This window comes from Mycolicibacterium elephantis DSM 44368 (assembly GCF_004014805.1).
GTDB classification, from domain to species: domain Bacteria; phylum Actinomycetota; class Actinomycetes; order Mycobacteriales; family Mycobacteriaceae; genus Mycobacterium; species Mycobacterium elephantis.
Map to the genome: position 1 here is coordinate 56,829 of NZ_ATDN01000020.1, position 52,962 is coordinate 109,790.

Consider the following 52,962-nt stretch of genomic DNA (forward strand, 5'->3'; position numbering starts at 1 on the left):
CGCTCGCGGCGGCTGGATGTCACTTGCCGTCAGTAACGGCAAGCACGCGTTGCTCGAACAGATCGGCGCCGCGAGCCGCTCCGCCGGTCGCTGCGAAGCCTTCTGCGACGCGTTTGGCACCCTCGGTCATGGTCAGCGCTTCATGAAGCTTCGCGCGCAAGCGGGATACGGACAACTTCTTGGCCGGTAGGCGCGTGCCACAGCGTGCGACTTCCACTCGCCGGGCGACCTCGAACTGATCGCGCCCATACGGCACTACACACACCGGCGTCGATGTCGTGGCGCTGAGGGAGGCGGCGAATTGAGAAAGCACTTCGTCACTGGGCGGGTCTATCCAGTGCGCATCCTCGAGAACGAATACGGTGCGCGTCGGTCGGACCAGCACCGCCTGCGCCATCACCTCGGCCAGCCGCCTGCGCCTGCCGTCAATGCTGACAGGAAGCGGCTCCGCACCCGTTTCGGCGATCCCATCACCTCGAACAACATCTGAGCATCAAGCGACTGCGCCGACAGCAATCCCTTGTACTGCGCTGCGGTGCGTTCCCGGGCGTCTGCACCGCTGAGGCCGTCGACCCGGAACATTGCGCGCAATATCCGTGAGAGTGCGCCGAAGGCAAGCGTTGTGGTGTGCGCCTCGCACCGGGCGATCACAACATCGGCACCCTCACTGGCGGCCAGCGCGGTGAACTCCGCGACGAGCCGGCTCTTGCCGAGACCCGGATCGCCGACGATCGCAACGCTACTGCCATTCTGGGCGTCGAAAACGGTCCGCAGCCAATTCATCTCGGCATCGCGACCTAGCATCACGCCTTCGTTGCGACCGACGACCTTCTTGTCAGGCTCCACCGCCAGGAGGCGCCGCGCCTTCACCGGACCGGTGTCACCCTTGGCCACCACCTCCTCGACGGGACCTAGATCGGCGACATCTTCGACGAGCGCAGCGGTGGCGTGCGAGCACAGCACTCCGCTCGGAGGCGCGGCGGCTTCCATACGTTGTGCCAGGCCGACCGGATGGCCGATGGCGGTGTATCTGCCCGGGCCCGCCCCGATCTCTCCCGCGATCACCTCACCCGAATTCAGGCCGACACGAAGCTGCAAATCGAGCCCGTCAGTTCGGCGGACTTCCTCGGCCAAGCCCTTGGTGACGGCCTGTATCTCCAAAGCGGCGATGCAGGCGCGCAGCGCGTGATCCTCGAGCGCGAGCGGGGCGCCGAAGAGGGCCATCAAGCCGTCGCCGGTGAACTTGTCGACTGTGCCCTGGTAACGCTGGACCACTGCGGCGGCCCGATTGAACAACTCGTTCATGAGTTCTCGGAGTCATTCGGGGTCGAGGGCCGATGCGAGCTTCATCGACTCGACAACGTCAGTGAACAAAACGGTGACTTGTTTGCGTTCCCCGGCCTCGGCCGGCGCCGACACCCGTGCACCGCATTCATCGCAGAAACGAGCTTTGATTCTCAGCTCGTTCCCGCATGTCCCAGAGCGATCGGCGACCTCGGTCACCGGACGATCATGGCCCGTTTCTCCTCCCCTCAGAGATCACCATGATCACTCAAGACGAGGTGTTGCGTCGGGTTTTTCGAGATTGATCTTGCCAGGTCAGCGGTGTATCGAGGGCATGGTGCCCGATTTCTGCGGCAGGGCTGTGATCGATCGAAAATCGCGACCACCCGGCAGAAATCGAGGCACAAGCAGTCCGCCACGCTGAAACGTGACAGCCGCAAACGCCCGCGGCGATCGAACGTGCGCATTGTCTGCCTGACTCGCGGCGTGTCGGCCTCAAACACGCACGTTCGCGCAGATGGGGGTTAGGCGATGGCGCCCTTTTCCTTCAGCGCCTCGATGCGGTCCCAGTCCATGCCGATATCCATCAGCACCAGCTCGGTGTGCTCGCTGGCCTGGGGAGCGCGCGTCGTCTCCAGCGGCTCGTGGTTGAACTGCACCGGGCCGCGGACGACCTTGAACGGCTTGCCGCCGTCGGCCGGCTCGACCTCGACGATCATGTCGTTGGCGAGCGCCTGATCGTCGGTGGCGAGGTCGAGGAAGCTCTGGAACGGCGCCCACTGGCCCTTCATGGTCTTCAGGCGCTGACGCCAGTACTCGAAGGGCTTGCTGCGGATCTTCTCCCGAATCAATTCCGCTGCGGCCTCGGCGTTTTCGATCAGCGGCATGACGTCGTTGAAGCGGGGATCGTCGGCGAGGTCCGGCAATTCGAGGTGTTCGAACGCATCGCGGATGTAGCCGGTCGGGCTGACGATGCACAGGTTGATCGTGCCGCCGTCGGAGGTCAGGTAGTTGGCCATGAACGGGTTCACGCTCGGACCTGTCGCATCCGGCATCAGCGAGCGCATGGTCTCGCCGGTCTCCATGCCCTGCGTCACGCTGGCCCCGCCCGCCCACCAGGCGGTGCTCAGCAGTGAGACGTCGAGTTCGACGGCCTCACCCGTGCGCAGTCGGTGAAACAGTGCGGCCGAGATCCCGCCGACGATGTTCATGCCGCCGATCGAGTCGCCGAAGGCCGGAATGCCCTGCGACAACGCACCGCCGAGCTCCTCGGGCGTCAGGGCGTGCCCGACCCCGCTGCGCGTCCAGAACGCGGTGCCGTCGAACCCGCCGACGTCGCGTTCGGGTCCCTTGTCCCCGTATGCGCTGCCACGCGCGTAGATGATGTCCGGGTTCGCCGCGCGAATGTGCTCGACATCGAACTTGTTCTTCTGCCGTTGCGCAGGAAGGTAATTGGTGAGGAAGACGTCGGAGGTTTTGGCGATCTCGTAGAGCACCTCCTGACCCTCGGGCGTCGACACGTCGATCCCGACGCTGCGCTTTCCGCGGTTGGGGTGCTCGATCAGGGGATGGCGGTCGGGATCGAGTTGGAAACCGCCCATGTTGATGAATCCGCGCTGGGTGTCGCCGCGGACCGGGTGCTCGACCTTGATGACGTCGGCGCCCCAGTCGGCGAGGATCGCCCCCGCCGCCGGAACGAACGTGAACTGTGCGACCTCGAGGACGCGCACGCCCTCCATGACCTTGACCAAATCGGCTCCTCGTACTGACGTCCGCTGTTGAATAAACCTACTGTAAGCATTACAGTTAGTCGTCCCGCAAAAGTGATTCTACTGAGGTGCCGTGAGCGACGTCGACGAACGGATCGAGACCATCATCGACGTCGGCGAGCGCGCGGCGCGACGGGCCGAGCCGCGGATGCTCATCGACGGACAGCTCGTGTCGTCCGCATCGCACTTCGACAACTTCAGCCCGGCCACCGGCCGACTGTTGGGGAGCACGGCTGCCGCCGACGCCGAAGACATGGACCGCGCGATCGTTGCCGCCCGTCGCGCCTTCGACGAAACAGACTGGGCCACCAACCGGCGGCTGCGTGCGCGGTGCCTCGATCAGCTGCAGTCAGCGATCGAAGCCGACCAGGAGGAGCTGCGCGAAGAGCTGATCGCCGAGGTCGGTTGCCCGGTGATGACAACGCAGTCCGCGCAACTCGACTGGCCGCTGGCGGACGCCCTGCGTTATCCCGCCCGGCTGATGCTCGACTTTGAATGGGAGCGCACCCTCGAGGGCGGTGGCCTGTTCGGTGAGCGCAATGTGCGCACCGTGATCAAGGAGCCGGTCGGCGTCGTCGCCGCGATCACGCCGTCCAACTTCCCGATCGAGGTGATCCTCAACAAGCTCGGACCCGCGTTGGCGACCGGAAACACCGTCGTGCTCAAGCCCGATCCGAACACGCCGTGGAACGCCACCCGGCTGGGCCGGCTCATCGCCGAGCACACCGACATCCCGCCCGGTGTCGTCAACGTGGTGCCCACACCGTCCAACGACGTCGCCGGACTGCTCGGCACCGATCCTCGCGTCGACATGATCTCGTTCACCGGCTCCACCGGGGTCGGCAAGCTGCTCATGCGGCAGGGCGCTGACACCATGAAGCGGATGTTCCTGGAACTCGGTGGCAAATCCGTGTCGATCGTGCTCGACGACGCCCCGGCGGCCGCGATCGTCGGATCGGCGATCGGGGTGTGTGTGCACGCCGGGCAGGCGTGTGCGGCCACGACGCGCATGCTGGTGCACCGGTCGCGCTACGACGACGCCGTCGCGAGCATCACCGCGGCCTATCAGGCGGTGCCCGTTGGGGATCCGGTCAGCTCCGATACGTTGGTGGGCCCGGTGATCAGCGGCGCGCAGAAGAAGCGGGTGCTCGACGCGATCGAGCAGGCCCGCTCCGACGGTGCCGAAATCACCACGGGCGGTGGGCTTGTGGCGAATCTGCCCGAGTATCTGGCGGGCGGCCACTACGTGGCGCCCACGGTGATCGTCGGTGTCGGCAACGACGCGGCGATCGCACAGCGGGAGGTGTTCGGCCCGGTGCTGGTGGTGCTGCCGTTCGACGACGACGAGGAGGCGGTGCGGATCGCCAACGACAGCGCTTACGGGCTGGCCGGTGCGGTTTCGTCGCGCTCTTTGGAGCGCGGAATGGCGATCGCCCGTCGCATCCGTACCGGTTCGTTCGGCGTCAACGGCGGCATGTTCTACGGAGCGGATGCACCGTTCGGCGGCTTCAAGAACAGCGGTGTCGGCAGGCAGTGCGGCGTCGAGGGTTTCGAGCAATACCTCGAGCCGAAGACGGTGGCCCACCGCACGCCGAAGACGAGCGCTACGCCGCCGCGATGACTGCCTCGGCGTGGTCGAGGATGCTGTCGAGGATATAGCCGAAGTCGATGTCGTCGGCGAATCCGATGTAGCGGCCGCCGTCGGCGCGTTGGGCGGGGAAGCCCTCGGTTCGTTCCTGGAGCCGTTCGAGAACCACCGAGCCCCGGATGTGTACCGAGATCGCGCCGTACGTCTCGGCGGCCTGCTCCGCGCTGAGCCCCGCTTCGACGAGCACCCCGATCGGCTGCGCGAGCTTCTGCAGCGCAGCGTGCATGGCGCGCTGTCCGTACTGTCCCCGGATCAACACCAGATCGCAGAGGATCGGATCCGCACGGAACCGCCGCCGCATCGTCAATGCGTGTTCGCGCAACGACTCTCGCCAATTCGACGCGGCGATGGTCGGCACGGTGAACTCGAATTCCTCCAGCGCCCTGTCCGCCATCGCGTCGAGCAGATCGTCCTTGCGCCGGAAATACCAGTAGATGCTCGTCACACCCACGCCCAGGTGTTTTGCCAACTGCGGCATGCTCAAGTTGTCGATCGACACCTCGGCAGCGAGTTCGAAAGCGCCGTTGATGATTTCGTCAGCGCTGATCGATCCGCGATCCCGTCGCTTTCTGGCGGGCGCTGATGCGGTGTTGGCCACGAATCAGCCCGCGGCGTCGAACGTCACCGGGAGTGCCGTGGGTGAGCGGAAGGGCTGGCCTGCGATATAGGGGTTGTCGTCGGTGACCAGTTCGATGTTGGTCAGTCGATCCAGCAGGCATTCCAGCGCGACCCGGGTCTCCATTCGCGCCAGATGCAGCCCCATGCAGGTGTGCTCGCCCGCCGCGAACGAGATGTGCGGCACGCGTTCGCGGAAGATGTCGAATTCTTCGGAGCGTTCCCAACGGTTCTCGTCACGGTTCGCCGAGCCGATGCACACGTCGATGACCGCACCCTGCGGGATCTCGACTCCCTCGAGTTCGGTCGCCTCGGTGGCGTAGCGCTGCACGGTGGTCAGCGGTGTCTCGAACCGCAGTCCTTCTTCGATGGCGGCGCCGATGAGCTCACGGTTCTGCTGTACCGCGGTGAACTGCTCGGGGTGGGTGAACAGCAGGTACAGCAGGTTTCCCGACGACCGGTAGGTGGTTTCCAGGCCGGCGGGCAGCAGCAGCCGAAGGAACGAGAAGATCGCTTCGTCGGTGAGCTTTTCGCCGTCGATCTCTGCGGTGACCAGATCGCCGATGATGTCTTCGGTCGGCTTGGACCGACGCTTGTCGATCTGGGTGAGGAAGTAGTCCTTGAGCGCGGCGGAGGCCTCGAAGGCGCGCTTGTAGTTGACGTGGTAGCTGATGAGCTCGACGGCTCGTTTGCGGAACCAGGGCAGGTCATCCTCGGGCAGCCCCAACAACTTGGTGATGACCCGGGTGGGGAACTCGAACGTGAAATCGCGCACCAGGTCGGCGTGCCCGTTGTCGATGAATTCGTCGATCAGCCCGGTGACGACGGGCCGAACGATCTCGGGCTCCCAGCGTGCCAACGACTTGGATTTGAACGCCGAGGACACCAGATTGCGGTGGTCCCAGTGCTTCTTGCCCTCCATCGCCAGGATCGTCGGGCCGATGAACAGGCCGATGGTGTTGTCGTAGATGTGTGAATTGAACGCCTTGCCGTCGCGGAACACCCGGTTGACCGCGGCAAAAGACACTGCGGCGTAGAGGTTTTCCGGCATGGCCTCCGGCGCCTTGGACCAGTCCATGACGCTGCCCTTGAACACACCGCTGGTTTCCCGCCGCTTCCGCGCGAACAGGGGATAGGGATCGCGCAGCAGGTCGAAGGTCTCATCGACCGTGACATCCTGTACGGGGCTATCCACGGCTGATCTCCCTCGTCTGGTTCGGACAGGTAACCCGCATGGGTACTGTAAAGCTTACAGTATAGGTCTGCACAACGATAGATGCAGGTCCTCAGAGCTGGGCGTCGCTGCGCGCGACGACAGCGCTGGGTCTGCTGATGGCGCGTAACCGAACCCGGCGCCGGCTCAATCGCTCGACACCCGCGAAATAGCATTCCAGGCTGTCATCCGGGCGAAATCACAACCCGGAATGCTATTTCGGCCTGAGCGACGGGTTCAGGCCTCGCTGGTCGCCTGCTCGCGGGCCCATCGGTAGTCGGCCTTGCCTGCGGGACTGCGCTCGATCGACGGCCGAAACACGACCGCCTTCGGCAGCTTGTAGCGCGCGATCGACTGGGCGGCGTGTTCGATGAGCTCGTCGGCGTCGGCGCTGGCGCCCTCGACGAGCGCGACCACGGCGACGACCTCCTGGCCCCACCGCTCGCTGGGCCGGCCCGACACCACGACGTCGGCCACCGCGGGGTGTGACAGCACCGCCGTCTCGACCTCCTCGGCGAAGATCTTCTCGCCGCCGGAGTTGATGGTCACCGAGTCGCGGCCGAGCAGTTCGATCCCGCCGTCGGCGAGATGACGTGCGCGGTCGCCGGGGATCGAGTAACGCACGCCGTCGATCACCGGAAACGTCTTGGCGGTCTTTTCGGCGTCACCCTTGTAACCCAATGGCACATAACCACGTTGGGCAAGCCAGCCGATGCCGTCATGACCCGGGTCGAGGATCTTGCTGAGGTCTTCTGCCGCGACGAAGGTGTCCGGACCCGCGTTGAACTTGCCGGTCGACACCGCGCCCGGGGCCGACATGTGGTTCATCTGAATGCCGGTCTCCGAGGACCCGACGCCGTCCATCACGATCAGGCCGGGTTTGACATCGATGAGGCGCTGCTTGCCGGTGGGGGTGAGCAGTGCGCCGCCGTTGGCCACCACGGCCATCGAGGACAGGTCGGCCGAGCTGCGTTCGATGGCGTCGGCGAGGGGCCGGGCCATGGCGTCGCCGACCACCTGCACCGCGAGCACCTTCTCCTTCTCGATGATGCGCACGACCTCGTCGGGGTCGAAATGTGCCGGTGTCGTGGGGAACACCACGGCCTGGCCGGTGGACAGCGCGGTCATCACCGCCCACTGCGCGGCCCCGTGCATCAACGGCGGCAGCGTGAAGATCTTGGTGCCCGGGTTCTCCGCGACACGCCTGGCGATCTGGTCATAGGACGTGGTGAGTTCGCCGGTGGCCATGTTGCGCCCGCCGAACGACGTCATGAAGATGTCGTGCTGGCGCCACAGCACGCCCTTCGGCATGCCCGTGGTGCCGCCGGTGTAGAGCACGTAGAGGTCATCGGGCGAGGGCTCGACCGGCGGCGGCGCGGCCGCGCCCGACGCCACGATCGACTCGTAGTCGACGGCGCCGTGGACGAGGTCGTTGCCGGAGTCGTCGGCGATCTGGATGAGCACGCGCAGGTTCGGAAGGTTCGGCAGCACCTCGGCGACCCGGGGCGCGAACGCCGCGTGGTAGATCAGCGCGGTCGCGCCGGAGTCGGCCAGCAGATAGTGCAGTTCGTTCTTGACGTAGCGGTAGTTGACGTTGAACGGCGCGACCCGGGCGCGCCAGGAGCCGAGCATCCCCTCGACGTACTCGGGCCCGTTGTACGCGTAGATGCCCAGCAGATCCTGGCCCACCTCGTGCCCCTGCAATTCCGAGCGTTCGGTGTGACAGCCCAGCCCGCGGGTGTGCAGATAGGCGGCGAGGCGGTTGGCGCGTTCGACCACCTGCGCATAGGTGTAGCGCCGGTCGCCCTGGATGATGAACTCCCGGTCGCCGATCGCCGCGGCGACGGTGTCGGCGACGGCGGGAACGGTGAACTGCGGTGCGGAGCCGGTCTCCGCGGACTCAACGAGCGAATCGGACATCATGCCTCTCAGGGCTGGTGGGGGAGCAACTTGATCATCAGACCATTGGCCTCGGATAGTACGTTGCCGTCGACGTCGCTCATCGCCGCCCTGACGTACAGCTTTCGCCCGTCGACCGAGTCGATCCATGCCCGCGCCGTCAGCGGCACGTCGATGGGCGTGACCTGCCGGTAGTCGACGTGCAGGTAGGCGGTGCGGCTGTCGGGCCTGCCCGCCGCGGAGACGAGCAGGCCGAAGTGAAAGTCGTAGAACAGCGGTATCACCCCGCCGTGCACGGCGTTGTTGCCGCCGACGTGGTAGCGGGTGAAGTGGCCCCGCATCGTCACCGCGTCCGGGCTCGACTCGGCCACCGTCCACGGCGGCGCCATCGGGTGGCCGTGACCGGGCAGGTTCTGCGCCCTGCCGACGGGAGAGACCCAGGCGGGCGCCGAGTGGCCCTCCAGCCGGGCGCAGACGTCCTCGAGCAGCGCCGCCGTGTCATCCCACACCGAAGCCTCCGGGTCGGCCGCCACGACGGTGTCCTGTAACCGCCGCATCGCCGTCATGAACCGGGCCAGCTCTGGGCCCGCGACCGTCGGCTGGACCCTGGCGAACTCCTGGATGTGTTCCTCGGTGTCGGTCACGTGCTCTGCTTCCGTCGCGCGGTTGACACGGACGCCGGCGCGTCGCCGGGCTGGGTGGCGGGCACCTCGTAGAACTGCGTCGCCCACTTCCGCATCGCCATGTACGGTTTGGCGTCGGTCTTCGACAGCGCGGGTTTCTCGATGTACTCCTGATAGCGCCAGATCTCGAGGTCGTCCCACACCGTGCCCATGAACTGCCGTTCGACCTTCTGGCGCACCTCCTCGGGCGGAACGTCAGAGGTGTCCCCCGGCAACCGCGGCCACCAGATCGAATAGAACATGTCCGAGTAGCCGTCCTCGACCGGCGTGCACGCGAAGATCAGCCGGTGGTTCGAGGACCCCTCGAACGCGCTGATCGCGAAGCCCAGCCCCGACAGATGGCTGTGGATGTAGAGCGCCATCTTGTCCGGGTCGTCGCTGGCGGCGTCGGGCCAGCCTGTCAGGAACCGCCACTCTTCGTCGACGATTTCCCAGTTCAGGCACACCGGCGTGACGGTGGCGCGATGGACGTAGTGGAAGTGCGCGCTGTCCGGGCCGTTCTCGGCGACGATCTGCGGGTGCACGGGCTCGTGCTCGGCGCGCTGGGAGAACTCGGGGTAGGGGCGGTAGTACGCGTCCGGCTCGGTCGGGAATTGCGGGAACTTGTGCAACAGGTCGGGCATCTCCCACTGCGGTTCCTTGCCGTCGGGCTGATGCCAGGCGAACACGCAGCCGTACTGCTCGATGACCGGATAGACGCGCAGACGCAACGCCTTGTTGGGGCGGTCGGGCTGGTAGGGGATGTAGCGGTTGGTGCCGTCGGGTCCCCAGCGCCAGCCGTGGAAGGGGCATTCGACGCAGTCGCCCACGACCTTGCCACCGTGGCCGATGTGTGCGCCGAGATGGCGACAGTGTGCCGACAGGACATGCAGCTCACCGGATTCGTCCCGGTAGGCGACCAGGTCGTCGCCGAAGTACCGCAGCGGGCGCACCTCTCCCTGCGGGAACTCCGCCGACCAGCCGATCATGAACCAGCCGGTGACCTTCCAGGTGAACGGAACCTTCACGCGTACGCCTCCTGTCCCGGAAGAAGTTATTGAAGGAGCTTACTGTATACCTTTCGGCAATGGCCGGCGAGGTTGCACTCCACGCCTGTTCCCCCGATCGTCATTTCCGCCATTGGCCAGCCGGCCCAGTGCTAATACTGTAATAGTTACAGTAACTCCGCTGCGCTACGTGAGGTGCCATCTCAGTGACCACATCCAACTCGGTCGACTACGACGCGATCGTCATCGGCGCGGGATTCTCCGGCCTGTACGCGTTGCACCGCCTGCGCGAGCTGGGAGTGCGCACGGTGGTGTTGGAGAAAGCCGAGAACGTCGGGGGCACTTGGCTGTTCAACAGGTATCCGGGTGCCCGTTGCGACATCGAGAGCATCGAGTACTCCTACAGCTTCTCCGAGGAGATCCAGCAGGAGTGGGTGTGGACCGAGACGATGCCCGCCCAACCCGAGATCGAGGCGTATCTGAACTTCGTCGCCGACCGCCTCGATCTTCGGCGCGACATCGAGTTCAACACCCAGGTCGTCGCCATGCGCTTCGACGACGACGCCGCCGCGTGGACCGTCGAGACGCAGACGGGCCAGACCCTGGTCGCGCGATACGTCGTCGCCGCTTCCGGAATCCTGTCGGTGCCGCTGGACCCGGACTTCCCGGGTATGGAGTCGTTTGGCGGGATGTCGCTGTTCACCGGCTGCTGGCCGAAGGAGGACGTCGACCTGGCCGGTAAGCGGGTGGGCGTGATCGGGACGGGATCGACCGGCGTGCAACTGATTCCGGTGGTGGCGCAACAGGTCGACCAGCTGTACGTGTCCCAGCGCTCACCGGCTTACACGCTGCCGTGGACCGTAAGGGCGTTCGAGCCGGGTGAACTCGACGAGATGAAGGCCAATTACGCGCAGATCCGCGCCGCGCAGCGCGAACATCCCGTCGGCGCCGCACGCCTGTCGGCCTTCTCGGTGATGTTCGACATGATCACCAAGCCGCCGATCAAGTCGGCCTCGCGTGAGGAGAAGCTTCGTGCCGTCGAAGAACACGGTGTCATGGGCGCGCTCAGCTGGGGTGACGTGTTCTTCGACATCGAGGCCAACCGGATGGCCGCCGAACTCTACGGTGAGGCCGTCGCACGCATCGTCAAGGACCCCGAGACGGCCGCCGCGCTGACACCCAGCCATCCGTTCGGGTGCAAGCGGCCGATCATCGACCAGGGTTACTACGACACGTTCAACCGCGACAACGTGACGCTGGTCGACCTGCGCAAAGACCCGGTGGTGGAGATCACGCCGACGGGCATCCGTACCGAACACGGGCACCATGACCTCGATGTGATCATCTACGCCACCGGATTCGACGCGATGACCGGTGCCCTGAGCCGCATCGACGTCCGCGGCCGCGACGGGTTGTCGCTGGCGCAGTTCTGGCAGACCGAGGGCCCGTTCACCTATCTCGGGCTGGCCGTTGCAGGGTTTCCCAACCTGTTCATCGTGCAGGCGCCGGGAAGTCCTTCGGCGGCGACCAACTTCGTGGCGGCGTTGGAACAGCACGTGGAGTGGATCGGCGACTGCATCGCCTATCTGCGCGACCACGAGTACCGCACCATCGAAGCACTGCCCGACGCCCAACGCGAATGGATCGAGCACACCAGCGAACTCGTGGCGCCGACGGTGTTGGTCCACCCGTCGTGCAACTCGTGGTACAACGGCGGCAACGTGCCCGGCAAGAAGCGGATGTACATGGGGTACACGGCCGGGATTCCGGAGTACCGGCGGCGCTGTGACGAGATCGCAGCCGCCGGTTACACCGGGTTCAAGCTTTCATGAAGGCGACCGAGCGCGCGTACCGCATCGGGCGGGACTTCGCGGGGGCGGTGCCGCGCGCATATGCCGCGGTCGCGGGCACCGGCGAGAGGATGCCGTTGTCCCGCAGCGCCGCCCGGCAACTCGGTGAGGTCGTGCTCGACGAACTCGCGTTGTCGGGAATGACACTGACCGCGCCGCCGCCGAGGCAGGAGCGCACGGTCGAGTCCTGCGCTGCGGCAGCAGGCGAGCTGACCGCACTGGGCACGGCCGGTGTGCACGTCGAGCCGGATGAGCTGCGGCCGACGACGATCCGGCGACGCCGATTCGGCCGGTCCCGCTACGAGCAGGTGATGTTCGAGCATGATCCGCACCTGCCTGCCTCGCTGGCCGCCGAGGGATTCGGCGGCTCGGCCAACGCGGTGGTCCATCTGTGCCGAAGCAGCGACGAGCCGCGGCCGTGGCTGGTGTGGGTGCACGGGGCCGGTCAAGGGCAGCCGATCGACCTGCTGTTCTCCCGGGCCCGGCGGCTGCAGGAGCAGCTGGGGTACAACATCGCGTTACCGGTGCAGCCCGGGTGCGGGGTCCGGCGTGACCGGTGGCCGACGTATCCGAACATGGATCCGCTGAACAACCTGGCGGGCATGATCCGGGTGGTGTCGGAGGTGCGGGCGGTGATTCGTTGGTTACGGCCACAGGCGAGTGCCCTTGCGGTGTCGGGGGTTTCGATGGGTAGCCCGGTGGCGGGCATGGTCGCCCATCTCGAAGAGGTCGACGCAGTCGCCGTCTACACACCGATCTTCGGGCTCAACGCGATGATCGCCGCGCACCTGGGGCGGTGGGGGCCGTCGGTGCACGACACGATCGACTTGTTGCGGTCCGAGCCCGTCGAGCGGGTGATGTCGGTCGTCGACTACCAGGCCGTCGCGCCCACACCGCCGCCCGAGCGCCGGCTGATCGTCGGGGCGTGGCACGACCAGATGGCGCTCCGGGAACCGGCCGAGCGACTGCACGAGCGGTGGGGCGGCGAACTGTACTGGCATCGGGGCAGCCACGTCGGCCATCTGTTCGCGGGCGGCGTGCAGCGTGCGTCGGAGCGGCTGTTGACGTCGGTCAGCGGGAAGGGTGTGCGATGACGGCGAGCACGGCCGCGGTGCCGGGTGGCATCGACGAAGTGGACGCGGGCTGGCTCACCGAGGCGTTTCGGGTCGACGCGGGCATCGACGGGGCGACCGTCGACGACGTCCGTGCCGAGCAGATCGCGATGGACAGCGGCTTCTCGTCGCTGCTGTACCGACTGCACCTGACCGGCCGCGGGGTGCCCGCGACCGTGATCGCGAAGCTTCCTGCGGTGTCGGAGGCGCGCGGCGCGATGGACCTGCTGGGCGGGTATCGACGCGAGGTGTGCTTCTACCGCGACGTGGCCGGCCGCGCTCCGATGGACACCCCGCGGGTGTACACCGCCCGGATGGCCGGTGACGGCGTCGATTTCGTGCTCCTGCTCGAGGACCTCTCGGACTGGGAGAACGCCGACCACCTGGCGGGGCTGACGATGGAGCGGGCTCGCACCTGCATCGAGCAACTGGCGGGCCTGCACGTGTGGTCGCGCAAATCCGCTGTCCTGGCGAAGTTTCCCAGCATCGACACCTCGGTCGCGCGGGACCTGCTGTTGCCGGCGTTCGGGCCCGGCTGGGAGATCTACCTCGCGCACACCTCGGAGAACGTGCCGGCGGCGGTGGCGGCATTCGCCGAACGCTTCGCCGAACGCGCGGTCGCGGCGCTGTCCGTGCTCACCGAGCGGGACATGTTGCTGCACGGCGACATCCGCGCCGACAACCTGTTCTTCTCCGGCGACCGGATCAAGGTGGTGGACTTCCAGTTCACCGCTCGGGGCGCGGGCGCGGCCGACGTGGCCTATCTGGTCACGCAGGGCCTGCCGACCGCGGTCCGGGAGGGTCATGACGAGGCACTGTTGCGTGAGTACCTCGACCACATGGCCGCGCACGGAACCGTCGATTACGGATTCGACGACGCGTGGCGGCACTATCGGTTCGCGGCCGTGTACCTGATGGTGCTGCCGGTCATCACGCTGAACGGATGGGGCGCACTGCCGGAACGGTCCCGGCGCTTGTGCCTGACACTCACCGATCGGGCGGTCGCCGCGATCGAGTCGATCGACGCCCTGGAGGTGTTCTCATGAGCCGGTCCGCCCGCGAGGTGGTGGAGTTGTACAACCTCGTGGCCTGGAACAAGGCGGATTTCGCACTGGCCGACGAACTGTTGGGCGAGACGGTGATCCGTCACGAGGTCGGCGAACCGGCGCACGTGTTGACCCATGAACAGGCCGTGCGCCGGGTGGTCGACATGTGGGAGGCGGCGGAAAGCATCCGTTTCGACCTCAACCTCGTGGTGGCCGGCGACGACGGAGAGCACGTCGCGATCGCCTACCAGTCGCCGATCAAGATGAAGGACGGCACGGAGACGACGATCGGCAGTATGGAAGTCTTTCGGGTGGTCGACGGCAGGATCGTCGAGGTGTGGAACTGCGGCTACAAACAAGGAGTCTGGGCGTGACGGACAGGATGCTCGACGAACTGGGTTACTACCTGTTGGCGGGTGCCGGAGGTGAGGGGCCGGCCACGCTGATGGACGAGGCGCGCCGCGGCGAGGAACTCGGGTTCGGCACCGCGTTCATCTCCGAACGGTGGAACGTCAAGGAGGCCTCGTCGCTCGTCGGTGCGGCCTGCGCGGTCACGTCGCGCATGCAGATCGCCACGGCGGCAACGAATCACAACACACGCCATCCGCTGATCACCGGTTCGTGGGCGACCACGATGCACCGGCTGTCGAAAGGACGGTTCACGCTGGGCATCGGCCGCGGGGTGGCGGCGATGTACAGCGCGTTCGGCATCCCGTCCGTGACCACCGCGCAGATGGAGGACTTCGCCCAGGTCATGCGTCGGCTCTGGAACGGCGAGGTGATCTTCAACCACGACGGGCCGATCGGCAAGTATCAGGTGCTGTTCCTGGACCCGGACTTCCGCGAGGACATCCGCCTGGCGATCGTGGCGTTCGGCCCGCAGACGCTGGCGCTGGGCGGACGGGCGTTCGACGACGTTATCCTGCACACCTACTTCACGCCGGAGACGCTGCAGCGCGCGGTCAAGACGGTCAAGGATGCCGCCGAGCAGGCCGGCCGCGACCCGTCGAGCGTGCGGGTGTGGTCGTGCTTCGCCACGGTCGGCGACCACCTGCCCGAGGAGCTACGGCTGAAGAAGACCGTCGCGCGGCTGGCGACCTACCTGCAGGGTTACGGTGATCTTCTGGTCAAGACCAACGGCTGGGATCCGGCGGTGCTGCAACGTTTCCGCGACGATCCCGTGGTTCAGTCCATTCCGGGCGGTATCGACCACAAGGCGTCCGCCGAGCAGATCGAGCACATCGCGACGTTGATCCCCGACGAATGGCTCGAGCCCTCGGCAACCGGGTCGCCGCAGCAGTGCGTGGACCGGGTGCGCGAAGAGTTCGACTACGGGGCCGACGCGGTCATCATGCACGGCGCCACACCGGACGAACTCGAACCGATCGTCGCGGCCTACCGCGCGTCGCAATGAGGGATTTCGGTGCGCAAACGATCGCTGAGCGATGGTTAGCGCACCGAAATCACCGATTACGGAGTGATGACCGTGCGGGTGACCGGTTCCGGGGCGGCCTGGCGGCTGTAGATCGCTCGCTGCAGCGCCGACAACAGCGCGTCGCGCGTCTCCTCGGGGTGGATCAGCTCGTCGAACCCCAGGTGGCTCGCCGAGCGGAACGACGCCTCGACCTCCATCTTGCGCAAACGGGCCTCGACGTCCTCGGCGGCGTGAGAAGCCTTGCTCAACGCCGCGGCGCTCATCGCCCCCATGGTGGCGCCGGGATAGGCGAACGTCGCGCTCTGGTTGTCAAATCCCAACAGCGACATCACCATCGAGCCGAAACCGTAGGCCTTGCGCAACGTGACGTGCAACTTGATGGTCGTCGCCGCCGTCTGCGCGGCGAACATCCGGGCACCGCTGCGCAGCACGCCGCTCCTCTCTGAGCGGCTTCCCGGCAGCATCCCGGGGTTGTCGGCGAGGAAGACGACCGGAAGGTGGAACGAGTCGGCCACCGTGATGAAATGGGCCGCCTTGTCCGCGGCGTCGGCGTCGATCGAGCCGGCGAGCACCTGCGGCTGGTTCGCCACGACCGCGACAGGGTGACCGCCCAAATGCGCCAGCGCGCAGATGATCGCGGGCCCGAACTTCGGCTGTACCTCGAACCAGTCCGGGCGGTCGAACACCACGTCGAGGACCCGACGCATGTCGTACACGCGGCGGTTGCCCCGAGGCACGATGTCGAGCAGTTCGGCGGTGGCGCGCGGTGCGGCCGCCTCGTCGGCGGGCAGCGGTTCGGGATATGACCACGCGCTGGCGGGGAAGTACGACAGGTAGCGGCGGATGTCGTCGAGGAGGGCTTCGTCGTCGTCGGCGACATTGTGGATGACACCGCTGGCGAGCGCGACCGCCGGCCCGCCCAGGTCCTCCTTCGAGATCTCTTCGCCCGTCGACTCTTTCACGACCGGAGGCCCCGCGGTGAAGATGGCGCCCTGATGGCTCATGATCGTCCAGTCGCAGACCGGGGCGACGAGCGCGCCGTGGCCCGCGGAGGGGCCCAGCAGGCCGGCGACCGTCGGCACCTTGCCGGAGCATTGCGCCTGGGCGAGCAGGTCGGTCGGCGTGCGGCCGTAGTGCTCGCCGCTGGGCCGGAAACCCGCCCCCTCGAGCAGCATCACCAGCGGCACCTTGTCCCGCAACGCCAACTCCGCCAACCGATAACGCTTGGCGTTTCCACCGGGGCCGATGCTGCCGGCCAGCGTCGTGAAATCCTCGGCGCCGATCATCACCGGCTTGCCGTCGATCAGCCCGGAACCGGCCACGATGCCGTCGGCGGCGATGTCACCGCCGACCAGCGTGCCGAATTCGCGGAAGGTGCCCTTGTCGACCAGATACTCGACCCGGGCCCGCGCGTCGAGCTTGCCTTTGCCGTGGTGCTTGGCGAGCCGGTCCGTGCCACCCATGGCGTACGCGTGCTGACGCCGCCGGCAGAGCTCGCCGAGCGTGTCGTCCCAGTCCTCAGCCTTGGTCATGCACAACTCCTGTCGTCCACGGCGATCGTCGCACCGGGATGTTCACGTTGACCATACTGAATTGCTTACTGTAGCGTCTACGACCATGGGTGATGGCGCCGGCCTCGCGGTCGACGGGGCCGTTTCCAGCCGACTGGCCGACGTCGCGACCGCGGCCGGCACGCTCGAACGACGAGGCTATGACTGTTGCTGGACAGCCGAAGTCAACCACGACCCGTTCCTGCCACTGGTGCTGGCCGCCGAACACACGACGCGGATCCAGCTCGGCACGAGCATCGCGGTCGCGTTCGCGCGCAGCCCCATGACCGTGGCCAACGTCGGCTGGGATCTGCAGGACTACTCGCAAGGCCGCCTCATGCTCGGGCTCGGTTCGCAGGTGCAGGCGCACATCGAGAAGCGGTTCAGCATGCCGTGGAGCCGGCCGGTGGCGCGGATGAGGGAGTTCGTGCTGGCGCTGCACGCGATCTGGGAATGCTGGCGCGACGGCACCAGGCTGCAGTTCGAGGGCGACTTCTACACCCACAAGCTGATGACGCCGATGTTCACCCCCGAGGCCCACTCCTACCCGTTTCCGAAGGTGTTCATCGCGGCCGTCGGTGAGGCGATGACCGAGATGTGCGGCGAGGTCGCCGACGGGGTGCTGGCGCACGCGTTCACCACCAAACGCTACTTCGAAGAGGTGACCATCCCGGCGCTGCAGCGCGGCATGGCGCGCTCCGGCCGCAGCCGCGGCGACTTTCAGGTGAGCGCACCGGTTTTCGTCGTCACCGGCTCGGATGAGGCAGAGGTCGCCGTGAACGCGGTGGGCACCCGCAAACAGATCGCGTTCTACGGTTCGACCCCGGCCTACCGCAAGGTGCTCGCGCTCCACGGCTGGGACGACCTGCACACCGAACTGCACCGGCTGAGCCGCCAGGGGGAGTGGGACACCATGGGCGCGCTGATCGATGATGAGGTGCTGGAGACCTTTGCGGTCGTCGCCCCGATCAGCGAGGTAGCCAAGGCGATTCGGGAACGGTGCGACGGCGTGATCGATCGGGTCCTGGTCGGGTTCCCTCGTTCGATCGGGGAAGAGACCGTCAGCGAAGTGCTTGCGGAACTGCGCGGCCGGCAGAGTCAGTGAGCGAGGAGTCATCCATGAATGCGCGCGTCGTCGACGACAACGCCAAGGTGTTCGCCACCCCGACGGCCTACGCCGATGAGGTGAAACTTCATGAGGCGCTGACCCGCCTGCGCTGCGAGGCCCCCGTGTCGTGGGTCGACGTGCCGAATTACCGTCCGTTCTGGGCGATCACCAAACACGCCGACATCATGGACATCGAGCGGGACAACGAACTGTTCACCAACTCCCCGCGCCCGGTGCTGGTGACGGCGGAGGCCGACGAACAACAGGCGGCGATCGGCGTTCGCACGCTCATCCACATGGACGACCCGGAACATCGGGTGATGCGGGCGATCGGAGCGGACTGGTTCCGGCCGAAGGCCATGCGCGCGTTGAAGGTTCGCGTGGACGAGCTCGCCAGGGTCCATGTCGACAAGATGATGGAGCTCGGCCCCGAGTGCGACTTCGTCCAGCAGGTCGCGGTCAACTTTCCGCTCTACGTCATCATGTCGCTGTTGGGGGTGCCCGAGTCGGACTTCCCGCTCATGCTCAAACTCACCCAGGAGCTGTTTGGCAGCGACGACGACGAATTCAAGCGCGGCACCGAGCAGGCCGAGCAGATGTCGGCGTTGCTGGAGATGTTCGAGTACTTCACCGCGCTGACCAAGGCGCGTCGGGAGCATCCCACCGAGGATCTGGCCTCCGCGATCGCCAACGCCACGGTCGACGGCGAACCGCTGTCCGACATCGCGACCATGTCCTACTACGCGATCGTCGCCGCCGCCGGCCACGACACCACGAGCGCCACCATCTCAGGAGGGATGCTCGCGCTGATCGAAAACCCCGATCAGCAGGCCAGGCTGCGAGACGATCTCAGCCTCATGCCGCTGGCGACCGAAGAGATGATCCGCTGGGTGACCCCGGTCAAGGCGTTCATGCGCACCGCCGCCGAGGACACGACGGTGCGCGGCGTGCCGATCGCCGCGGGCGAATCTGTTCTGCTGTCCTACGTTTCGGGCAACCGCGACGAGGACGTGTTCGGGGATCCGTTCCGCTTCGACGTGACGCGCGACCCCAACAAGCACGTCGCGTTCGGTTACGGAGTGCACTTCTGCCTCGGCGCGGCGTTGGCGCGCATGGAGGTGAACAGCTTCTTCACCGAACTGCTGCCGCGGCTGCGTTCAGTCGAACTCGCCGGCGCACCCGAATACGTTGCGACGACGTTCGTCGGCGGGCTCAAGCACCTGCCGCTGCGCTATTCGATGACGTAGTCCTCGCGGCTAGCAGCAGCGTGCGCCCGGGTTCGCGTCGGCGGCCGCGTGGCGCATCCGCCAGTAGTCGCGTTCGGAGAGCATCGGCTCACCGGGATGGGTGCGTGTGCGATGTTCGACGTAGCGCTGGTAATGGGTGTCACCCATCAATGTGCCCCAGTACCAACCGATTTTGCGGACGACTTCGATAACGCGTCCCATTGCTTCTGCACCTCCTTCTCATGCTTGGTGGCGATGAGCCCGGACGGGGCGAAGATCCGCGACGGCACCGGCTCGTCCTCGGTCGTCGGCGGCGCGGCACCGCGCAGCGCCCGCCACACCATGATCACCCCGGCGATGAACACGATGACGACCACCAGAGCGAAGACGATCGAGAGCGTGCCCTGGATGAACGTGTTGCGGACGACGTCGCTGATCTGGCCGGGGTTCTTCGCCGCGCCGAAGGACTGCAGGCCCTGCTCCTGGGCCGCGCGGTAGGCGAAGTGCTGGGTCCAGTAGCCGACCTTGGAGTCGCCGGAGAAGATCTTCTGCCACGACGCCGTCAACGTGATCACGAGGTCCCACAACAGCGGAACACCCGGTACCCACGCCCATTTCAGAAGGCCCTTCTTGATCACCACCACGGTGACCACCGTCAGCGCGATCGCCGCGAGCAACTGGTTGGCGATGCCGAACAGCGGGAAAAGCGTGTTGATTCCACCCAACGGGTCGGTCACGCCCATCAACAGGATGCTGCCCCAGGCGGCGACGACGATGATACTGCAGATCCACGCGCCCACACGCCAACTCGGGTCCTTCAGCCTGCGCAGCGGACCACCGAGGTTGCTCACGCCGTCGGACAGCATGAAGCGTGCCACTCGGGTGCCCGCGTCGACGGTGGTGAGAATGAACAGGGCCTCGAACATGATCGCGAAGTGGTACCAGAAGGCCTTGAACGCGTCCCCGCCGAACACCTTGCTGAGCACCTCGGACATCCCGAACGCCAACGTGGGGGCGCCGCCGGTCCTGGACACGATGGTCTCCTCGCCGACGTCCTTGGCGGCCTGGGCGATCTGCTCCGCGGTGATCGGTTCGCCGCCGATCGGCAGCGAATTGACATATGCCGCCGCGGTTTCCGCGGTGCCACCCGTCGACGCGACGGGGGCGTTGATCGCGAAGTACAGGTGAGGGTTGAGGATCGCCGCGGTGATCAGCGCCATGATCGCGACGAACGACTCGGTCATCATCCCGCCGTAGCCGATCAACCGCATCTGGCTTTCCTTCTCCAGCAGCTTCGGCGTGGTGCCCGACGCGATCAACGAGTGAAAGCCCGACAGCGCACCGCAGGCGATCGTGATGAACAGGAACGGGAACAACGATCCGGCGAACACCGGGCCCGTGCCGCTGGCCGCGAAGTTGGAGACCGCGGGAGCTTCCATGATCGGCCGGGCCAGCAGGATGCCGACGGCGAGCAGGGCGATGGTACCGACCTTCATGAAGGTGGACAGGTAGTCGCGGGGAGCCAGCAAGAGCCACACCGGTAGCACCGATGCGGCGAAGCCGTAGATGATCAGGCACCACGACAGGACCACCGGGGACAGATTGAACCAGCTTGCACCCCAACTTGTTTCGGCTACCCAGTTGCCGGAGATGACCGCGAGCAACAGCAGCGCGACGCCTATCAACGACACTTCCGACACCCGCCCGGGACGCAGGAAGCGCAGGTAGACGCCCATGAACAGCGCGATCGGGATGGTCATCGCGATCGAGAACACACCCCACGGGCTCTGTGCCAGCGCCTGCACCACGACGAGGGCCAGGACCGCGAGCAGGATCACCATGATGACGAGGACCCCGACGATCGCGGCGAGCCCGCCGACCGCGCCGAGTTCGTCGCGGGCCATCTGGCCCAGGGAGCGGCCCCGCCTGCGGGTCGAGATCGAAAGCACCAGGAAGTCCTGGACGCATCCGGCGAACACCGCGCCGATGATGATCCAGATGGTGCCGGGCAGATACCCCATCTGCATGGCCAGCACCGGTCCGACAAGCGGTCCCGCGCCGGCGATCGCCGCGAAGTGGTGTCCGAACAACACACGCCGGTCGGTCGGCATGTAGTCGGTGTTGTTCTGGAAGATCTCGGCGGGAGTGGCGTTGTCGTCGCGCGGCCGGACCACCTTCATCTCGATCAGCCGCGCATAGAACCGAAAACCGATCACATAGGTGCAGATCGCCGCGATCACGAACCACACCGCGTTGACCGTCTCGCCACGGAAGAACGCGATCACGGCCCAGGCGATGGCGCCGAGGACCGCGATGACGCCGAAGACGATCCGGTGTGTGGCGGTGATCGGGGACCGGTCGATGATCGCTACCGGAGGCAAATCCTTGTCGGTGCGGATATAGGTGACGTCGCCTCTGGTTTCCTCGATCCGGTCGGATTCGGTGGTGGGAGATGCCATGCCCGCGATCCTTTCACCGGCCGCCCGGACGGTGTGCCAAAACGACGGCTTTAGCTCCCGCGCTGGTAGAAGTCGCGAACCGTGTCGATGGTGTCGGCCTCGGCGGGGCTCTTGTCGTCGCGGTAGCGCAGCACCCGGGCGAACCGCAGCGCCATGCCGCCGGGATACCGCGACGAGGTCTGCACCCCGTCGAACGCGATCTCGACGACCTGTTCGGGGCGCACCTTGACGACATGCCCGTCTGTGGGGCCGGTATCCGATGTCGTCGCCTGCGCGGCTCCGACGGCCAGTTCCAGGAACCGGGCGGTCTGCCACTCGAGCATCGCGTCCGTCATGCCCTTGAAGGTCTTTCCGAGCATGACGAACCCGCCCGACTCGGGGTCGCGCGCGCCGAGGTGGATGTTGGACAGCTTGCCGGTGCGACGGCCCGAGCCCCACTCCACCGCGAGCACCACCAGATCGAGCGTGTGCACGGGTTTGACCTTGAGCCAGCCCGCGCCGCGGCGGCCGGCCTCGTACGGCGCCGTCGGCGACTTCGCCATGACGCCTTCATGACCCGCGGCCAGCGTCACCTCGAGGAACCGCTGGGCGGCCCCGACGTCGTCGGTGACGAGGCGGTCCACCCGCTGGATGTCGGGGACGATGGCATCCAGCGCCGAGATGCGCTCGCTGGTCGGGTGGTCCAGCAGGTCGACGCCGTCGAGGTGCAGCACATCGAAGACGAACACCGACAGCGGCTGGGCGGTGCGGGCCGCCTCGATGTCGACCGAGCGTCCGAACCGAGAAGCGGTGACCTGAAACCGGTGCGGACGGTTGTCTGCTCGCAGCGCGATCGCCTCGGCGTCGGCGATCAGGTCGGTCACCGGCCATGCCAGCGCGGCGTCGACCACCTCGGGTAGGCGTGCGGTGACATCGTCGAGGCTGCGGGTGTAGATCGACACGGCATCGCCGGAACGGTGGATCTGGACCCGTGCACCGTCGAGCTTGGCTTCGAAAACAGCTGTGCCGCTGAGTCGTTCGAGCGCATCGCCGACCCCGGTTGCGGTCTGTGCCAGCATCGGCCCGACCGGTCGGCCGACCTGGAGGGTGAACTGTGCCAGCCCCGGCTCACCGTCCGTCAGCGCAGCGGCGGCGACGGCGGGCAGTGCACCGCCGAGCATGGCGGCGCGTCGCACCGCGGCCGGCGGGACCCCTGCGGCCTTGGCCACCGCGTCGGCCATCACCCCGATCAGCGCGCCCTGGCGTAGCTCACCGCTGAGCAACCGGCGCAAGAAGGTCTGCTCGGCGTCGGTGGCCCGGCCGAACAGGTCGGCGAGCAAGCCGGCCCGTCGCGCTTGGGAACCCTTGCCGGCCACCTGCCCGATCTCGGTGAACCGCGCGTCGACCTCCAGCACTGTCAGCGACGGTTCTGCCGCCGGGGCAGGCACCGAACGCAGTGCTGCCCAGCCGACGCCGATCTGGCGTTGCGGTAGTTCACCGGACAACCAGGAGACGACGATCGCCACCAGGGCGGGATCATCGGCGGCCAGCCGCAGCAGGTCGGCGATCCGGGCGATCTTGGCCAGCCGCGACGAGGAGGCGCCCACTTCGGCCGACGCGGCGGCGACGTCACGCAAGTCCACCAGACCAGCCTGGCACGGCGGCGACCGTGCGAGCGTGCGAGAACTCGCGTCAGTTCCCGGCGTGTCGCCCGCAGACACGCACGCTCGCCGGGAGGTCAGGTGACGGTGAACGACACCGTGTGCCAGCCCGACGCGCCGTCGGGCACCGGGTCGGCGACCTGCTCGGTCTGCACGGCGCCGGTGTTGTCGGTGGCGCGCACGGTGATCGTGTGCGGGCCCGGTTCGGCCTGCCACGCGAAGCGCCACAGGCGCCAGGTGTCGTCGGAGTAGCTCGCGCCGAGGTCGGCCCGGCGCCAGCCGCCGGTCCCGCCGGGGCCGTCGATGCGGACCTCGACGCCGCGTATCCCGCGGTGCTGCGCCCACGCGACGCCGCCGAACGTCACCGGGCCGGCTGCGAGGTTCTGACCGCCACGGGGGACGTCGATGCGGGACTGGGTCTTGATGGGTCCACGCGCCGACCAACCCCGCTTCGTCCAGTACGCCTCGGCGCGGTCGAACCGGGTGACCTCGAGGTCGACGACCCACTTGGTGGCCGACACGTATCCGTACAGTCCAGGCACCACGAGGCGGGCGGGATAGCCGTGCGCGGTGGGTAGCGGTTCGCCGTTCATGCCGACCGCCAACAACGAGTCGCGGCCGTCGGTGAGCGCTTCGACGGGCGTGCCCGCGGTGAACCCGTCGACGGACGTCGACAGCACCATGTCGGCGTCGGGGTGGATTCCCGCTTCTGCCAACAGATCTCGCACCCGATATCCGGTCCACGCGGCGTTGCCGACGAGGTCGCCGCCGACCGGGTTGGACACGCACGTCAGCGTCACCAGCTTCTCGACGGCCTCGAATCGTTGCAGATCGTCGAACCGATAGGTGACTTCGCGGTCCACCATGCCGTGGATGGTGAGCTGCCAGTCGGCGCGGCTGAGCTGCGGCACGGTCAGCGCGGTGTCGATCCGGTAGAAGTCGTCGTTGTCGGTGATGAACGACGGCAACGCAACGTCTTTGGGCTGTACGTCGGGTCCGGCCGGGGGCGCCGCCACGTCGACACGGGGCAACGCGAAGGCGTCGCGATCGGCGGACACCGACGAGGCCAGGCGCGACAGCACCACACCGACCGCTCCGGTGACCGCGCCCGCGGCCAGAAACCCGAGGGTGAGCAGTGACAGCCGTCGACCCGGGTCGGCTTGGTCGTCGGCCGGCCGGTCGGTGACGCGTCCGCAGACGAGCAGGCGCAGCACGGCGACCCCGCACGCTGTACCCACCAGGGTCGGCACGACGTCGGCAGGCGTCGCTCCCGGCCGCGACAACACCGCCGCGCACCCGGCGGCGCCCGCCGTCACGATCGCGACGCTTCCCACCGGGACGCGGCGGGTCTCCAGCGCGGCGGTCAGCGCCGCGACGAGCGCGATCACGGCCAGGACCAGTACCGAAAGCACCAGCTTGTCGGCCATGCCGAACGTCGCGATGGCCCACTCCTTGACCGGCCCTGGCGTCACGTCGATGACCACCGATCCGACCGCGGTGCGGGCGTCGGCCTCAGGACCGAACCCGACCGCGAGCAGTTGCGTCACGCCCAGCGCCACCGCGGCCGCGGCGATGCCCGCCAGCATCCTGGTTTCGCGAGCCGGTTCGGCCATGTCGTCAAAGGTAGTGTCAGGAGGACCCGAGCGGGTCGCCGACGTATGCCGTCCGCTAAGTTGCTTTACGATTTGACCGGTTTTTGGAAAGGCGGCTAGATGGAGATCGAGGGCAAGAAGGCCATCATCGTCGGTGGGGCGTCGGGCTTCGGCAAGGCGACCGCCGAGCTGTTGTCCAAGCGTGGCGCGAGCGTGGCCGTGCTGGACCGCCCGCAGTCGAAGGGCAAGGAAGTCGCCGACGCGATCGGTGGGTCCTTCTACGAGGTCGACGTCACCGACTTCGACGGCACCGAGAAGGTGCTGCAGGAGGCCATCGACGCGCTGGGCGGTCTGCACATCATCGTGACGACCGCCGGCGGCGGTGCGGCCGAGCGCACCGTGAAGAAGGACGGGCCGCACAGCCTGGAGACCTTCCGCAAGTGCGTCGACCTGAACCTCATCGGCACCTTCAACATCAGCAGGCTCGCGGGCTGGCAGATGAGCAAGCAGGATCCGGTCGACGACGAGCAGGAGGAGCGCGGCGTCATCATCAACACCGCCTCGATCGCCGCGTTCGAGGGCCAGATCGGGCAGGTGGCCTACACCGCGTCCAAGGCCGCGATCGCCGGGATGTGCCTGACGATGGCGCGCGACATGGGCAGCCTGGGTATCCGCGCGCTCGCGATCGCCCCGAGCCTGTTCGCGACCGGACTGACCGAGGGCATTCCGGACGAGTTCGCCAAGGCGCTGACCAAGGATGCGGCGTTCCCGAAGCGGCTCGGCAAGCCGGAGGAGTACGCGAAGCTGGTGGCCGCGATCGTCGAGAACCCGATGCTCAACGGCCAGTGCCTGCGGCTGGACGCGGGTCAGCGCTTCGCCCCCAAGTAAGAGGTGATTTGTGTGCGTTTAGGAGCGCTTCAGCGCTCCTAAACGCACACAAATCGCATTAGGGTGAGCGGCGTGGCGACCGTCGCCGAACACCTCATCGAAGCTCTGCGGGTCAGTGGCGTGCGCCGGGTGTACGGCCTGCCGGGTGACAGCCTCAACGGCTTCACCGACGCGATCCGCCGATCGGGCGAGATCAGCTGGGAGCACGTCCGCCACGAGGAGACCGCGGCGTTCGCAGCCGCGGCCGACGCCGCGCTCACCGGCGGGTTGGCGGTGTGTGCGGGCAGCTGCGGGCCCGGCAACCTGCACCTGATCAACGGGCTGTACGACGCGCAACGCAGCCGGGTGCCGGTGCTGGCCATCGCCGCGCACATTCCCCGCACCGAGATCGGGTCGGACTACTTCCAGGAGACCCATCCGCAGGAGCTGTTCCGCGAGTGCAGTGTGTACCGCGAACTGGTCAGCACCCCCGAGATGGCCCCGCGGATCCTCGAGATGGCGATGCGCGCCGCCGTCGAGGACAGTGGCGTGGCGGTGGTCGTCATCCCGGGAGAGATCTTTCTGCAGCGCGCCGACGCGTCGGGCTGGACCGCGCGACCGATCGCCGCGGCGCGTTCGATCGTGGTACCCGACGACGAATCGCTGCGCCGGGCCGCTGCCATACTCAACGACGCGAGTGCGGTCACCATCCTGGGCGGGGCCGGGGCGGCAGGCGCGCACGACGCGCTGATCCAGCTGGCGGCCACCCTCAACGCGCCGGTCGTACATGCGTTGCGCGGCAAGGAGTTCATCGAGTACGACAACCCGTTCGACGTCGGCATGACGGGCCTGCTCGGTTTCGCTTCCGGCTACAAGGCCATGAAAGAGGCCGACGCGCTGCTCATGCTGGGCACCGACTTCCCCTATCCGCAGTTCTTCCCGGACCACGCCAAGGTCATCCAGGTCGATATCCGCGGGCGCCACCTCGGCCGCCGCACGCCGATCGATCTCGGGCTGGTGGGCACCGTCGCCGACACGGTGGCCGCGCTGCAACCGCTGCTGCACCAGAAGACCGACCGCCAGCACCTCGACCGCTCGCTGCGCCACTACCGCAAGACCCGCCAGGCGATGGACGAGCTGGCCGTCAACGACCGCGACCGCACCCCGATCCGACCGGAATACGTTGCGGGCCTTGCCGATCAGCTCGCCTCCGACGATGCGGTGTTCACCGTCGACGTCGGCTCTCCTGTGGTGTGGGCAGCGCGCTACCTCAGCATGAACGGCCGACGGCGGCTGATCGGCTCGTTCAACCACGGCACCATGGCGTGCGCGCTGCCGCATGCGATCGGCGCGCAGACCGCACAGCCCGGCCGCCAGGTCGTCGCGCTGGCCGGCGACGGCGGGCTGACGATGCTGTTCGGCGAGCTGGTGACGCTGATCCAGAACGCGCTGCCGGTCAAGGTGATCGTCTTCGACAACTCGTCGCTGAACTTCGTCGAGCTCGAGATGAAAGCCGCCGGCATCGTCAACTTCGGCACCGACCTCGTCAACCCCGACTTCGCCGCCGTCGCGCGGGCCATGGGCATCTTCGGTCGCCGCGTCGAGCAGCCCGCCGACCTGCATCAGGCGCTCGTCGACGCGTTTGAATTCGACGGGCCGGCCGTCGTTGACGTGGTCACCGCACGTCAGGAGCTGTCGATACCGCCCGCCATCACCGTCGAACAGGCTAAAGGCTTCTCGCTGTATGCAATTCGGACAATCCTGGCGGGACGCGCGGACGAACTGCTCGACCTGGTCACCACCAACGTGGCCCGGCGCATCCTCGACTGAGCGGCACCTGACCTTCGGCGAAACACTGTCTGCCAAACGAAGTCGCGGTTGGTGTCAGTCCGTTGTGTCATCAACGGTGTGCGGCCGTTCCTGGAATACCCGGTGTCACAATGACCCTCACGCCCGTCGCGGTACCGCCGAGAGTAACGACTGGCCGATCCACGTCGGAACGGCGCGGCGCACCTCGGCCGGCCCGGAGATCGCGACGCTGCCGTCGAGCAGCGCCTGCCGCCATGACACGTCGCCGCGCCAGATCAGGGTGAGGCTGCGCAGGCTGGTCTCAACGGTGCCTGCCACGTCGTAGCCGGGATCGAAATCGCACACATCGGCGTGCCCGTCGGCGACCACCAGCCACCACCGGGACGCCTTCGGTGCCACCTCGGACAGCCGAAACGCCAAAGTGGTGCGCTTACGTGGCCATTCGGCGATCGGTACGGTGCGGCGGATGTCCCACATCAGCAGGTGCGGGTCGAGATCCTCGGCACCGAGTTCGCCGATCCAACGCACCCCCCAGGCGCCGAGCGCGTCGACGACCTCGGCGAGTTCCTTGCCGCATTCGGTGAGCGTGTAGGTGGTGCGGCCGTCGACGTCGGCGCGTTCCACGATGCCGGCCCGAATCAGCGATTTCAGTCGCTTCGACAGCAGTGCCGGCGACATCTTCGGCACTCCGCGCCGCAGGTCGTTGAAGTGTTGGCTGCCGAGCAGCAGTTCACGCACGACGAGCATGGTCCACCGCTCGTCGAGCAGCTCCATGGCCTTGGCGACGGGGCAGAACTGGCCGTATCCGGGCATATGCGCACCTCCGGGACCAGAACGGGCAGTACAGATATCGAACCAGTCCCGGTACAGATTTGGTACTGGATCGCCGTGACCGGTGTGCGCGACGATAACTGCACCGCGCACGGAAGGTACTGCGATGAACGACCCCACCACCGCCGTCGCCGATCATCAGATCGCCGCCAAACACCGGGTCATGTGGGCGTCCGGTGACTACCCGAAGCTCGCGGCCGAGATCGTCTCGCCGCTGGGCCCGATTCTGGTGGACGCCGCCGGTATCGGCCCCGACGACCGTGTGCTCGACGTCGCCGCGGGCACCGGCAACGCCGCGATCCCGGCCGCGCTCACAGGAGCCCGCGTCGTCGCCAGCGATCTGTGCCCAGAACTGCTGGAGCACGGCGGCGGGCTGGCTGCCGAACGCGGCGTCACGCTCGAATGGCGCGAGGGCGACGCGCACGCATTGCCGTTCGGGGACGCCGAATTCGACGTGGTGATGTCCTGCATCGGCGTGATGTTCGCCCCGTTTCACCAACGGGCCGCCGACGAGATGGTCCGGGTGTGCAAACCGGGCGGCAGGATCGCGCTGCTGAGTTGGACACCCGAAGGCCAGATCGGTGAGCTGTTCGCCACCATGAAGCCCTACGTCGCGGCCCCACCGCCCGGCGCGCAGCCGCCGCCGCTGTGGGGAGACGAGGACCACGTCCGCGCCCTGCTCGGCGACCGCGTCGTCGACGTCGTCGCCGAGCGCCGCACCCTGACCGTCGACCGCTTCAGCGACGGTGCGGCGTTCCGCGACTACTTCAGCTCGATGTACGGGCCGACGATCGCGGCGTACCGCAACATCGAGGACGACCCGGACCGCGTCGCCGAGCTCGACGCCGCGCTCGCCTGCCTCGGTGACCGCTTCCTGCAGGGCGGTTCCGCGATGGAATGGGAGTACCTGCTGCTGACCGCGCGCAGAGCCTGACACGATGGCGGTATGTCCGACGCCGTGCCGCAGCTACCCACCCTGACCGACGACGACCAGCAGGCGCTGCAGCGCTGGGTGCGACAACAGAATTTGGGCTCGACCGTGACCGACGTCGAACCCCTGACCGGCGGCACCCAGAACATCGTCGTGCGGATCCGAATCGACGGACGGCCGATGGTGTTGCGACGCCCGCCGCTGCATCCGCGCCCGACGAGCGACAAGACGATGCTGCGCGAGATCGCCGCGCTGCGCACCCTGGCCGGAACCAACGTCCCGCATCCCGGGTTCATCGCCGGCTGCGACGACCTCGACGTGCTCGGGGTGGTCTTCTACCTGATGGAAGAGGTGGACGGCTTCAATCCCGGCGGCGAGGTCGACGAGGCCTACGTCCGGGACCCGGAGATGCGCTACCAGGTCGGCCTGTCCTACGCGGCCAGCCTGGCCCAACTGGGCAACGTGGAGTGGGAGGGCAGCCCGCTGGCCGAGCTCAAACGCCCGGGTTCTTTTCTCGAGCGCCAGGTTCCGCAGTTTCTGCGGCTGCTGGAAAGCTATCGGCACGACCGCTACGACCCCGCATCGCTGGCCGTCGGTGAACTGGCCGAGTGGCTGGAGGACAACCGTCCGCCCGACGGGCAACCCGGAATCCTGCACGGCGACCCGCATTTGAGCAACGTGCTGCTCCGGCGGGACAAGCCCGAGTTGGCGGCGTTCGTCGACTGGGAGATGTGCACGATCGGCGACCCGCTGCTGGATCTGGGCTGGATGTTGATCTGCTGGCCGCTGGAGACCAACACGATCACAGCGGGTGCCGCGCTGGCCGAACTCGGCGGGCTGGCAAGCCGGCGAGAGCTGCTGGAGGCCTACCTGGGCGCCGGTGGCCGCCGGACGTCGATGCTGGACTGGTATGTCGCGATGGCGTGCTTCAAACTCGGCATCGTGATCGAGGGCACGTGGTCGCGCTTCCTCGTCGGCCAAGCCAGCCGCGATGCGGGGGAGCGGTTACATGCCAACGCGCAGAACCTGATTGAGATCGGCACCCGAGTCGCCAAGGGCGACAACCCGTTCGGCATCTGAGGCGGCACGTTTTTCGCGGCGAGCAGACGCTTGCACCCCCAAGAACACCCGATTTTGGGGGTTTTCGCGTCTGCTCGCGGGACTCGGGAGGGGGGTCAGCCGCAGGTGTCGAACGCCAGCTTGACGGCCACCGCCAACCCGGCTGCGCCGATCAGCACCCGCATCGGTCCGGCCGGGGCGTGGCGGACGACGATCGGCCCCAGCCGCGAGCCGATGAGACAACCGAGGCCCAGCGGCAGGACCGCCCACCACTGCACGGGCGCGATCACCGCGAACACCACGGCGGCGACGAGGTTGGTCACGCCGTTGATGTAGTTCTTGCCGGCGTTGGCGTGGGCGAGCGTGGCATGACCCAGCCGCAGCAACAGCGCCAGCATCAGGACGCCCGCCGCGGCCCCGAAGTAGCCGCCGTAGACGCAGATCGCAAAGATCGCCGCGGCCTCGAGGACCACCCGCCCGGTGGGCCGTCGGCCGTCCTCGGCCGCCATTTCCGGCTTGCCGTGCGGCATCAGGATCGCCAGCGACGCCAGCCCCAGCAGCAGCGGCACGAGGCGCTCGAAGCCCTCCGGCGGCGTGGACAACAGCAGGACCGCGCCGAGCGCGCCCGCAAGCGCAGCCACCGGGGTGATCCGCATCAGCCACGGAATCTGGCCACGTAGCTCCGGCCGGGACCCCAGCACGGACCCGACCCCGTTGAACACCAGCGCCACCGTGTTGGTCAAGTTCGCGGTCACCGGCGGCAGCCCCGCGACGAGTAGCGCCGGATAGGTGGCCACCGACGCGAGTCCCGCGATACTGCCGGTGAGTCCGCCGAGCACACCCGCCGCGAATAGCAATGCCCAGTTCATCGGCCGCTCACGTTACGGCCTGCGAACCCCGCGGGCATGTCGTGGTGACTCGAGGAAGAAATGCGATTGCACGCCGGCTCACCGAGCGTCTAGCATCGGCACCGTGCCAAGGCGACTCGTAGTAGCAACCCGCAGCGGGGTCTGATCTCGACCGACCCCTCGCTGTGGGTCGTTGCTATTTCCGTCGGTCACTCCTCAGAGCAGAAGCCCGGCACACATGTCTCTTGCGATCACCACACCACCCGCGTGCACCGCGGCGGCGCGCTTCCACACCCCGTTGCCCCGCGGCCTGCGCGCACAGGCAGACGCGATGTCGTTCGAAGCGTTTTTCGCCGAATATTCGCCCAGCTCCGGACCGCTGCGGCTACGCAGCTGGACGTGCGCCGACGGCCACCGTCGGGCCACGCGGCTCGGTCCCCAGGCCCGCACCTACCAGGCGACGCTGGACATCGGCGACCGGATCACCACCGCGTCGGCCGCGGCGTCCGGGCCGGTGGCGGCGCTGACAGCGATGTTGTACGAGCACGGCATCCCCGTCGAGACGACGGCGTTTCACCAGGTGCCCGCCGGTGAGTGCACCGCGACGTTCATCCAGGGTTCCGACGGCGCCCGCTCGCGGTGGGCGATGGGCCTGTCGGACGACCCGACGCGGTCCGCGCTGGACGCGGTGATCGCCTGCGCCAACCGGCTGCTGACGGCATAGCTCGGCTGCGCCCGATCGCGCAACGGCAGCGTCAGTGCAGCGGGCGCAGCACGATCGGCATGCCGTCCATCGGCACCGGCATACCGGCGTAGTCATAGTGCGGCTTGTAACCCGGCCGCGGCAGCTCCAGGCGGTACCTGCGCAGCAGCCGGTGCATGACGGTCTTGATCTCCAGCTGGCCGAACACCATGCCGATGCACTTGTGCGCGCCACCGCCGAACGGGGCGAACGCATACCGGTGCTTCTTGTGCTCGGAGCGCGGTTCGGCGAAGCGGTCGGGGTCGAACTTCTCGGGGTTCGTCCACAGCTCGGGCAGCCGGTGGTTCATGCCGGGCCACGTCACGATGTTGGTGCCGGCCGGGATGTAGTAGCCCAGCAGGTCGGTGTCGCGGACCGCCTGGCGAACGTTGAACGGCAGCGGGGTGACCAACCGCAGCGATTCGTTGATCACCAGGTCGAGGGCTTCCAGCTTCTCCAGCGCCTCGATGTCCAGCGGCCCGTCGCCCAGCCGCGAGGACTCGTCGCGGCAGCGCTCCTGCCACTCCGGGTTGGCGGCGAGCTGGTAACCCATGGTGGTCAGCGTCGACGTCGACGTGTCGTGGGCGGCCATCATCAAGAAGATCATGTGGTTGACGATGTCCTGGTCGGTGAAGCGGTTGCCGTCCTCGTCCTCGGACTGACACAGCACCGAGAGCATGTCGGTGCCCCCGGAGTGGCGGCGTTCCTTGACCCGCTCCTCGAAGTACTCCTCGAGCACCTTGCGCGCCCGCAGCCCCCGCCACCACTTGAACGGTGGCACGCTGGTGCGGATGATCGCGCCACCGGCGCGGGTGGTGATGGCGAACGCCTCGTTCACCTTGGTGACCAGTTCGTGGTCGGTGCCGGGCTCATGGCCCATGAAGACCACCGAGGCGATGTCGAGGGTGAGCTCTTTGAGCGCGGGGTTCAGCAGGAACCGCGCGTCGTTGGCCACCCAGTCGTTGGCGACCACTTTCGAGGCCACGTTGTCGATGTGCTCGACGTAGCCCGTCAACCGGGTGCGGGTGAACGCCTCCTGCATGATGCGCCGGTGGAACATGTGCTCTTCGAAGTCGAGCATCATCAGACCGCGGTTGAAGAACGGGCCGATGACCGGATGCCAGCCCTTCTGCGAGTAGTCCTTGCTCTTGTTGGAGAAGACTTCCTGGGTGGCGTCGGGCCCGAGCGCCGAAACCGACGACAGCGCCGGGGAGTGGGCGTAGTGCACGGGACCGTACTTGCGGTACACCTTCAGCACGTAGTCGGGCCCGCCGCGGAACGCCTCGATCATGTGCCCGAGGATCGGCACCCCCGAGTCGCCCATGACGGGCTTGAGTCCGCTGCCCGCCGGCGGCTCGGCCAGCACGAACTGCGGCCACTCCCGCTCGGTGAGGCGCCGCTCGAGGGGGCCGAGCGGCAGGTTGTTCAACGTCGGGGTGAGCCGTCGTTTCGCCTGGTCGAGCAGATAATCCTTGGTGCTGATGGTCGCCATATGGACACTCCTGAAAAGGGCACGCGGTGGTGGATGTCACCTAGGGCCCATCCTGGTATTCTCTCTTGACGCCTGTCAAGTTTGGCACGGCGGCGTCGCGATGAAAAGGTCTAAAGCCATGACGGCCGAAGCACGGGAGACACGTCGAAGCCGCGGCGATCGCCAGCGCGACGCGATTGTGCGCGCCGTGCGAGAACTGCTTCAGGAAAGGTCATTCGCGGATCTGTCGGTGAGCACGATCAGCGAACGCGCCGGGGTCGCTCGGTCTGGGTTCTACTTCTACTTCGATTCCAAGTACGCGGTGCTGGCGGTGATCCTCGCCGAGGCCAGCGAGGAGCTCGCCAAGCTCACGCACAACTTCGCGCCGAGGGAACCCGACGAGTCACTCTCCGATTACGCCAAGCGGATGGTCGGCAGCGCCGCAGCGGTCTATGCGACCAACGATCCGATCATGCACGCCTGTGCGGTGGCCCGGAACACCGACGCGCAGATCCGGGAGATGATGGACGACTTCGCCGACGGCATCATCGACAAGATCGTCAGCCTGGTGGAGCAGGACGCCGACGCCCGCCCGGTCTCCGATGATCTGCCCGCTCTGGTGCGGACGCTGGCGGCGACGACGATGATGACGCTCACCCACGACAGCGCGTTCATCGGCCGGGGATCCGACCCGGCCCGGGCCGTGGAGGTCGTCGAGCGGTTGTGGTTGTACGGGCTGTGGGGCGGCGAGCACTTGCGCGAGGACCAGCCCGGCGGATAGGTATTGTCACCGCCATGGCGCAGCGAAGCGGTTTCACCGGCAAGCGTTGTCTTCTGACCGGGGCCGCCAGCGGCATCGGTCGCGCGACAGCACTGAAACTGGCGGCCGAGGGCGCCGAGCTATACCTCACCGACCGTGATGCCGAGGGTCTGGAAAAGACGGTTGCAGACGCGAAGGCGTTGGGCGGGACCGTGGCCGAACACCGAGCGCTCGACATCTCCGACTACGACGCGGTGGTGGCCTTCGCCGCCGACATCCACGCCGACCATCCCGCGATGGATGTGGTGATGAACATCGCCGGGGTGTCGGCCTGGGGCACGGTATCGACCCTGACGCATCAACATTGGAAGTCGATGATCGACATCAACCTGATGGGGCCGATTCACGTCATCGAGGCGTTCGTTCCGCCGATGGTCGCGGCGGGCAGGGGTGGACACCTGGTCAACGTGTCCTCGGCGGCGGGGTTGGTGGCGTTGCCGTGGCACGCCGCTTACAGCGCAAGCAAATACGGGCTGCGCGGTCTGTCCGAGGTGCTGCGGTTCGATCTCGCCCGACACCGCATCGGGGTTTCGGTCGTGGTTCCCGGGGCGGTGAAAACCCCTCTGGTGCAAACGGTTCAGATCGCCGGCGTGGACCGTGAGGACCCGCGGGTGAAGAAGTGGACGGACCGGTTCAGCGGGCATGCGGTCTCACCGGAGCACGCCGCCGAGTGCATCCTCAAAGGGGTGCGGCGCAACCGGTTCCTGATCTACACCTCGTTCGACATCCGGGCGCTGTATCTGTTCAAGCGGGTCGCATGGTGGCCGTACAGCGTCGCGATGCGCCAGGCCAACGTGTTGTTCACCAAGGCGTTGCGACCCGCCGCACGGCGCTAGCGTCTGCCCCAGTCCCACGGCGGGGCGGTCAGCAGACCCAGCCCCTCGACGCGGGTTTCGCCCATTTCCTTGTACAGACCGATCTCGACGACGTCGGCCTCGTCACCGTCGGCCGCATCGGCGACGGGGACGGTGTCCAGGAACTCCAGCAGTGTCTTGGAGTGGGTGACGACCACGACCTGCGCCGTGGTGGCGGCGGCGCGGATCAACGACGCCAGTGGACCGACCAGATCGGGGTGCAACGAGGTCTCCGGTTCGTTGAGCACCATCAGAGACGGTGGCCGTGGACTCGACAGCGCGGCGGCCCACAGCAGGAATCGCAGTGTGCCGTCGGACAATTCGGCGGCGCGCAACGGACGTAACATGCCGCGCTGGTGCAGTTGCAGGTCGAAAAGGCCGTCGTGCACGGTCACCGACACCGTCGCGCCCTCGAACGCGTCTGCGACGGCACGTTGCAGATCGTCGAACCCGGCCTCGATGATCGTCTGGATCGCTGCCGCCAGGTCGCTGCCGTCGTCGGACAGTACGGGTGTGCGGGTACCGACGTGGCGTTGGCGCGACGGCGCGGACGCGTCGACCCGGAAGCCGTCGTAGAACCGCCAGTCGCGCAGCCGATCACGCACCGCCGCAAGCTCGGGATGCGCGCCGGGGTGGGCGTACTCGGCGAGCACGCTGCGGTACGGCGGCAGCGCCTGCGACAGCGTGTCGAATCCGCGGCCCGATTCCGCACGCGCCTCGGCGTAGTCGCGGGTGCGACGCACCAGCGTCGTGCCGGCCCGCATCACCGGGCCTGCGAACACCGCCTCGCGTTTGATCTCCGGGTCACGCGCGAACAGCGACTTGTGCCCGGCCATCTGGGGCAGCCCGAGATCGACCAGATAGCCGAAATCGTCGGAGGCGAAGCCGAGTTCCAGCGAGACGGGCCCGGAGCGGGTGGTGCCCTCCACGCGGCCCGTCCGTCGCGCCGCGCCGAGTTCCTCGGGACCGGCCCACAGCACCGATTCCAGCCCGCCCTCGCGTGCCAGTGAGCCGATCACCTCACCGCGTCCGCAATCGGCCAGCAGCCGCAGCGCGCGGTACAGCGACGACTTGCCGGTGCCGTTGGCGCCGGTGACCACGGTCAGGCGGGCGAGCGGCAACACGATGTCGCGAAGCGACCGATAGCCGCGAATGGCAACCGTGTGCAGCATTCTTCAGTACCCGCCGTCTGGCGGCGCCAGTTCCAGTCGCACACCGAGCAGCCGCACCGGCCGATCCAGTTCGAACTGGCCGAGCAGATCAAGCGCGGTCGCCGTGACGATCTGCGGATCGACGGTCTGCACGGGCAGTTTGCGAATCTTGGTCCTGGTGTAGAAGGTCTTGGTCCGCACCGTCACCGCCACCCGGGTGACGGTTCGGTCCTGCTCTACCACCTCGGCCAGCGTCCGTTGTGCGAGATCGACGACGGCGGCATCCATTTCGCTGCGGTCGGTGAGATCCGTGGGAAAGGTGACGACGTGGCTGCGTGAGCGTGGCACCCAGGGCGTTGCGCTGACCTCGGTGTCTCCGCCCCCCTTGGCCAGCAGCAGAATCCAGAGACCCGTCGTCGGCCCGAACGTCGACGTCAGCGTGGTGGCGTCGGTGGCGGCCAGATCGGCGACGGTGGTGATGCCCATCGTGGCAAGCCTTTTGGCGGTCTTGGGCCCGACGCCCCACAATGCGTCGACCTCGCGGTCACCCATCACCGCCATCCAGTTCTCGTCGGTCAGCACGAAGACACCCGCCGGCTTGCCGAACCCGGTCGCGACCTTGGCCCGCTGCTTGTTGTCGCTGATGCCGACCGAACACGACAGGCTCGTTTCGGCGGGCACCATGTAGCGGATCCGTTCGGCCAGATCGACGGCGTCGGCGACGTCGTCGAGGTCGGCCCCGACATACGCCTCGTCCCAGCCCCAGACCTCCACGGGATGGCCGAAGTCACGCAGCAGCCCCATCACCTCCTCGGAGGCGGCGTCGTAGGCGTCGGTGTCCAACGGCAGGAACGTCGCCTCCGGGCACTTGCGGGCCGCGGTGCGCAGCGGCATGCCCGCGTGCACCCCGGACTTGCGCGCCGGATACGACGCGCAGGTCACCACCTTGCGGGGTTCGTCGGGAATACCGTTGCCGCCGACGATGATCGGCAGACCGTCCAGCTCCGGGCGCCGGCGTACCTCCACGGCGGCCTGAAACTGGTCGAGATCGACGTGCAGGACCCAGCGCTTCATTTCCCGCACAGTTTGCGCGCCACCGATTCCCATGCATCACCGAGGCTCTCCAACGTCTCGCCGCGCTCGGTGAGTTGATGATGCACGTAATCCGGGTCGAGCAGCGCGAGCAGGGCGGCGGCCTGCGCGTCGAGGTCCCCGGTGGTGCCCGCGTCCTCCAACAGCACCCTGACGTGACGGTGATGCAGCGTGGCCGGCGGGCTGAACCGCGTCTGCGGATCCCGGTTGGCATCGGACATCAAGGCGTGGTGGGTGTGGACGAATTCGAGCCGGCTGCGCCCGTATGCCAACAGCCGCTCCAGCGGCGGCGCGCCGGGACCGAGCGGGGGAGGCCCGAACATGAACGCCTGTTGCGCGGTCTTCTCGTCCTCGTCGAGCAGCACGATCATCAGACCCGCCCGGCTGCCGAACCGGCGGAACAGCGTGCCCTTGCCGACACCGGCGGCCGCGGCGATGTCGTCGGTGCTGACCGCGTCGGCGCCGCGCTCGGCGATGAGGCGGCGCGCGGCTTCGAGAATCAGCGTGCGGTTGCGCGCGGCGTCGCCGCGCTCCTGCGGCGCTTGGTCGGTGACCGACAGCTCAACGAGGGGACGAGGCGCGGCCATCGCACCAGTTTAGGTCAGCTGGAATTAATCGGACCCTAGTCCGGTTCTGCTGTGTGAAAATTCTTTCGACCTGACCGAAAGGGACGCGACCATGTCGGACATCAAGGTGCTGGTGCTGGTGGGCAGCCTGCGGGCGGCCTCGATCAATCGCCAGCTGGCCGAACTGGCGGCCGAAACCGCCCCGGAGGGGGTGACCCTGCGGCTCTTCGACCGGCTTGGGGAGCTGCCGTTCTACAACGAGGACATCGACACCGACGCGGTTCCCGAGCCGGTCGCCGCGGTGCGCCAGGCGGCCGCCGAGTCCGACGCCGCCCTCGTCATCACCCCGGAGTACAACGGCTCGACTCCCGGTGTGCTCAAGAACGCGATCGACTGGTTGTCGCGGCCGTTCGGCGTGGGTGCGCTGCAGGACAAGCCGCTCGCCGTGGTCGGGGCGGCGCGGGGTCGATACGGCGGGGTGTGGGCGCAGGACGAGACGCGCAAGTCCTTCGGGATCGCTGGCGCGCGCGTGATCGGGGATCTGCAGCTGTCGGTGCAGACCACCGCGTTCGACGGTAAGCATCCCCGCGAGAACGCCGAAGTGGCGGCCAACCTGCGCGACATCGTCGGAAAGTTGGCTGCAGAGGTCGGTTAGCCGGTGCGCGCGATAATCGTCGGCCGGGCCCGTCCGGGTCGGCCGACGGTTTGCTGAGAGGGGTGCGCGAGGGGCCGGCGCGCGGGGGATGTCGGTGCCGGATGGTAGACCGGTGGGTGTGACGTACGTGAGATCTTCGGGCGCCGAAAGTGTGATATGCGACACGCCGATCGTGTCGCAGGCGACGGCTTACGACCTGGGAATTTCAAAAATGTCATTCAGAACATCTGGTATACCTTCGCAATGTCGGACACTAGGTGTAGTGTTTCGAGCACCGACAGACACCGCGGTACACGTACCGCCCAGGGTCAGCCGGAGCCCCCGAATTCGGTGCAGTCGGTTTCCCGACAGTCCGGGAGAGGGAGAACCGGTCAGCCAGGAATCACGGAGGTCTGCGGGCCGCTGGAATGTAGTACCCGACGAGTTGCCAGTCTCAGTGCAGTGACAGTTGTAGAGGAGCCGTACCGAAGATGAGTCAGCCATCGATCACCGTGTACACCAAGCCCGCATGCGTGCAGTGCAACGCCACGTACAAGGCGCTGGACAAGCAGGGCATCGCCTACCAGACGGTTGACATCAGCCTCGACACCGAGGCCCGCGACTACGTGATGGCACTGGGCTACCTGCAGGCGCCGGTCGTCGTGGCGGGTAACGACCACTGGTCGGGATTCCGGCCCGACCGGATCAAGGCGCTGGCGGGCACGGCCGCGGCTACGGCATAACCGCCCCCGGCGGCACAGACATAGAGGTATCCGGACACACCAAGACGCACGGGAAGGAGTCGATGATGAGCAATCTCGTCTACTTCTCCAGCGTGTCGGAAAACACCCACCGCTTCGTCGAGAAGCTGGGGCTGCCGGCGATCCGGATCCCGCTGCACGGACGCATCGAGGTCGACGAACCTTACGTGCTGGTGCTTCCCACCTACGGCGGCGGGCGCGCCACACCCAACATCAACGACGGTGGCTATGTCCCCAAACAGGTCATCGCGTTCTTGAACAACGAACACAACCGGTCGTTGCTCCGCGGCGTCATCGCCGCGGGCAACAACAACTTCGGCGCGGAATTCGCGTACGCCGGCGACGTGGTGTCCCGCAAGTGCGGGGTGCCGTATCTGTACCGCTTTGAACTCATGGGAACCCCCGACGACGTGGAAGCCGTACGTGCGGGCTTGGAAGACTTTTGGAAGGACCAGACGTGCCACCAACCGTCACAGATGCAGAGCCTGTAACCACCACCCCCTCCACCGGCGGCGCCCATACGCTGCCCGGGGAAACGGATTACCACGCGCTCAACGCGATGCTGAATCTGTACGACGCCGACGGCAAGATTCAGTTCGACAAGGACCGGGAAGCCGCGCATCAGTTCTTCCGCGAGCACGTCAACCAGAACACGGTGTTCTTCCATGACATCGACGAGAAGCTCGACTACCTGATCCAGCAGAACTACTACGAACGCGAGGTGCTCGACCAGTACTCGCGCAACTTCGTCAAGACGCTGATCGACCGGGCGTACGCGAAGAAGTTCCGGTTCCCCACGTTCCTCGGCGCGTTCAAGTACTACACCAGCTACACGCTGAAGACCTTCGACGGCAAGCGATACCTGGAGCGCTTCGAGGACCGCGTCGTGATGGTGTCGTTGACGCTTGCCGCCGGCGACACCAAGCTGGCCGAGCAGCTGGTCGACGAGATCATGGACGGCCGGTTCCAGCCGGCCACCCCGACGTTCCTCAACTCGGGCAAGAAGCAGCGCGGCGAACCGGTGAGCTGCTTCCTGTTGCGCATCGAGGACAACATGGAGTCCATCGGCCGCTCGATCAACTCCGCGCTGCAGCTGTCCAAGCGTGGTGGCGGGGTCGCGTTGCTGCTGACCAACATTCGTGAGCACGGCGCGCCGATCAAGAACATCGAGAACCAGTCCTCGGGCGTCATCCCGATCATGAAGCTGCTGGAGGACTCGTTCTCCTACGCCAACCAGCTGGGCGCCCGCCAGGGCGCCGGGGCGGTGTACCTGCATGCCCACCATCCCGACATCTACCGCTTCCTGGACACCAAGCGGGAGAACGCCGACGAGAAGATCCGCATCAAGACGCTGTCGCTGGGTGTGGTGATTCCGGACATCACGTTCGAGTTGGCCAAGAAGAACGAAGACATGTACCTGTTCTCGCCGTACGACGTCGAGCGGGTCTACGGGCTGCCGTTCGCCGACATCTCGGTGACCGAGAAGTACTACGAGATGGTCGACGACGCGCGCATCCGCAAGACGAAGATCAAGGCGCGCGAGTTCTTCCAGACGCTGGCCGAGCTGCAGTTCGAGTCGGGCTATCCCTACATCATGTTCGAAGACACCGTCAACCGAGCCAACCCGATTGATGGCAAGATCACCCATTCCAACCTATGCTCGGAGATCCTGCAGGTCTCCACGCCGTCGGTGTTCAACGAGGACTTGACCTACGCCCATGTGGGCAAGGACATTTCGTGCAACCTCGGTTCGCTGAACATCGCCAAGGCGATGGACTCGCCGGACTTCGCGCAGACCGTCGAGGTAGCGATCCGGGCGCTGACGGCCGTCTCCGACCAGACCCACATCTACTCGGTGCCGTCGATCGAGCAGGGCAACAACGACTCCCACGCGATCGGACTGGGGCAGATGAACCTGCACGGGTATCTGGCCCGGGAGCGGATCTTCTACGGCTCCGAAGAGGGCATCGACTTCACAAACATGTACTTCTACACCGTGTGCTACCACGCACTGCGGGCGTCGAACAAGATCGCGATCGAACGCGGCGCCCACTTCAAGGGCTTCGAGCGCTCCAAGTACGCCACCGGTGAGTTCTTCGACAAGTACACCGACCAGGTGTGGGAGCCGAAGACCGACAAGGTCCGGAAGCTGTTCGCCGACGCGGGCATTCGCATTCCGACCCAGGAGGATTGGAAGCGACTCAAGGCCTCGGTGCAGGAGCACGGCATCTACAACCAGAACCTGCAGGCGGTGCCGCCGACGGGGTCGATCAGCTACATCAACCACTCGACGAGCTCGATCCATCCGATCGCATCCAAGATCGAGATCCGCAAGGAAGGCAAGATCGGGCGGGTCTACTATCCGGCGCCGTACATGACCAACGACAACCTGGAGTACTTCCAGGACGCCTACGAGATCGGCTACGAGAAGGTCATCGACACCTACGCCGCCGCGACGCAGCACGTGGACCAGGGGCTCTCGCTGACGCTGTTCTTCAAGGACACCGCGACCACGCGAGACGTCAACAAGGCCCAGATCTACGCTTGGCGCAAGGGAATCAAGACGCTGTACTACATCCGGCTCCGCCAGATGGCGCTGGAAGGCACCGAGGTCGAGGGCTGCGTCTCCTGCATGCTGTAGCGCTCGGACGCCGAGAGTCGGTTTATCGCACGCGGTTCGCCGGTTGACCGTGCAATAAGCCAACACTCGGCCGCTCCGCGGGGCATACTGGGCATCCGCCGACACCGTCGGAAGTGTTGCCCGGCCACGAACTGCGAGCGATATGCGCTACGACGCCTTCATCTCCTACTCGCACGCGGCTGACGGCCGGTTGGCCCCGGCGTTGCAGCGAGCGCTGCAACGCCTCGCCAAACCCTGGTACCGGCGCCGGTCGCTGGAGGTGTTCCGGGACGAGACCGGCCTGTCGGTGGACCCGCACCTGTGGAACGCCAGCCGCTGTTTTCGGCTCACTTCAGCCATTCGGTCTTCAATGACCTTCAGCCGCAACAGATTACTTGACGGGTCGGCCGAGAGCAGATACAGCCGGTCCAGCTTGCGCCACACCGACAAGGCCTTCATGGTGTCCGGCCGATCGAAGTCGACGGCGACGACTCGTGCGCCGTGGTTGCGCGCCTCCGGCACGCAGGGGTGGTCGAGGCTGGTGGTGATCAGCACCAGCGTGCCCCGGGGGTCCATCGTCCTGGCGATGGCGCTCACCATGGACAGGGTGTCGTCGTCGACGTCCACCACTGCGGTGACGGACCGCGCGAAATATACGCGCAGGCGGTCCATTCGGGACCGGAACAACGCCGCCGCCACGCCGATCACGCTCAGGAAGATCGCCGCCAGCGCCGACAGTCGCGCTATCTCGAGCGCCACCGGAGTGGGCGTCGGGCATGTCTGGCCGCCCAGCGATTGGTCGCCGGTGCCGCCCTTGACCACCGACGCGGTGAACATCAACGGGCGGAAGAACCACGGATGCTCGTCGTCGTGGCAGTCCCAGTAGGACGCCAGCCCCAGCACGGCGCTGATCAGCGCGAGGCCTGCGACGACTGCCACCGGGGCGCCCGGGCGTCGCACGCCCTGCGCACGGACGACGAGGATCCCGAGCAGGGCCAGAACGGTGACCACGATCGCGATGGTCTGCCATGAACCCGGACGCCCGAACCACTGCAGCGTCGCCGGTGCCCGGTCTCTGACCTGCGGGGCCAGCGCCAGCGCGACGAGATAGCCGAGCAGCAACGACGCGACCACCGACACGGCACGTACGGCGGCGACAGCGACGGTGCTGCGCAAGGCGACCTCCCCCTCCGGCTTTGGGTAAGTGTCGCCCGAGCACGCTGCGGACGCTGGAGTTTGCGACGAGCAGGTGCGCACCCTACTCGAACAGGTAAGGCTTGCCTAATTGAATATCGCGCCTTACATTAGCCGCAAAGATGTCCTCTAAATGGGAGCCGGTGGATGTTGAAAGGTCTCCGCGTCGCGGTGGTGTCGGCGCTCACCACCGCCGCGATTCTCGGAGGTGTTCCCGTGGCCCACGCTCAACCGGGCTTCGACCAGGATTATGCGATCACCTCTGAGGTGCCCTCGCTGGCTGAACTCGATGCCCAGATCCGGCTGCTTGTGGCCACCCCGGCACCGGACTGGGTGAAGGCCGCCCAGCTCGAAGGCGGCGACCGCGCTGTGGTGGTGCCGAAGATGGTCTACCGCGTCGGGTTCTTCCGCCCCCCGCGCGGATCGAGCGTGGTCACCGGCCCGGAGACACACGAGGCTGATCGCCACACCGCCGTCATCAACGCCAGCAGGCAAGGCGCCCCGACCATCCAGGTGCCCGCCGAGTGGCGACGCATCGACGGCCGATGGAAGCTCGCGAGCAAGTCCCTGTGCAACGGGATCAAGACGCTGGGCCTACCGATCCCGTGCAATTTCCAGTGACCGAGCGATGATCCAAACCCAGGGATTGGCAAAGACTTTCGGTGGCCGGCGCGCCATCGACGATGTCACAGCCGATTTTCCCGCGGGTACCGTGACCGCCCTGCTCGGCCTCAATGGCGCGGGCAAGACGACGCTGCTGCGTCTGATCGCCGGTCTGGACCGGCCCGACGCCGGCTCGGTCGTCGTGTGTGGTCGACACCGCCGCGACGAGCCGGGGCTGCTGGGGGTGCACCTCGGTCCCGAAGCGATGGACCCCCGCCACACCGTGCTGCGTCACCTGTCCTGGTTGGCCGCGTTGTCCGGGGTGCAGACGGCCCGCGTCGAGCACGTGCTGGCGGAGGTGGGTCTGCAGGACCAACGCTCCGAACGCATCGGCGCCTTGTCGCTGGGGGCGCGGCAGCGGCTGGCGATCGGCTCCGCACTGCTCGGTGAGCCGCGAGCGCTGCTCTTCGACGAGCCCCTCAACGGTCTGGACGTGCCCGGCATCGTCTGGTTCCGCGGTCTGCTGCGCCGCCTCGCCGACGCGGGATGCGCGGTGGTGGTGGCCACGCATCTGCTCGGCGAGGTGACGTTGACCGCGGACCGGATCGCGTTGCTGGTCGACGGGCGGCTACAGGCGGTCGGCGAGCTGCAGCAACTGGCTCCCGTCGATGCCGACATCCGGGAATGGCTGGAGGCCACCTTGCTGGAGTGCGCGTGAGCGCCGCGCCCACCCTGGTCGGGCGCAGCATGCGGGCGGAGTACATCCGCACCGGCGGCCGCAGCCGGCTGTGGGCAGTCGTGATGCCTGCGGCCGCGGCGATACCGATGGCGATCACCTTCGGCATCGCCGCGGTGGCCGAGTCGTTCGCACGCATCCCCGGACAGATCTCGGTGTTGCAGGTGTCGACCTCGAACGCGGCCTACTGGGTGATCACCATCACCGTCGTGCTGGCCGCTGTCGCCGGTGCCGACGGGCAGGCAACGGAGAACCGGTACCGCACAGGGCAATACGTTCGGCTCGCGATACGCCCGGCCTGGCCGGTGCTGGTCGGGCGCTGGCTGTTCTACGGGGCGGTGGCCGCGGCCGTCGCCGCGGTGACCCTGGTCGTGGTGCTGACCCTGCTGCCGCTCATCTCACCGCTGGTGTACGGGACGGTCTCGGTCACCGATCCGGTCGGCGCACGGTTGTTGTGGACCGTGCCGCTGCTGGCGTTCTTCGCCGCGGGTGCTGGGGTGGGTGTCGGTGCGCTCATCCGCTCACCGATCGGTGCGGCGGGCGCGATCCTGCTGTGGGCCTACGCGTTCGAATCCGCCGCGGCATACCTGCCCAGCGGCGCCTCGCTGCAGCGGTTCATGCCGCTGCTCAACGCGGTGTACGGGACGGGCCAGGACAGCGTGCTCACCCCGCCGTGGGGCCAGACCACCGCGCTGCTGTATGCATGCGCTGTGTTCACGGCGATCTTCGTGATCGCCGCCGTCGAAAGGACAATTCGAAATGACTGACAGGCAAACGCTTCCGCTGGCCCAGCGATCCGACGCCGATCTGCCGGGGCACTGGCTGCTCGCGCGCCTGGGCAAGCGGGTGCTGCGCCCCGGCGGCCTGGAACTGACGACGCGGATGTTGGCCGCGGCGCGAATCGGCGGCGCCGACGTCGTCGAACTCGGTCCCGGGCTGGGGCGCACCGCGCGCGACATCGTCGCCCTCGAGCCGCGGTCCTACGTCGGCGTGGACGACACCGCGGCAGCCACCGAGGCCGTGCGCGAGGTGGTCGCGCCGGTCGACGGCAAGGTGGTGGTCGCCGACGCCTCGGACACCGGGCTGCCGGATGCCAGCGTCGACGTGGTGATCGGTGAGGCCATGCTGACCATGCAGGGAGACAAGGCCAAACGGGCGATCGTCGACGAGGCGTTCCGGGTGCTGCGTCCCGGCGGCCGGTACGCGATCCACGAACTCGGTCTTCAACCGGACTCCATCGCGCAGGAGACCAAGGACGAGATTCGGCGCGGCATGTCGCGCGCGATCAAGGTCAACGCCCGCCCGCTCACCGCGGGGGAGTGGGTGCGACTGCTCACCGACGCCGGCTTCACCGACGTCACCATCGACTACGCCCCGATGGCGCTGCTCAACCCGACCCGGGTGCTCGCGGACGAAGGCCTGTTCGGCGCGTTGCGAATCGCCGGCAACCTGATCCGCAGGCCGGCGGCCCGCCGTCGGGTCCTCGGCATGCGTCGCACCTTCCAGAAGTACCGGGACAAGTTGACCGCGGTGTCGGTGGTCGGCGTCGTCCCGGCACGGTGACAGACTGACGTGATGGCAGTGCAGCACCACGGAGTCGGTGCACCCTCGCTGCGCGCGGCAGGCCAACAGCGGCAGCGGGTTCTGGGCCTGTTGCGGTCCGCGCCCGGACCCGTGGACGTGCGCCACATCGCCGAAAAACTACGCATTCACGTCACCACCGCCCGGTTTCACCTGACCGCCTTGGAGTCCCAGGGCGTCGTCCGGCGCGGCGAAGTCAAGGGCGGACGCGCCGGACGGCCGCGGCTCACCTACGAACTGGCACCCAGGCTCGACTACGCCGACATCGTGTCGCTGTTCGCCGCACACCTCGGTGGCACGGCCGAGGAACGCGAACAACGCGCGCTGCAGATCGGCGCGGATCTCGCGCACCGGGTGCGGGTGGCGCGCAGGCGGGAGGAGACGACGGTCGCGGACCTGGTGGTTGCGACGTTGGGGGAATTGGGATTTCAGGTGCGTTCGGTCCTCGACTCGTTCGGTGAGGTGACCGTGCAGATCTGCACGTGTCCGCTGGCCGAGGTGGCCGCGACGGCGCCGGAGGTGGTGCGCGGAATACAGCAAGGCCTGATCCAAGAGGTCATCGAGCGCAACGTCGACGCGATCGGCGCCCGTTACCACGCGGCCGTCACCCCCGACGCCACGGCGGGCTCGTGTGAGGTCAGCTTGGCGTTGCGGCCGGCCTAGCCGGGTGCCTATTTGACCGTGTGCTGTGGCCCCTGGGCCTTCTTGTACAGCGCCTTGAGCATCCGGTCGCGGAACGCGGCGTTGTCGATGAGCTTGATACCGGCGTTGGCCAACTTCGGATAGCCGAGCAGCTTGTGGAAGTAGCGGCCGCGCCGGTACTCCCTGCCCCACGCCGCCTCCATCCGCTGCGCGTAGTTGGTGAAGTCGTCGGGACCGCCGTTGGTCAGCGCGGCGATCGCGCATTCGCCTGCGGCCAAACCGGATTCGAGCGCCTTGGAGATGCCCGCACCCGACGCCGGCTTGCCCGCGCCCAGCGAATCGCCGGTGAACAGCACCCCGGGGCGCCACGGTGGCCACGCGGTGAATCCCATCGGCAGCCGCCACGCGCGCACGCTCTTGTTCTTCTTCAGTTCCTCGATCGGCGGCAGCTCCCACTCCGGCGGCAGTGTGCGCAGGAACTCACCGAGGAACTGGGTGGCGTTGATCGACTGCCAGTTCTTGTAGCTGTTGACATAGCCCAGCCCGATGTTGAACCGGCCGCCGCCCATCGGGAACACCCAGCCGTAGCCGGGCAGCTGGTCGCCCTCGAAGACCAGCTTGAGGTAGATGTCGAGGCTGTCGGAGTCGGGCCGGTTGGCATACATCTCCGACCGGATCGCGATCGCCGAGTAGCCGTTGTACTCCGAATCGATCTTCAGCGCCCGCTTGATCGGGGAGTAGGCGCCGTCGGCGGCGATCACCGCGTCGCCGTACACCTTCTCGCCGCTCCGCAGCGTCACACCCACCACGCGGCCGTTCTCCACGATCGGTGCCGTCACCTCCGCGGACTGACGCACCTCGGCGCCCGCGGACTCGGCGTGCTTGAGCAGCAGCGTGTCCAGTTCGGTCCGGCTCACGGTGTGGCCGTGGTCGGGCATGCCGGGGCGGCGCGGGAAGGACAGCTCCCACTGGCTGGGGCTGAACACCGTGACCCGGTTGACCCGGTGGAACTTGGCGACCTCGTGGGCCAGGCCCATCTTCTGCAGGTAGCTGACCGCGCGCGCGGTCAGGCCGTCCCCACACGGCTTGTCGCGCGGAAACTCGGCCTTGTCCAAGACCACTACCTTCGCGCCGGTCTGCGCGGCCTGCCACGCGGCGGCCGAGCCCGACGGCCCACCACCGGCGATGACCAGGTCGTATCGCTGCGTCATGAAACTCGTCTCGTCGATTGGGGTTGTCGTCGCGATACTACCTGCGCACATGCCACCTTCGCCGTCCGCGGAACGGCTCTAGCCGGTGCCTTCATGTGCGATTGGACACATGGTCCTGGCAGGTCAAGGGGTGTCCAGGGCCGACCGGTGAACGGTGAGGAAAGCCGCGGCGATCGTCAGGGCAGGACCACGGTAAGGCCGTCGCCGGGGCCGGTGTTCGCGATGATGCCGTCGCCGGTGGCGCCGGCGGTGTTGTTGTTGCCCGGACCGGCGGTCGCGGCGCTGTTGCGGCCGTCGACGGTGGCCGTGTTGTCGTTGCCGGGCAGCCCGGCGGAGGCGGTGCTGTCGACGCCCTCGACGGTTGCGGTGTTGTTGTCGCCGTCCCCTGCCCTGGCGGTGCTGCGGTCGCCGATGACGGTGGCGGCGTTGGAGTCGCCGAAGTTCGCGACGGCCACGCTGAGATTGCCGTTTACGAGGGCGGTGCTGTTGGTGGTCCGTCCGCCCCCGAAGAACCCCGCGAAGGCGTGGCTCTCGTCGCCCGTCACGTGTGCGGCGTTGAAGTCACCGATCAATGCGTGCGCGCTGCTGTCGAACCCTTCGACCGTGGCGGTGTTGGCGAACCCAGACCCGGAATCGGCGATGCTCGAATCGCCCCGCACCACCGCGAGATTGGCTTCGCCGTTGCCGGCGATCGCGCCGCTGTCGTTGCCGATCACCAACGCCGTGTTGCCGTGCCCGTCGACGGCGGTCGCCGCACTGTTGTCGCCGTCGACGGTCGCGGTGTTGTCGTCGCCGCGTTGTGCGCTGGCGATGCTGTTGTTTCCGGTGACGGTGGCGGTGTTGTTGTCGCCGTTGCCGGCACCGGCATTGCTTCCGTCGCCGGTGGTGCGAGCGATGTTGCCGCTGCCGATGATCGCGCCGGCGTGGCTGTTGTCGCCGATGACGGAGGCTTCGTTGGCGGTTCCGAGGCGAGCCTCGGCTCGGCTGTCGTTGCCCATGATGGATGCGTGATTGCGGTCGCCGAACCTCACCACCGCGTTGCTGCGGTCTCCAATGACCTGCGCGGTGCTGTTGTCGCTGTCCATTACGACCGCGGTGCTGTTGTCACCGTTGACGGTGGCCCTGTTGCCCGTGCCGAATAGTGCGGCGGCGGTACTGGATTCGCCTATCGCGGTGGCGAGGTTCTTGGTTCCGATCGCGTCGGCGGTGCTGTCGGTGCCCTCGGCGTTGGCAACGCTGTCCACCCCCTCGGCGCGGGCGGTGTTGTTGTCGCCGACGGCGCGGGCGCTGGTCCCGTCGCCGGACGCGGTGGCGGTGTTGTTGTTGCCGCCGGTTGCGGTGGCCGAACTGTGGGCGCCGTAGGCGGCCGCGCGGTTGAAATTGCCGTCCGTGGCGAACGCGGTGGCGCCTTCGCCCACGGCGATCGCCATCGAGCCCCTGCCGCTGGAGATCGCGATCGCCCCGCCGTCGCCCAGGGTGATCCGGATCAGGCCGCCGACCGACATGCTCAGATCGGGCCCGACCGGGACGGCGAGCACCAGCAGTTCACGCGATTGGGGCTGCAGGACCATGGCGGCCACCGGAGCCGGGCTCATGGCCGGGATCGCCAGGTCGGAGAGCGCGTGCTCGGCCTCGCGGCGGACGGCCGTCGCCATCAGCGCGAGTGCGATCGGCGACCGGGTCGGCATGCTCGGGACATCGCCCGCCATCGGGCCGAAGGCGAGGACGGACAACAGTTCGGTCACCCGGCGGTGGACCGGCGGCGGGGCGGGCAGCGCCGCGGCGGTCGAGATTCTTTCCGGCGCGGACGTGATCGCGCGAGTGGCCGGCAAGTCGGCCGTGGCAGGGCGCGGCGGGCCGCCCTCGTTCTCGGTCCGCGCGTCCTCGACGACGCCGGGCCGATCCTGGTGCGCCTCGACGCGCGGCCGCGGCGCCGTCGATCCGGCAGCCCCTGTCCGGTCACCGGTTGTGGACGGCGCACTCACCCGGGCTTTTTGGGAGACCGTGTCGGAGCGTTTGTGTGCTCGAAGATCCGACGAGACGGCTGGGATGTCGCTCTTCCCTTCCGGTTCGCCAGGCTCGGGCTCGGCCGGTTCGGGCTCCGTCAGCTGCGATGTGGCCGGTTCGATCGCCGGTTGTGCGGGTTCCGTGGCGGTGGCTCGCCGGCTTGTGCGGGCCCCGCCCGTGTTCAGCACCTGACCACGTGGCGCGGTTCGGGTATCCGTCGCGGTAGATTCGCCCGCCGCATCGGAGGCGGCCGACGGTGGCGCACCGAGACTCGGACCGGATTCCGACTCGGCGGCGGACGCGGCCGGGGCGGACTCCGCGGAGGACTCCGAACCCGAATTCGTACCCGGCTCGTCGGGGTTTGCTGACGCGGTCCCGTTCCCGGTCACGACTGCGGCGCCCACCCCGAGCGCCACGGCCAGTGCGCCGAGGCGTGCGATGTAGGACGACGTGGTAGCCATGTCCACCCCTCGGTTCGAAGCCGGTGCCCGCTGCCTGACACCGGCAACGTAAGGCGGGGGCGGGCCCGCGGCCCGAGTAGTCGGGTACCTGTACGGCGCCGGTAATCGAACGAATGCGCGAGACGCTGTGCGGCGGTCAGCGCCTTTGCGGGCCAGACACCCTCGGTCTGGGCAGGTCAACGGTGTCCGGGCGGTACAGTGATCGGGTGCGACGAGGGTCCAGGACGCGGTCGAGCGGCCAGCCGGGTGTCAAGGTCGACGCCCGCAGCGAGCGCTGGCGCGAGCACCGCAAGAAGGTGCGCGCGGAGATCGTCGACGCCGCCTTCCGCGCGATCGACCGGCTCGGCCCCAACGTGAGCGTGCGCGAGATCGCTGAGGAGGCCGGTACCGCCAAGCCCAAGATCTACCGGCACTTCGCCGACAAGTCGGACATGTTCACCGAGATCGGTCAGCGGATGCGCGACATGTTGTGGGCCGCGATCATCCCGTCGATCAACGTGGAGACCGACTCCACACGCGACATCGTCGGGCGGGGAGTCGAGCACTACGTCGAGTTGGTCGAGCGCCACCCCAACGTGGTCCGCTTTCTGCTGCAGGGCCGGTTCGCCGACAAGTCGGCGGCGGCGATAACGGCGGTCAACAAGGGCAGCGAGATCACCCTGGCTGTTGCCGACATGATCAGCAGCGAACTGCAGGACATGGCGCTGGACCCCGCGGCCTTCGAACTCGCGGCGTACGCGATCTTCGGCACCGCGGCGTCGGCGACGGACTGGTGGCTGGGCGCCGGCGACGAGGACGAGCGTCGCATGTCCGCCGACAAGTTCATCACCCATATGACGACGATCATGATGGGTGCCATCAACGGCACCGCGGAGTTGGTCGGCGTCACGATCGAGCCCGACCAGCCTATTCGCACCGCCGTACGCCGACAGCAACCGGTCGCCTGACCGGTGCGGCGCTGCGACGCGGGGCGCGCCTAGCCCGGTATCACCCAGGGGCTCAACGGGTCGAGGGGATTGACCATGTACGACCCTTCGGGCACCCGGATGGAGATGGGACCTTCGCCGGCGTCGAGCGAATTGCCGGGCAAGATGCTCCACGGGTGGGCGCAGTACCCCACGACCGGCGGCGGGAACCATCTCACCTTGGCGACCCGGCCCTCCTGGCTGCAGATCTCCTGTGCACTGACCGTCCGATCACCGTGTGCCGTTGGCGCCGTGAGCATTTGACCGGCAAGCACGACGGTCAGCACGGTCGCACCCAGCGTCGCGGTGAGCGGCCTGTGGATATTGGTGCTCATCATCTTCTCCTTCAGGGGGATTGGGCCCGGACCGGGAGTTGACCTGCGCGCGGGTTGCCATTGCCGTGGCGAGCTTGGCTTCGGCCACCCGCATCACCAACGGGAGGCCCTCGATCTCCACGCCGATGCACTCGGCGGTCACCTCGTCGGGGATGCCCGCGTCGCGCAGCCGTAGCGCGCGGGCGTACTGCACGGGCAGACGATTGAGCGCGGCGTTGCGCTGCCGCATGTCGGCCGCCACGGCTAGGCAAGTGGCGGTGGGTCGGTGGTGAGGTCGTCGACGAGCCAGTAATCGATGCCGCCATCGATGACGCCCGTGTCGTCGGGGCCGGGTTGGGTTACGGGGCCCAGGTCGCTGCCGTCCTCGTCGCCGGAATTCCATTGGTAGGTCGACACGACCGGTTGGTCATCGCCGGTGTCGATGGCGGGCCTGTCGGGCGACGATGACCCGTCGCCGTCCGGGTTGGCGCCGGGTTGGACGACCCCGCTGGGTACGCCGCGCGCCGGCGGTGCGTCCTCGCCGGCCTCCCCGAAGACCGACGTGTCGCCTCGGTCGGGGTTGGTCGCCCAGTCGCGTATCGCCGCGGCCGGGCTGGCGCCCGCGGAACCAGCGCTGCCGCTGGTGAACCCGTCCATGAGCAGCGAGTCGCCGTCGCCTTCTCCGGTGTCATCGCCGCTATCGGTGTCGTCTGTCGAGGAGTCCTCGGAGTCGCTGTCGTCGTCGTCGGCGTCGTCGCCGCTGGTCGATCCGGAACTGCCCGATCCCGAGCCGCCCGATCCCGAGCCGCTGAATTCGGAGCCGTCTGACTCGGGGTCGGACTCCGAGGAGGACCCGTCGGGGTTGTCCCACTGCCCGCTGTCGGGGTTGTACTTCGCCCCGCCGGTTTCGGTGGTGCCATGCTCATGCACCGGTCGTGCTGATGCGCCGGTGCGCGTGTCGTAGGTGGAGCCGTCGGGGTAGGTTTCGACGCCGGTGCGCATGTCGTAGGTGGAGCCGTCGGGGTAGGTGACGATGCCGGTGTCGCGGTCGAGTTTGGGGCCGCCGGTTTCGGTGGT

At 67.4% G+C, this 52,962-nt stretch carries 49 protein-coding genes and 1 pseudogene; 25 read left to right on the top strand and 25 right to left on the bottom strand.

Going from position 1 to position 52,962, the window contains the following annotated elements:
- Window positions 1-19: 19 nt before the first annotated feature.
- The 4 genes and pseudogenes from MELE44368_RS15110 to MELE44368_RS15120 form a co-directional block, all read right to left on the bottom strand.
- Window positions 20-268 (bottom strand): annotated as a pseudogene (locus MELE44368_RS15110) (glycosyltransferase); the annotation flags it as partial.
- Window positions 269-396: 128 nt separating this feature from the next.
- Entirely contained in the window at window positions 397-1,305 is a 909-nt protein-coding gene (locus tag MELE44368_RS15115) for an adenylate/guanylate cyclase domain-containing protein (protein ID WP_241566637.1), read from the bottom strand.
- A gap of 12 nt (window positions 1,306-1,317) precedes the next feature.
- Window positions 1,318-1,503, bottom strand: coding sequence for a hypothetical protein (locus tag MELE44368_RS27130; RefSeq protein ID WP_241566638.1), 186 nt, complete (start codon window positions 1,501-1,503; stop codon window positions 1,318-1,320).
- A gap of 305 nt (window positions 1,504-1,808) precedes the next feature.
- A complete protein-coding gene (locus tag MELE44368_RS15120) occupies window positions 1,809-3,023 on the bottom strand; it encodes a CaiB/BaiF CoA transferase family protein (protein ID WP_128109290.1) in 1,215 nt (404 codons plus the stop codon).
- 103 nt (window positions 3,024-3,126) lie between these two features.
- Here MELE44368_RS15120 and MELE44368_RS15125 point away from each other — a divergent pair, with 103 nt between their 5' ends.
- Entirely contained in the window at window positions 3,127-4,674 is a 1,548-nt protein-coding gene (locus MELE44368_RS15125; protein ID WP_128109247.1) for an aldehyde dehydrogenase family protein, read from the top strand.
- On the opposite strand, the gene MELE44368_RS15130 is transcribed toward MELE44368_RS15125, so the two are convergent.
- From MELE44368_RS15130 to MELE44368_RS15150, 5 genes are all read right to left on the bottom strand, one after another.
- Window positions 4,658-5,299 (bottom strand): TetR family transcriptional regulator, encoded by a 642-nt coding sequence (locus MELE44368_RS15130; RefSeq protein ID WP_128109248.1) that lies wholly within the window; start codon window positions 5,297-5,299, stop codon window positions 4,658-4,660. The genes MELE44368_RS15125 and MELE44368_RS15130 overlap by 17 nt on opposite strands.
- Before the next feature lie 3 nt (window positions 5,300-5,302).
- Window positions 5,303-6,511: a cytochrome P450 gene (locus MELE44368_RS15135; protein ID WP_128109249.1), complete on the bottom strand. Its 1,209-nt coding sequence runs from the start codon at window positions 6,509-6,511 to the stop codon at window positions 5,303-5,305.
- Window positions 6,512-6,766: 255 nt separating this feature from the next.
- Entirely contained in the window at window positions 6,767-8,449 is a 1,683-nt protein-coding gene (locus tag MELE44368_RS15140) for a medium-chain acyl-CoA ligase Mig (protein WP_128109250.1), read from the bottom strand.
- An 8-nt stretch (window positions 8,450-8,457) separates the two neighbouring features.
- Window positions 8,458-9,072 carry a PaaI family thioesterase gene (locus MELE44368_RS15145; protein WP_241566639.1) on the bottom strand — a complete coding sequence of 205 codons (615 nt, stop codon included), beginning with the start codon at window positions 9,070-9,072 and terminating at the stop codon, window positions 8,458-8,460.
- Window positions 9,069-10,118, bottom strand: a complete 1,050-nt coding sequence (locus tag MELE44368_RS15150) for an aromatic ring-hydroxylating oxygenase subunit alpha (RefSeq protein WP_128109251.1) — start codon at window positions 10,116-10,118, stop codon at window positions 9,069-9,071. Before MELE44368_RS15150 ends, MELE44368_RS15145 begins: the two co-directional genes overlap by 4 nt.
- Before the next feature lie 185 nt (window positions 10,119-10,303).
- Here MELE44368_RS15150 and MELE44368_RS15155 point away from each other — a divergent pair, with 185 nt between their 5' ends.
- Genes MELE44368_RS15155 through MELE44368_RS15175 form a run of 5 tightly spaced genes read left to right on the top strand, consistent with a single transcriptional unit; the run spans window position 10,304 to window position 15,519 of the window.
- The gene (locus MELE44368_RS15155) at window positions 10,304-11,929 is read left to right on the top strand and encodes a flavin-containing monooxygenase (RefSeq protein ID WP_128109252.1); all 1,626 of its coding nucleotides are present in this window, start codon (window positions 10,304-10,306) and stop codon (window positions 11,927-11,929) included.
- Window positions 11,926-13,041 carry an alpha/beta fold hydrolase gene (locus tag MELE44368_RS15160; RefSeq protein ID WP_128109253.1) on the top strand — a complete coding sequence of 372 codons (1,116 nt, stop codon included), beginning with the start codon at window positions 11,926-11,928 and terminating at the stop codon, window positions 13,039-13,041. The genes MELE44368_RS15155 and MELE44368_RS15160 overlap by 4 nt, the downstream gene beginning before the upstream one ends.
- A complete protein-coding gene (locus MELE44368_RS15165; RefSeq protein ID WP_128109254.1) occupies window positions 13,038-14,105 on the top strand; it encodes a phosphotransferase in 1,068 nt (355 codons plus the stop codon). Before MELE44368_RS15160 ends, MELE44368_RS15165 begins: the two co-directional genes overlap by 4 nt.
- Window positions 14,102-14,479 carry a nuclear transport factor 2 family protein gene (locus tag MELE44368_RS15170; protein ID WP_128109255.1) on the top strand — a complete coding sequence of 126 codons (378 nt, stop codon included), beginning with the start codon at window positions 14,102-14,104 and terminating at the stop codon, window positions 14,477-14,479. The genes MELE44368_RS15165 and MELE44368_RS15170 overlap by 4 nt, the downstream gene beginning before the upstream one ends.
- Before the next feature lie 8 nt (window positions 14,480-14,487).
- Window positions 14,488-15,519: a TIGR03857 family LLM class F420-dependent oxidoreductase gene (locus tag MELE44368_RS15175; RefSeq protein ID WP_276050814.1), complete on the top strand. Its 1,032-nt coding sequence runs from the start codon at window positions 14,488-14,490 to the stop codon at window positions 15,517-15,519.
- A 56-nt stretch (window positions 15,520-15,575) separates the two neighbouring features.
- Here the strand turns inward: MELE44368_RS15175 and MELE44368_RS15180 are convergent, their stop codons facing one another.
- On the bottom strand, window positions 15,576-17,072 hold the full coding sequence (locus MELE44368_RS15180; RefSeq protein ID WP_128109257.1) for an acyl-CoA carboxylase subunit beta: 1,497 nt from the start codon (window positions 17,070-17,072) through the stop codon (window positions 15,576-15,578).
- Between the two features lie 85 nt (window positions 17,073-17,157).
- Here MELE44368_RS15180 and MELE44368_RS15185 point away from each other — a divergent pair, with 85 nt between their 5' ends.
- Window positions 17,158-18,195 (top strand): LLM class F420-dependent oxidoreductase, encoded by a 1,038-nt coding sequence (locus tag MELE44368_RS15185; RefSeq protein ID WP_128109258.1) that lies wholly within the window; start codon window positions 17,158-17,160, stop codon window positions 18,193-18,195.
- A 14-nt stretch (window positions 18,196-18,209) separates the two neighbouring features.
- The gene (locus tag MELE44368_RS15190) at window positions 18,210-19,445 is read left to right on the top strand and encodes a cytochrome P450 (protein ID WP_128109259.1); all 1,236 of its coding nucleotides are present in this window, start codon (window positions 18,210-18,212) and stop codon (window positions 19,443-19,445) included.
- Between the two features lie 9 nt (window positions 19,446-19,454).
- Here the strand turns inward: MELE44368_RS15190 and MELE44368_RS15195 are convergent, their stop codons facing one another.
- From MELE44368_RS15195 to MELE44368_RS15210, 4 genes are all read right to left on the bottom strand, one after another.
- A complete protein-coding gene (locus MELE44368_RS15195) occupies window positions 19,455-19,646 on the bottom strand; it encodes a YbdD/YjiX family protein (RefSeq protein WP_128109260.1) in 192 nt (63 codons plus the stop codon).
- Window positions 19,592-21,883, bottom strand: a complete 2,292-nt coding sequence (locus tag MELE44368_RS15200; RefSeq protein ID WP_128109261.1) for a carbon starvation CstA family protein — start codon at window positions 21,881-21,883, stop codon at window positions 19,592-19,594. Before MELE44368_RS15200 ends, MELE44368_RS15195 begins: the two co-directional genes overlap by 55 nt.
- A gap of 50 nt (window positions 21,884-21,933) precedes the next feature.
- Window positions 21,934-23,505 carry an ATP-dependent DNA ligase gene (locus MELE44368_RS15205; protein ID WP_128109262.1) on the bottom strand — a complete coding sequence of 524 codons (1,572 nt, stop codon included), beginning with the start codon at window positions 23,503-23,505 and terminating at the stop codon, window positions 21,934-21,936.
- A gap of 95 nt (window positions 23,506-23,600) precedes the next feature.
- Entirely contained in the window at window positions 23,601-25,136 is a 1,536-nt protein-coding gene (locus tag MELE44368_RS15210; RefSeq protein WP_128109263.1) for a molybdopterin-dependent oxidoreductase, read from the bottom strand.
- Window positions 25,137-25,235: 99 nt separating this feature from the next.
- Here MELE44368_RS15210 and MELE44368_RS15215 point away from each other — a divergent pair, with 99 nt between their 5' ends.
- Together MELE44368_RS15215 and poxB are read left to right on the top strand one after the other, a co-directional pair.
- Window positions 25,236-26,003: an SDR family NAD(P)-dependent oxidoreductase gene (locus MELE44368_RS15215; RefSeq protein WP_128109264.1), complete on the top strand. Its 768-nt coding sequence runs from the start codon at window positions 25,236-25,238 to the stop codon at window positions 26,001-26,003.
- A 72-nt stretch (window positions 26,004-26,075) separates the two neighbouring features.
- Window positions 26,076-27,812: a ubiquinone-dependent pyruvate dehydrogenase gene (gene poxB / locus MELE44368_RS15220; protein ID WP_128109265.1), complete on the top strand. Its 1,737-nt coding sequence runs from the start codon at window positions 26,076-26,078 to the stop codon at window positions 27,810-27,812.
- A gap of 117 nt (window positions 27,813-27,929) precedes the next feature.
- On the opposite strand, the gene MELE44368_RS15225 is transcribed toward poxB, so the two are convergent.
- Entirely contained in the window at window positions 27,930-28,604 is a 675-nt protein-coding gene (locus MELE44368_RS15225; RefSeq protein WP_128109266.1) for a winged helix-turn-helix transcriptional regulator, read from the bottom strand.
- Between the two features lie 124 nt (window positions 28,605-28,728).
- Between MELE44368_RS15225 and MELE44368_RS15230 the strand changes: the two genes are divergently transcribed.
- Complete coding sequence (locus tag MELE44368_RS15230; protein WP_128109267.1) at window positions 28,729-29,556, top strand: class I SAM-dependent methyltransferase; 828 nt, start codon at window positions 28,729-28,731, stop codon at window positions 29,554-29,556.
- A 12-nt stretch (window positions 29,557-29,568) separates the two neighbouring features.
- Window positions 29,569-30,633, top strand: a complete 1,065-nt coding sequence (locus MELE44368_RS15235) for a phosphotransferase family protein (RefSeq protein ID WP_128109268.1) — start codon at window positions 29,569-29,571, stop codon at window positions 30,631-30,633.
- Between the two features lie 95 nt (window positions 30,634-30,728).
- On the opposite strand, the gene MELE44368_RS15240 is transcribed toward MELE44368_RS15235, so the two are convergent.
- Complete coding sequence (locus tag MELE44368_RS15240; RefSeq protein WP_206613774.1) at window positions 30,729-31,481, bottom strand: sulfite exporter TauE/SafE family protein; 753 nt, start codon at window positions 31,479-31,481, stop codon at window positions 30,729-30,731.
- Between the two features lie 217 nt (window positions 31,482-31,698).
- Between MELE44368_RS15240 and MELE44368_RS15245 the strand changes: the two genes are divergently transcribed.
- Window positions 31,699-32,184: a 2-isopropylmalate synthase gene (locus MELE44368_RS15245; protein WP_128109269.1), complete on the top strand. Its 486-nt coding sequence runs from the start codon at window positions 31,699-31,701 to the stop codon at window positions 32,182-32,184.
- Between the two features lie 31 nt (window positions 32,185-32,215).
- On the opposite strand, the gene MELE44368_RS15250 is transcribed toward MELE44368_RS15245, so the two are convergent.
- On the bottom strand, window positions 32,216-33,694 hold the full coding sequence (locus tag MELE44368_RS15250) for a cytochrome P450 (protein ID WP_128109270.1): 1,479 nt from the start codon (window positions 33,692-33,694) through the stop codon (window positions 32,216-32,218).
- 118 nt (window positions 33,695-33,812) lie between these two features.
- Here MELE44368_RS15250 and MELE44368_RS15255 point away from each other — a divergent pair, with 118 nt between their 5' ends.
- Both MELE44368_RS15255 and MELE44368_RS15260 read left to right on the top strand, forming a co-directional pair.
- Window positions 33,813-34,454 (top strand): TetR/AcrR family transcriptional regulator, encoded by a 642-nt coding sequence (locus MELE44368_RS15255; protein WP_128109271.1) that lies wholly within the window; start codon window positions 33,813-33,815, stop codon window positions 34,452-34,454.
- 14 nt (window positions 34,455-34,468) lie between these two features.
- Entirely contained in the window at window positions 34,469-35,329 is an 861-nt protein-coding gene (locus MELE44368_RS15260) for an SDR family oxidoreductase (RefSeq protein ID WP_128109272.1), read from the top strand.
- On the opposite strand, the gene MELE44368_RS15265 is transcribed toward MELE44368_RS15260, so the two are convergent.
- From MELE44368_RS15265 to MELE44368_RS15275, 3 genes are read right to left on the bottom strand one after another with little or no spacing between them, the layout of a single operon-like run.
- Complete coding sequence (locus tag MELE44368_RS15265; protein WP_128109273.1) at window positions 35,326-36,519, bottom strand: AAA family ATPase; 1,194 nt, start codon at window positions 36,517-36,519, stop codon at window positions 35,326-35,328. The two genes, MELE44368_RS15260 and MELE44368_RS15265, sit on opposite strands and share 4 nt — an antisense overlap.
- Window positions 36,520-36,522: 3 nt before the next feature.
- Window positions 36,523-37,572, bottom strand: a complete 1,050-nt coding sequence (locus tag MELE44368_RS15270) for a DNA polymerase IV (RefSeq protein WP_128109274.1) — start codon at window positions 37,570-37,572, stop codon at window positions 36,523-36,525.
- The gene (locus MELE44368_RS15275) at window positions 37,569-38,177 is read right to left on the bottom strand and encodes a TetR/AcrR family transcriptional regulator (protein ID WP_064927556.1); all 609 of its coding nucleotides are present in this window, start codon (window positions 38,175-38,177) and stop codon (window positions 37,569-37,571) included. Before MELE44368_RS15275 ends, MELE44368_RS15270 begins: the two co-directional genes overlap by 4 nt.
- Before the next feature lie 91 nt (window positions 38,178-38,268).
- Here MELE44368_RS15275 and MELE44368_RS15280 point away from each other — a divergent pair, with 91 nt between their 5' ends.
- The 4 genes from MELE44368_RS15280 to nrdE all read left to right on the top strand — a co-directional run bounded on the left by MELE44368_RS15280 (window position 38,269) and on the right by nrdE (window position 42,192).
- On the top strand, window positions 38,269-38,811 hold the full coding sequence (locus MELE44368_RS15280; protein WP_128109275.1) for an NADPH-dependent FMN reductase: 543 nt from the start codon (window positions 38,269-38,271) through the stop codon (window positions 38,809-38,811).
- 470 nt (window positions 38,812-39,281) lie between these two features.
- On the top strand, window positions 39,282-39,533 hold the full coding sequence (locus MELE44368_RS15285) for a redoxin NrdH (RefSeq protein ID WP_128109276.1): 252 nt from the start codon (window positions 39,282-39,284) through the stop codon (window positions 39,531-39,533).
- Between the two features lie 65 nt (window positions 39,534-39,598).
- Window positions 39,599-40,042 (top strand): class Ib ribonucleoside-diphosphate reductase assembly flavoprotein NrdI, encoded by a 444-nt coding sequence (gene nrdI / locus MELE44368_RS15290; RefSeq protein WP_046750617.1) that lies wholly within the window; start codon window positions 39,599-39,601, stop codon window positions 40,040-40,042.
- The gene (nrdE, locus tag MELE44368_RS15295; RefSeq protein WP_128109277.1) at window positions 40,009-42,192 is read left to right on the top strand and encodes a class 1b ribonucleoside-diphosphate reductase subunit alpha; all 2,184 of its coding nucleotides are present in this window, start codon (window positions 40,009-40,011) and stop codon (window positions 42,190-42,192) included. The genes nrdI and nrdE overlap by 34 nt, the downstream gene beginning before the upstream one ends.
- A 165-nt stretch (window positions 42,193-42,357) precedes the next feature.
- Here the strand turns inward: nrdE and MELE44368_RS26640 are convergent, their stop codons facing one another.
- Window positions 42,358-43,347, bottom strand: a complete 990-nt coding sequence (locus tag MELE44368_RS26640; RefSeq protein WP_164890114.1) for a hypothetical protein — start codon at window positions 43,345-43,347, stop codon at window positions 42,358-42,360.
- Window positions 43,348-43,512: 165 nt separating this feature from the next.
- Here MELE44368_RS26640 and MELE44368_RS15305 point away from each other — a divergent pair, with 165 nt between their 5' ends.
- Genes MELE44368_RS15305 through MELE44368_RS15325 form a run of 5 tightly spaced genes read left to right on the top strand, consistent with a single transcriptional unit; the run spans window position 43,513 to window position 46,948 of the window.
- On the top strand, window positions 43,513-43,986 hold the full coding sequence (locus MELE44368_RS15305) for an MTB12 C-terminal domain-containing protein (RefSeq protein WP_128109279.1): 474 nt from the start codon (window positions 43,513-43,515) through the stop codon (window positions 43,984-43,986).
- 7 nt (window positions 43,987-43,993) lie between these two features.
- Window positions 43,994-44,686, top strand: a complete 693-nt coding sequence (locus MELE44368_RS15310; protein ID WP_128109280.1) for an ABC transporter ATP-binding protein — start codon at window positions 43,994-43,996, stop codon at window positions 44,684-44,686.
- On the top strand, window positions 44,653-45,471 hold the full coding sequence (locus MELE44368_RS15315) for an ABC transporter permease (RefSeq protein ID WP_409366125.1): 819 nt from the start codon (window positions 44,653-44,655) through the stop codon (window positions 45,469-45,471). The genes MELE44368_RS15310 and MELE44368_RS15315 overlap by 34 nt, the downstream gene beginning before the upstream one ends.
- On the top strand, window positions 45,464-46,267 hold the full coding sequence (locus MELE44368_RS15320; RefSeq protein ID WP_128109281.1) for a class I SAM-dependent methyltransferase: 804 nt from the start codon (window positions 45,464-45,466) through the stop codon (window positions 46,265-46,267). Before MELE44368_RS15315 ends, MELE44368_RS15320 begins: the two co-directional genes overlap by 8 nt.
- Before the next feature lie 12 nt (window positions 46,268-46,279).
- On the top strand, window positions 46,280-46,948 hold the full coding sequence (locus MELE44368_RS15325; RefSeq protein ID WP_128109282.1) for a helix-turn-helix transcriptional regulator: 669 nt from the start codon (window positions 46,280-46,282) through the stop codon (window positions 46,946-46,948).
- An 8-nt stretch (window positions 46,949-46,956) separates the two neighbouring features.
- Here MELE44368_RS15325 and MELE44368_RS15330 read toward each other — a convergent pair whose 3' ends face one another.
- Together MELE44368_RS15330 and MELE44368_RS15335 are read right to left on the bottom strand one after the other, a co-directional pair.
- Window positions 46,957-48,138, bottom strand: coding sequence for an NAD(P)/FAD-dependent oxidoreductase (locus MELE44368_RS15330; protein ID WP_128109283.1), 1,182 nt, complete (start codon window positions 48,136-48,138; stop codon window positions 46,957-46,959).
- A 176-nt stretch (window positions 48,139-48,314) separates the two neighbouring features.
- Window positions 48,315-50,606: a hypothetical protein gene (locus MELE44368_RS15335; RefSeq protein WP_128109284.1), complete on the bottom strand. Its 2,292-nt coding sequence runs from the start codon at window positions 50,604-50,606 to the stop codon at window positions 48,315-48,317.
- Between the two features lie 206 nt (window positions 50,607-50,812).
- Here MELE44368_RS15335 and MELE44368_RS15340 point away from each other — a divergent pair, with 206 nt between their 5' ends.
- Complete coding sequence (locus tag MELE44368_RS15340) at window positions 50,813-51,553, top strand: TetR/AcrR family transcriptional regulator (protein WP_206613775.1); 741 nt, start codon at window positions 50,813-50,815, stop codon at window positions 51,551-51,553.
- A gap of 29 nt (window positions 51,554-51,582) precedes the next feature.
- On the opposite strand, the gene MELE44368_RS15345 is transcribed toward MELE44368_RS15340, so the two are convergent.
- Both MELE44368_RS15345 and MELE44368_RS26645 read right to left on the bottom strand, forming a co-directional pair.
- Entirely contained in the window at window positions 51,583-51,906 is a 324-nt protein-coding gene (locus MELE44368_RS15345) for a hypothetical protein (protein WP_128109286.1), read from the bottom strand.
- Between the two features lie 243 nt (window positions 51,907-52,149).
- A partial coding sequence (locus tag MELE44368_RS26645) for a hypothetical protein (RefSeq protein ID WP_206613776.1) occupies window positions 52,150-52,962 on the bottom strand: 813 nt, incomplete at its 5' end.

Excerpts from the sequence above, each read along its gene's own strand:
- MELE44368_RS15140 (WP_128109250.1), bottom strand. The coding sequence starts at position 8,449 with ATGTCCGATTCGCTCGTTGAGTCCGCGGAGACCGGCTCCGCACCGCAG.
- MELE44368_RS15330 (WP_128109283.1), bottom strand. The coding sequence starts at position 48,138 with ATGACGCAGCGATACGACCTGGTCATCGCCGGTGGTGGGCCGTCGGGC.
- MELE44368_RS15120 (WP_128109290.1), bottom strand. The coding sequence starts at position 3,023 with ATGGAGGGCGTGCGCGTCCTCGAGGTCGCACAGTTCACGTTCGTTCCG.
- MELE44368_RS15325 (WP_128109282.1), top strand. The coding sequence starts at position 46,280 with ATGGCAGTGCAGCACCACGGAGTCGGTGCACCCTCGCTGCGCGCGGCA.
- MELE44368_RS15200 (WP_128109261.1), bottom strand. The coding sequence starts at position 21,883 with ATGGCATCTCCCACCACCGAATCCGACCGGATCGAGGAAACCAGAGGC.
- MELE44368_RS15280 (WP_128109275.1), top strand. The coding sequence starts at position 38,269 with ATGTCGGACATCAAGGTGCTGGTGCTGGTGGGCAGCCTGCGGGCGGCC.
- MELE44368_RS15160 (WP_128109253.1), top strand. The coding sequence starts at position 11,926 with ATGAAGGCGACCGAGCGCGCGTACCGCATCGGGCGGGACTTCGCGGGG.
- MELE44368_RS15250 (WP_128109270.1), bottom strand. The coding sequence starts at position 33,694 with ATGGCGACCATCAGCACCAAGGATTATCTGCTCGACCAGGCGAAACGA.
- MELE44368_RS15335 (WP_128109284.1), bottom strand. The coding sequence starts at position 50,606 with ATGGCTACCACGTCGTCCTACATCGCACGCCTCGGCGCACTGGCCGTG.
- MELE44368_RS15235 (WP_128109268.1), top strand. The coding sequence starts at position 29,569 with ATGTCCGACGCCGTGCCGCAGCTACCCACCCTGACCGACGACGACCAG.
- MELE44368_RS15305 (WP_128109279.1), top strand. The coding sequence starts at position 43,513 with ATGTTGAAAGGTCTCCGCGTCGCGGTGGTGTCGGCGCTCACCACCGCC.
- MELE44368_RS15185 (WP_128109258.1), top strand. The coding sequence starts at position 17,158 with ATGGGTGATGGCGCCGGCCTCGCGGTCGACGGGGCCGTTTCCAGCCGA.
- MELE44368_RS15170 (WP_128109255.1), top strand. The coding sequence starts at position 14,102 with ATGAGCCGGTCCGCCCGCGAGGTGGTGGAGTTGTACAACCTCGTGGCC.
- MELE44368_RS15265 (WP_128109273.1), bottom strand. The coding sequence starts at position 36,519 with ATGCTGCACACGGTTGCCATTCGCGGCTATCGGTCGCTTCGCGACATC.
- MELE44368_RS15115 (WP_241566637.1), bottom strand. The coding sequence starts at position 1,305 with ATGAACGAGTTGTTCAATCGGGCCGCCGCAGTGGTCCAGCGTTACCAG.
- MELE44368_RS15175 (WP_276050814.1), top strand. The coding sequence starts at position 14,488 with ATGCTCGACGAACTGGGTTACTACCTGTTGGCGGGTGCCGGAGGTGAG.
- MELE44368_RS15285 (WP_128109276.1), top strand. The coding sequence starts at position 39,282 with ATGAGTCAGCCATCGATCACCGTGTACACCAAGCCCGCATGCGTGCAG.
- MELE44368_RS15180 (WP_128109257.1), bottom strand. The coding sequence starts at position 17,072 with ATGACCAAGGCTGAGGACTGGGACGACACGCTCGGCGAGCTCTGCCGG.
- MELE44368_RS15345 (WP_128109286.1), bottom strand. The coding sequence starts at position 51,906 with ATGAGCACCAATATCCACAGGCCGCTCACCGCGACGCTGGGTGCGACC.
- MELE44368_RS15210 (WP_128109263.1), bottom strand. The coding sequence starts at position 25,136 with ATGGCCGAACCGGCTCGCGAAACCAGGATGCTGGCGGGCATCGCCGCG.
- MELE44368_RS15190 (WP_128109259.1), top strand. The coding sequence starts at position 18,210 with ATGAATGCGCGCGTCGTCGACGACAACGCCAAGGTGTTCGCCACCCCG.
- MELE44368_RS15255 (WP_128109271.1), top strand. The coding sequence starts at position 33,813 with ATGACGGCCGAAGCACGGGAGACACGTCGAAGCCGCGGCGATCGCCAG.
- MELE44368_RS15315 (WP_409366125.1), top strand. The coding sequence starts at position 44,653 with ATGGCTGGAGGCCACCTTGCTGGAGTGCGCGTGAGCGCCGCGCCCACC.
- MELE44368_RS15270 (WP_128109274.1), bottom strand. The coding sequence starts at position 37,572 with ATGAAGCGCTGGGTCCTGCACGTCGATCTCGACCAGTTTCAGGCCGCC.
- MELE44368_RS15320 (WP_128109281.1), top strand. The coding sequence starts at position 45,464 with ATGACTGACAGGCAAACGCTTCCGCTGGCCCAGCGATCCGACGCCGAT.
- MELE44368_RS15275 (WP_064927556.1), bottom strand. The coding sequence starts at position 38,177 with ATGGCCGCGCCTCGTCCCCTCGTTGAGCTGTCGGTCACCGACCAAGCG.
- MELE44368_RS15245 (WP_128109269.1), top strand. The coding sequence starts at position 31,699 with ATGTCTCTTGCGATCACCACACCACCCGCGTGCACCGCGGCGGCGCGC.
- MELE44368_RS15310 (WP_128109280.1), top strand. The coding sequence starts at position 43,994 with ATGATCCAAACCCAGGGATTGGCAAAGACTTTCGGTGGCCGGCGCGCC.
- MELE44368_RS15230 (WP_128109267.1), top strand. The coding sequence starts at position 28,729 with ATGAACGACCCCACCACCGCCGTCGCCGATCATCAGATCGCCGCCAAA.
- MELE44368_RS15225 (WP_128109266.1), bottom strand. The coding sequence starts at position 28,604 with ATGCCCGGATACGGCCAGTTCTGCCCCGTCGCCAAGGCCATGGAGCTG.
- MELE44368_RS15195 (WP_128109260.1), bottom strand. The coding sequence starts at position 19,646 with ATGGGACGCGTTATCGAAGTCGTCCGCAAAATCGGTTGGTACTGGGGC.
- MELE44368_RS15165 (WP_128109254.1), top strand. The coding sequence starts at position 13,038 with ATGACGGCGAGCACGGCCGCGGTGCCGGGTGGCATCGACGAAGTGGAC.
- MELE44368_RS15240 (WP_206613774.1), bottom strand. The coding sequence starts at position 31,481 with ATGAACTGGGCATTGCTATTCGCGGCGGGTGTGCTCGGCGGACTCACC.
- MELE44368_RS15260 (WP_128109272.1), top strand. The coding sequence starts at position 34,469 with ATGGCGCAGCGAAGCGGTTTCACCGGCAAGCGTTGTCTTCTGACCGGG.
- nrdI (WP_046750617.1), top strand. The coding sequence starts at position 39,599 with ATGAGCAATCTCGTCTACTTCTCCAGCGTGTCGGAAAACACCCACCGC.
- MELE44368_RS15215 (WP_128109264.1), top strand. The coding sequence starts at position 25,236 with ATGGAGATCGAGGGCAAGAAGGCCATCATCGTCGGTGGGGCGTCGGGC.